The sequence below is a fragment of the Reyranella sp. GW821-FHT14A01 genome, from assembly GCF_058803965.1.
In genome coordinates this window covers 1-55,369 of record NZ_JBXAPM010000008.1, presented here as the reverse complement: position 1 = coordinate 55,369, position 55,369 = coordinate 1, and the positions used below count along the sequence as shown (strand labels likewise).

Below are 55,369 nucleotides of genomic sequence, written 5' to 3'. Positions count from 1 at the left end.
CCGGCCCGACACCGGGCGGCGGCGCCCCAGGGCAGGAAGGCACTCGCCCCTTCCCCGTCATGTTCGTCACCAGCGTCGAGCTCATCCGGTCGACCCGTGACGGCGGCATGGACATCATCCGCGCCCGCGGCCTCGTCACCTCGAACGCCTGGAGCGAGCCGCATCTCCTGCCGATCACCCGCGGCGAAGGCATCGACGGCATGCTCGACCTCATCTTCCAGGCCGGTGCGCCGCAGGACATGGCGCCGCTCGGCCCCTTCATGGTCGTCGAGGCCATCCTGCCGGTCGCCCACGGCCATCCCTACAAGGGCATCCGCGTCCGCTCCGGCTACAACGCCGTCTCGCTGAAGACCCTGCCGGGCGTCACCGAAGTCGCGCCGCCCAAGGAAGACTGCGCCAAGTGCCTCGGCAAGTACTTCCAGGCCAAGGGCGCCGCCGCGCCTGCCGGCCAGGCCGCCGGCAATGTCGTGAAGGAAGAAGACCTGCCCTATCCGCTGCGCATCGTCCGCCCGGCCGACGGCATCCCGAGCTACGACTACGAACCCAACCGCCTGACCCTCGTCCTCTCCGAAGCCGGACAGATCGTCGACGCCGCCTGGGACTGACATTTTCACAGACATTCATCGAAGTTTCGATTGCCACTTTCCGCAGGCCTGTGCAGGTTTGCGGTCCTCTTGAAGGAGATCAAGATGTCACAAGACCGACGTTCGCTTCGTGCCCTGGCGCAACTTCTGCCATCGGGAGCGTTCGGCCTTTCCGTTGGCCTCGCAGCCGCCGATGCGTCGGCTACTGCTACGCCGGCGCCGGAACAGAAGGCCAGCACGTCGGTCGCGGACCGCCTGCAGTCGATCCGCACCGATGTCTCCAGTGCCCTCGAGCAGTACGGCAAGGACGGCGAACCCTTCGTCGCCATCGATCCCGAACAGCAGCTGGCCTGGTGGGGCAATGGCTGGCACCGCGGCTGGGGCTGGGGCGGCTGGCGTAACGGCGGTTGGGGCAACGGCTGGCACAATGGCGGCTGGGGCAATGGTGGATGGGGCAACGGCTGGCATAACGGCTGGCACAACTGGTAAGGCCGCCCGTCCTCACCGACCCGATCACTGTTCAGCCTTCCGCTTTCGAGGACGCCATGACCCGCAAGAAGCTTTTCGCCCTCACCGCGCTGGTGGCCGCCGGCACGATGCTGGGTGGCCTCACCGCCGGCGCGCAGCAGCAACCGGCACAGGCCACGCCGTCGACGCCCAAGGATGCCGGTCCGACGCCGGGCGGCGGCGCGCCGGGGCCGGAAGGCACACGGCCCTTCCCGGTCATGTTCGTCACCAGCGTCGAGCTCATCCGGTCGACCCGTGACGGCGGTATGGACATCATCCGCGCCCGCGGCCTCGTCACCTCGAACGCCTGGAGCGAGCCGCACCTCCTGCCGATCACCCGCGGCGAAGGCATCGACGGCATGCTCGACCTCATCTTCCAGGCCGGTGCGCCGCAGGACATGGCGCCGCTCGGCCCCTTCATGGTCGTCGAGGCCATCCTGCCGGTCGCCCACGGCCATCCCTACAAGGGCATCCGCGTCCGCTCCGGCTACAACGCCGTCTCGCTGAAGACCCTGCCGGGCGTCACCGAAGTCGCGCCGCCCAAGGAAGACTGCGCCAAGTGCCTCGGCAAGTACTTCCAGGCCAAGGGCGCCGCCGCGCCCGCCGGCCAGGCCGCCGGCAATGTCGTGAAGGAAGAAGACCTGCCCTATCCGCTGCGCATCGTCCGCCCGGCCGACGGCATCCCGAGCTACGACTACGAACCCAACCGCCTGACCCTCGTCCTCTCCGAAGCCGGACAGATCGTCGACGCCGCCTGGGACTGAAGACCATAACGAACAGATTGCGCGTCGAGCGATAGCCCGGCGCGCATCCTGCAATCCCGATACCGAGAAGACGCGCCACAAATGCCTTTCAAGTACAGGCCTCTCGCCGCTTGCCTTGCGAGCGCGAGCGCCATGTCGTTCGCGACAAATCCGGCTACCGCCCAAACCTGGAACTACTATAGCGGCAGCAACACCACCATCGAGGTGGGTTACGCCGACGGCGCGATGGGCCGCGACAATCCGGCCCGGGTCAACCTGGGCTTCCTGGGGAGTACCGGTACGCCCACCGCCGCAATCATGGATACCGGCTCGACCGGCATCGTCGTCGGAAGGAACCACTTCCAGCCAGGCCCCAACGATGTTCCCCTCGGTCCCGGCACCCAAACGTATGGCAGCAGCGGCGATTCCTACTCCGGCACCTACTACAACACCACCGTCCAGATCTACGACAAGACCGGCACGACCGTCGTCGCCACCTCGACCGTCAGGGTCCTCCTGACCGACAAGGATCCGAACTTCATCTACATGGGTGTAGGCTTCGATCGAGACAGCGGCTCAAAGTCCGACCTTGTGAAAGTCCCGGTTTCGGCCAATCCGTTTCTCAATCTCGTCGGAGCGGACGGCAAGCCTCTCGCCGATGTCCGCAAGGGCTACATCATCAAGGACGACAAGGTCATCCTCGGCATCCCGAACTCCGTGAATTCGCAATATACCTTCGTCAAGCTGGAGCAGAATTCCACCGATTGGAATACCACCAGCATGAGCGTCAAGGTGACGGACAAGACGGGGACCAGCACGGCCACCGGCTCGGGCACCATCCTCCAGGATACCGGCATCAACTACATGTTCATCTCGCCGCCAAGCGGCAGCTGCCTGGAGAGGGGCGGCAGCTGCCGGGAGGACGAGACGAAGGTCGCGAGAGCCACTGAAGGAACCCAGTTCGAGATCTGGCTGCCGGGACAGACGGGCTCCAAAGCCAACTACATCTTCAAGGTCACCGACGGCACGTCCGACAACAAGCTCACGCCCGAGCGGGTCGAGATCATCAAGGATCCCGGCGTCTTCGTGAACACCGGCCGCGAGTTCTTCACCGGCTTCGACTATCTCTACGACTACACCAACGGCTTCGTCGGGTACCGCTGGAACGGCAACCTCGACAGCGCCTATGGCGGCTCGACGGCGGGCGTCGCCCTGATCGGTCCGGTCAATCTCCAGGACGGCTTCAACTCGAGCCTGCCCACCTTCCTGATGGGCGCGACGACGCTGATGCAGACCGGCGTGGGCACGATCTCGAGCGAAATCTCCGGCACGGGCGGCCTCACGATCGGCAGCGGTCAAGTCAATCTCACTGGCACCAACACTTACTTCGGCGGTACGACGGTGGCTGCCGGCGCAACGCTCGGTATCGACACGGATACGCGGCTGGGCGACCTGTCGGGCGGCCTCACGCTGGACGGCGGAGTTCTCCTGGCGCTGGGAAACATCACGTCGACGCGTTCGGTAACGCTTGGTCCCGGTGGCGGCACCTTCAACACCAACGGCAACGACATCACGCTGGGCACGCCCGTATCCGGCGTGGGCGGTCTGACCAAGAAGGGCCTCGGCGTGCTGTTGCTGCGGGGCGCGCAGACCTATACCGGCGGCACGGTCGTGAACGAGGGCATCCTGCGCCTCGACACGGGCGCGTCGCTGGCGCCGACGGGCGGCCTGACGGTGAACACCGGCGGTACGTTCGACCTGAACGGCAACAATCTCACGGTCGCCGCCCTCTCGGGCACCGGCGGCGAGATTTCGCTGGGCGCCAGCACGCTGACCGTGGACGGTCCCTACAATTCGGCCGTCGCCTCCGCCCTCACCGGCACTGGCGGATTGACCAAGGACGGCCCCGGGGTCCTGTCGCTCATGGGCCTCAACACCTATACCGGTCCGACCTCGATCCTGGGCGGCCTGCTCGCGGTCAATGGCAGCATCACCAGCGACGTCACGGTCGGCAACGGCGGCGCGCTCGGCGGTACCGGCACAATCACAGGCTCGGTGACGAATGCCGGCATGCTGTCGCCCGGCAACTCGATCGGCACCCTGAACGTGGCCGGCAGCTACGCCCAGACGTCGGGCAGTTCCTACCTGGTCGAGGCCAACGCCCAGGGCCAGGCGGACCGTCTCAACGTGAGCGGCGCGCCAGGCACCGCCACCATTGCCGCCGGCACGAGCGTCTTCGTGGCGCCGTCAGCCAGCAGCCCTTATGCCCCCAGGACCACGTACACGATCCTGAACGCCACCGGCGGCGTCACCGGCGCCTATTCGTCGGTGAGCAGCAGCCTTCCCTTCCTGCTGCCGAGCCTGAGTTACGACGCCAACAACGTCTATCTCACGCTCCAGATCGGCGGCTTCGGCCGCCAGGCGCAGACGGTCAACCAGGCCGCCGTCGGCGCCGCGCTCGACGCCGGTGCGCTGGGCGCGACCGGCGACTTCGCGACCGTGCTGGGCGCCTTCTCGACGCTCACCGCCCAGCAGGGCGTTGCCGCCATGAACTCGATCAGCGGCCAGAATTACTCCGGCTTCTCCTCGGCCGGCATCGCGACGACACAGATCTTCATGACCAACTTCGCCAACACGGTGGGCGGCACCTCGGGTGGCTCCAACCGCGTGGCGCTGGCCGAGGCATGCGATGTCGCGTGCGACACCACCAGTCCCGGCCTGTGGGGCGCCTGGGGCGGGGCGATCGGCGGCTTCGGCGTCGTTGGCGGAACCGCCAATGCCGGCACGCTCACCTACAATCTCGGCGGCTTCGCCGCGGGTATCGACCGCAAGGTGACACCGGACCTGCTGGTCGGCGTGACGGCCGGTTTCACGAGCGGCAGCCAATGGGTCGGCGGCTTCTCCGGCCGCGGCACGTCGGACACCTTCCAGGCCGGCCTCTATGCCAGCTACGCCAAGGGCCCTGTCTATGTCGACGGGCTCGCGGCCTATGCCTATTCCGACAACCGCATGACGCGCCAGATCGCGATTCCCGGCGTGACGCGCACGGCCAACGGCTGGACGGGCGCCAACCTGTTCTTCGGCCAGGTCGAGACGGGTTATCGCTTCGACATCGGCGGGCGCGCCGCCGCCTACGTAACGCCTTTCGCGCGCCTGCAGGGCGCGACGGCGACCCAGGCCGCCTTCACCGAGAACGGTGCGGGTTCGCTCAACCTGTCCGTCGCCTCGCAAACCACCAACTCGCTGCGCAGCGTGCTCGGCGCCCAGCTCGGCAGTGCGATGGACCTCGGCTGGCGCGAGCGACTGGCGGTTCAGTTCAAGCTGGGCTGGGGCCACGAATATGCCGATACCGGCCGGCCGGTCACCGCCTCGTTCGTCGGCGCGCCGGCCCTGCCCTTCACCACCTACGGTGCCGCGCCGCAGCGCGACAGCGTCGTGCTGGGCCTGTCGGCGAACACCGCCATCGCCGACGCGACCTCGGTCTACTTCCGCTACGAGGGCGACATCTCCAGCCAGGATTCGAACCACGCGCTCACGGCCGGCTTCCGCATGACGTGGTAGGGTCGCGCGAAGCGCGGCTCTACAGCGGCGCCAGGGCGTGGCGCAACGGGCCGCTCGAGACCTGCATGAGCCCGTCGAACGGCTGGCCCAGTTCGAGGATGAGATAGATCGCGCTGGCCGCCGAGAGCGCGCAGAAGAAGAGCACGCTCAACATCGTGCCGTTGGCGTCCGCCGACAGGGCGAACGTCCCGAAGATGAAGCAGAGCCACAGCACCAACACGACGACGAACGGCTTGGAGAGGGAGTTGGACGGCTGCGCGTAAAGCGCGAGCTGGATCTGGCCCAGCGAATTGCTCACCACCTCAGCCCTCGCCTGCAGGGAGCTCTGAATTGGATCTTGCGGCGCCAACAGGCGCAGCTTTGCGATGACCCGGGCTTCCACGGCCGAAACCTGCGCAGTTTTCTGCCGGACACCGGCATCCTCGCGCCAGATCGCGTCCACGATGGCCCGGACATCCTGGCGTAGTGCCTGCCGCAGTTCGATGCCCTCGGAGCCGTAATCCTTCAGCAGGCGATCGAGTTCGATGACGCTGGCGGTGAGCTGGCCAACCTGGCTGTTGGTGGCTTCGTAGGAGGCGCGTGTCGCGGCGAACAGCAGAGCCGTCACCAGGGCGGCCATCGTGGCAACCAGCGCCGTCGACATCTTGATGACGTCCTTCGAATCCCCGATGAGATGCTTTTCCGGAAGCTTGTGGCGCAGGAAGATGCCGCACGCGATGCTGATCAGGATCAAACCGAAGGCGCAGAGGGCAATACCGACGGAACTCAACTCTTCCCCCTCGTACGGGCCCGGCACGTAGCATTATTATGGGCGCAGCGAGCATGCCGAGGACATCTTACCAAACCGTTACGGCGGACTACTTTGCCCACCGCGGGCTGCGCCGTTACGCCGGCGTCTTCTCGCTCTGGGCACTGGGCGTCGGTGCGGTCATCTCGGGCCACTATTCCGGCTGGAACCTCGGCCTGCTGGCCGGCGGCTGGGGTGGCTATGCGCTGGCCGCCTGCATCATCGCGGTCATGTATCTCGGCCTGGTCTTCTGCATCGCCGAGATGGCGGCTGCCCTCCCCCATACCGGCGGCGCCTATTCGTTCGCGCGCGCCTCGATGGGCCCGTGGGGCGGCTTCGTCACCGGCCTCTGCGAAAACGTCGAGTATGTCCTGACGCCGGCGGTCATCGTCTCGTTCCTCGCGACCTACCTGTCGGCGGTGTTCGAGACGCCAACCACCTGGCTGCCGGCCTATTGGGTGGCGGGCTACGCCGTGTTCCTTTCGCTGAACGTCCGCGGCGTCGAGCTCTCCTTCAAGGTCACCGTGGTCGTCACCCTGGCTTCGCTCGCCTGCCTTGCGGTGTTCTGGATCTCGGCGCTGCCCATCGCCGAATTCGGTCGCCATGCGCTCAACATCGGTGCCGGCCCGGACGGCAGGCCGGTCGAGCTACGCCAAGGCAACGGCCCGCTCCTGCCCTTCGGGCTGCAGGGCGCGCTCGCCGCCCTTCCCTTCGCGGTCTGGCTGTTCCTTGCGATCGAGCAGCTCCCGTTGGCCGCCGAGGAATCGATGGAGCCGTCACGCGACATACCGCGTGGCATCGTCGCCGGCCTGCTCACGCTCTTCATCTCGGCGGCACTCACCGTCTGGCTCAACCCGTCGATCGCGCCCGGCAGCTTCCAGCTCGCAAGCTCGGGCGAGCCGCTGCTCGACGGTTTCCGTGCGACTTTCGGTGGCGGGCTGGCCAAGCTGCTGGCACTGGTCGCGTGCATCGGCCTGGTCGCGAGCTTCCACACGATCCTCTTTGCCAAGGGCCGGCAGATCTATTCGCTGTCGCGCGCCGGCTATTTCCCGCGCTTCCTGTCGATCACCCATCCCCGCCACAAGACGCCCCATGTTGCGCTGCTCGTCGGATCGGCCGTCGCGCTCGCGATCATGTTCGTGCTGTGGTTCGGCATGGGTGCCGAGAAGGGTGCGGCGGTGATCCAGGGCATGTTGCTCAACATGGCCGTGGCGGGTGCGATGCTCTCCTACCTGCTGCAGGCGGTGAGCTTCCTGGTGCTGCGCGCGCGGCTGCCGGGCCTGGCCCGTCCCTATCGCTCGCCGATGGGCCTGACCGGCGCGGTGGTCACCATCGTCATCGCCTCAGTGACGCTGGTCTATCAGCTGCTGGATCCGGTGTTCGTGTCGGGCGTGCTGGGCGTCGGTGCATGGTTCGCCCTGGGAATCGCCTGGTTCGCAGTGGCGGGCCGGCAGCGGCTCGTCCTGTCGCCCGAGGAGGCCTTTGCCCTCGAGGCCAGCAGGTCAGTTGCCGACTGAAACGGCTGCCGGCTTCGCCTCGGACTCGCGTTCGGCGAGGCTGGCGGCGACCTGCTTGCGGAAGCGGTCGAAGTCGGGGCCGCGCAGCTGGGCGCGCTTCAGCTCGGGATGGGTGATCGGATTGACCGGCTTGCCGTCGACCTGAAGCTCGAAATGAAGATGTGCGCCGGTCGAGCGGCCGGTGCTGCCGACGAAGCCGATCACGTCGCCGCGCGACACCGTCTGGCCGGCCTGCAGGCCAGGCGCGAAGGCCGAGAGATGGCCATAGACCGACGCCAGCTTGCCGCCATGCTCGATGCGGATCCAGTTGCCGTAGCGTCCGTTCGGCGCCGCGCCGACGACGAGGCCGTCGGCCGCCGCCACGACCGGGGTGCCGGCCGGCGCCACCAGGTCGACGCCCTCATGCATGAACAGCGATCGCGACGACAGGGGCCGGGCCGCCAGCGCATAGGCCGGCGGCGCCCGGAAGGCACCATAGGCGGAGCCGCCGTAGGAGGAAGCACCTGGCGACGCGGCGAACCCGGCGCTGAGACCGGCCCGTGGCATGGCGGTGGCGCCGCCCGTCGGCAGGCCGGGCGGCAGGCCCGGCACCCGTTGCGGACCACCGGCGCCTTGCGGCCTGCCGCCGTAAGCCGGCGGCGGCTGGTCGAACGGATCGGCGCGCAGGCCGAAGCCCGACGAGATCGAGATCGTCTCGAGCGGCAGCCGGAACGAGGGCGGCATCGCGGCCTGGCCGCTCGCCATCCAGAAGCGCTCGTTGTTGTCGCGCGTGCGGAAGCGATGGATCGCCATCACCCCCTTGGGCGTCCGCAACTCCATCCACAGGATGCGGCCGACATCGAGCGGCGCGCCCGCCTGGGTGAAGGTCTGCTCGTAGCGGACGTAGAACTTGTCGCCGTCGCGCATCTCCTTCTTGAGGTCGACGGACATCGTCAGCGCTTGCATCGCTTCGAGCATGGCCGGCGCCGGAACGCCTGCAGCCACAGCGGACGCTTCGAAGGAGCCACCGGAGATGACGCCCGAGACACCCAGCCGGCGTTCGAACGGGAGGTAGGCCTGGAGCCGCTCGTCATCCAGCCCGTCGCCCAGCATGGCGTCTGCGACGGTGCGGCCTCTGGCCAACACGGCCTCGGAGACCGGCCCGTCCGCGACCGGTGGTGGGTTGTTGCCTGCGATCTCGATCAGCGGCTGAGGCGGCGTGATCTCGATGGCGACGCTCCGCTGGAGGAGCCCGTCCACCGACGCAAGCTCGACGAAATGGAGATGGTCGCGCAGACCGGCCACGGCCGAGGGCTGGTCGTAGAGCGGCGGCAATTCCGCGCCCAGCACCCGCAACTCGACGGTGCGGCCGGCGTCCCTGGTATGCGCCTGCTCGACCCACGGCAGTTCGCGCGCGATGCCCTGGGACATCCCGCCGAAAAGCAATGAGACGGCAAAAGCCGCAGCGACCGAGGGTCGGTTCATCCAGTCCTTCTTATAGGGCCGACGCCGGGGCATCGCTCGTGACCGCCGCGTGGTGCCGGACCTTACCGCACCTGTGTGACGGGTTTCCATGCCCGGACGCGCTTTTCCGCCTCGGCGATTTGCGCAGGGTTCATGCGAGCGGCCAGGGTCGCGAGGTCTTTTCTGGCCTGATCGAGGCGGTCCTGATTTTTGGAGGTATAGCGGTCGATGGCGAGTTTTATCCACTTATAGGCCTCGATATCGTTGCGTGGTGGGACTCCCTCGCCGAAGCCCAGCATGAAACCGATATTGTTCTGCGCCCGCGCATAATCCTGATTGGCTGCCGCCAGATAGAGCCGCGCGGCCTCGTTGAGATTGCGGGGTACTCCGTCTCCGCTCCAGTACATGGCGCCGAGCAGCGTCTGCGCCTCGGCGTTCCCTTTGGCGGCCCAGACCTTCCAGATACGCACGGCGGTCGCCATGTCCTTGCGCTCATAAGCGCCCGCCGCTTGGCGCATCTGCTCCTCGAGGGATTGCGCCGATGCCGGTGCGGCCATTGCCGCGACGAGGAGCACAAGCAGTGCCGACAGGACCGATTTCATGCGGCCATGATATGACTTCAAGTCAGCCGTGCTGCAAGCAACGGCGCGAGCGAATGGAACGTTAGGCGTGCAGGTTCAAGTCGACGCAGGTTCCCCATGGCCACCACAGTCAACACGCCTGAAATCCCCGCGCAGGAGCTGCGCGAGCACCAGGAAACCTTTCACAGCTTCAGCAAGCTCGTCCTCTTCGCCGTCCTGCACATCATGCTCGTCCTCGCGTGCATGGCGCTGGCTTTCCTGGGCCACATCCCGCTGCTGGCACTCCTCCTGGGCCTCGGTGGCACGCTGGCCCTGCTGGTTGGCTTCGCCATCACATCTTAGCTAGCTGGCGCGCAACGGCACGGGCCGCGGCGCAATCGAAGGATCGTCGCAGCGCGATCCATAGACGTGCGTCCAGGACCGCGTGAACTCCGCGCCCAGCAGGAAAATCAGCGTCGAATAGAAGATCCAGAGCAGCAGCACGATCAGCGCGCCGGCCGCGCCGAAGCTCGAAGCCACATCGGTCTGACCGATATAGAGCGCGATCATGTACTTGCCGCCCTCGAACAGGCCGGTGGCCATGAGCGCGCCGATGGCGACGTCGCGCCAGCGGATCGGCGTGTCGGGCAGCACCTTGTACATGACGGCGAACATGCCGGAGATGAGGACGGCCGAGATCACGAAATCGGCCACCTGGACCGCGACCTCGGCAACGGGAAAACTGTACTTGAGGAACTTTCCCAGTGCCGTCAGCGCCGCGCTGAGCGCCAGGGAGACCATCAGCACGAAGCCCAGCGTGATCACCAGGCCAAAGCTTGCGAGGCGCGCCCGCACCAGGCGAGACATGGTCGAACGGCGCGACTTGGCCTTCCAGATCGCGTTCAAGGCCGACTGGACCTCGCCGAACACGCCGCTGGCGGCGAGGAATATCGTGACGAAGCCGATCAGGGTTGCGACCAGCCCGGTCATGCGGTCGCTGGCGCTGCGGATCATGGCCTGCATCGCCTCGGCCGTGTCGCGGCCCATCAGGCCGCTCAGCTGGTCGACGATGGCGCCCTGCGCGGCATCCTGGCCGAAGACAAGACCGGCGATCGCGATGACCAACAACAGGGTCGGCGCCAGCGAGAACAGCGTGAAATAGGCAATGGATGCGCCGCGGCTGAAGGCATCGTCGTCGATGAAGCCTTCGACGGTCTCGGTCAGGAGCCGCCTGACGCGGCCGAAGGGAGTGAGGGCGTCCACGGGCGGAAAACGCAGGGGGGCGGAAATCGCTCCCATATCCGGACGTGGTTATGACATGTTTTACGCCTAGCCCTCCGAGGTGGAAGGCTTTCCTGGATCTCGACATGACCCGCATTGACCGTCGCCTGGTGCTCACCGCTGCCCTGGCCCTGCTCACTCCCCTGCCCGCCGGCGCGCAGCCCGCCCCCGATGCTCCCCAAAAGGTCGAGATCCTGCTCGACTGGAAGGCGCTGCCGACCTACGCCGGCTTCTATCTGGCGCGCGAAATGGGCGCCTTCGAGCGACGCGGCCTCGAAGTCACCTTCGCCGAAACGCAGGGTGCCATTTCGTCGGCGGAGATGATCGGCTCGGCCAAGCAATACTGGATCGGTTCGTCGAGCGGCATCGCCACCGCCATCGGCCGCTCCAAGGGCCTGCCGATCAAGAGCCTGGCCGTCTACTACGCCAAGACGCCGACCGTGATCTACACGCGTGGCGAGGACCGCATCGCCCATCCGCGCGATCTCTACGGCAAGACGCTGGGCCTGGTGCCGGGCAGCATCACCAACGAGGAGTTCCGTGCCCTGATCGCGGCCAACAAGCTCGATCGATCGAAGATCAAGGAGATGACGGTCGCCTGGAACGCCTATGACCTGGTCGACAAGAAGGTCGATGCGCTGATCGACTACGATGAGATGTCGCCGTCCGAGCTGATCGCCGAGGGCCGCCGCATCACCATGATCCGGCTGAGCGACTTCGGCGTGAAGGCCTATAGCCTGAACCTGATCGTCAACGATGCCGCCTGGGCCGATCCGGACAAGCGCGAGATCGCCCGGAAGATCGAGGACGCGGTACAGGAGGGCTACAACATGGTGCGCGAACGGCCGGCCGACGCCGCCCTTCACTTCTCCCGCCTCTTCCCCCGGCTGGCGCCGCGCTACGTCGACCGCAGCATGGCGACGGTGTCCCAGCAGCTCTCGGGGCCGCCCACCGGCCAGCAGACGCGCGCCGGCTGGGAGGCGACGATCAGCACGCTGGAGACGCTCGGCCTGCTCGCCAAGCCTGTCACTGTCGAGGATGTGGCGATCCTGAACTGAGTCAGGACGCTGGATTGGAGCGCGCCACTCCAGTGGCGCTCAAGCTTCGTCAACGGAAAAGATATGAGCGCAACTGGAGTTGCGCGCTCCCTTGATCAGATCGCCGGCCGCATCTGCGGTCTGGCATGCAGGCGGTTGGCGCCGGCGATGACCACCGTCGTGATCGCCACCATCGTGAGGCTGAGCACCGCGATGGCGCCGACGTCGCCGCTTTCCTTCAGGTCGAAGATCAGCACCGACAGGACCTTGGTCTCCGAGGTGAACAGGATCACGGCTGCCGAGAGTTCGCGGATCGTCGCCACGAAGATGAAACACCAGGTGGCAATCACGGCCGAGCGCAGCAGCGGCGCGGTGATGTCGGCCAGGGTGCGCAGGCGCGTGGCGCCCAGCATGCGGCCCGCCTCCTCCAGCTCCGGATGCACGGCATGGAAGGCCGAGCCGAGCTGTTGATACGCCGCCGGCAGCTCGATGGTCACGAAGGCGATCAGCAGGATCCAGAGCGTGCCGTAGAGGGCGAGCGGCGGGCGCGTATAGGCGAGGAACAGGCCGACGCCCAGCACGATGCCCGGGATGGCGAGCGGCGCGGTGGCGAGGAAGCCCAGCACGCGATAGCCGCGCACCGCCTTGCGCGCCACGATATAGGCGATCAGCAGCGCCAGCAGCGCACCCAGCGTGGCCGTAGAGGTGGCCAGCAGGAAGGTGTTCTTCAGTGCCGGCATCGTCGAACTGAGTTCGAGGAAGGTGAACTTCACATTATGCAGCGTGATCGTCTCCGGACCGACGATGCGCGAGGCGACCCGCGAAAAGGCCGAGTTGAACAGCGCCGCGTAAGGCAGGAACAGCGGCATGGCGAGGACGAACAGCGCCAGCGCCACGGCCGGGAGGCGCAGCCAACCCAGCCGGATCTGCCGCGGCGCGCCGTACTTGCCGCCCAGCACCGCATAGCCGCGCCGGCCGAGCGCCATCGCCTGCGCGCGCAGCAGCAGCACCGTCAGCACCAGCAGCGGCACCGAGGCCGCCGCCGCCAGCTCGGGCTTGGGCGGAAACTGGAACAGGCTCCAGATGCGAGTGGTGAGCGTGTGAAAGCCCGCGGGAATGGCCAGGATCGCCGGCGAGCCGAACAGGTTCAGCGCCTGCAGGAAAGCGACCAGCGCGCCGGCCAGCAACACCGGCAGCGCTAGCGGCACCGTGATCAGCCGCGCGGTCTGCCAGGTCTTGGCACCCAGCATCGAGGAGGCGTCTTCCAGCTCACCGGGCATGCGGTCGAGCGCGTTGGCGACCAGGATGAAGACGTAGGGGAACGTGTAGCAGGAGATGACGAAGATCAGGCCTGTAAGACTGTAGATGTCGAACAGCGCCTCGTCGGACGGCATGCCGGTCATGATCCGCCAGAGCTGATTCAGCAGGCCCGAATTGGGTGCCGCCAGCATCTCCCAGGCGATGGCGCCGACGAAGGGTGGCGTCACCAGCGAGGCCATCACCAGGGTGCGGATCGTGCGGGCGAACGGCATGTCGGTGCGTGCCACCAGCCAGCCCAGCGGCGCCGCCACGAGGCAGCAGATCGCGCTCACCGAGCAGGCAATGATCAAGGTCGTGATCAGCGGATCGACGAAGGTGGGATCGGTGAACAGCGCCACGAAGTTGGCGAGCGTGATCCCGCCGTCCTTGCCGGTCAGGCTCACGACCAGCAGCCAGCCGACCGGCAGCACGATCATCACCGCCAGCAGGGCGGCGACGGCGATGAGGACGGGCCGCGAGAGATCGATGCTGCGCGTCATACCTTGAAGTAACGCTGGTAGCGCGTCTTGATCTCGTCCGCCTGCTTCTCGACCTCGGCCGGCTCCTCGGGCAGCGTCTTGATCGACGCCAGCGCCGGACGGCCTGCCTTGGCCTTCACCAGCTTGTTGGCGGGATACTGGCCGCTCACGTTGACGATGAATTCCTGCCCCTCGGGCGACATGATCCAGCCGACCAGCAGGCGCGCGGCGTTGGGATTGGGCGAGGCCTTGAAGATCGCCATCGGATTGGAAACCTGCGGCGTGCCCTCGACCGCATGCACGACCTCGATCGGCGAGCCGCGCTCCTTGGCCATCCAGAAGAGATAGTCGCTGCCGTCGACGGCGATGGCGCGCTCCCCTGCCTCGATGCGCTTGGGCGGTTCGGTCGCCGACTGGACCTGCAGCACCTTCTGCTTGGAGAGCTTCTCGAAATACTCCCAGCCCAGCGCCTTCGCGAGCTGCTGGGTCGCCGTCATGATCGTGCCGGAATAGCCGGGATGGCCCTTCACCAGCTTGCCCGTGTATTTCGGGTCGAGCAGCTCGACGAAGCCCTTGGGCGCGTCCTCGGGTTTCACCATCTTCGTGTTGTAGGCGATGGCCGAGAGATGCGTGCGCTGGTTGACGAAGGCGGCGTCGGCGTCGCGCTGGTCGGCCGGCAGGTTCTCCGCCATGTCGGGTGTCAGGAACGGCTCGAGCCAGCCCTGCCGCTTCCACACGATAAAGTGCGCCGCGTCGGAGCTGTTGGCGACATCGACCCGGCGGATGTTGCTGCCGACTTCCTGGCCGATGCGGTTGAACAGTCGCTCCGCGCCGGTGCGCTCGACCGCGACCTTGATGCCGGGATACTTGGCCTCAAAGGCCTTTGCCATCGGCTCGGCGACCGAGAGGTCCATCGCCGTGTAATAGGTGACCTTGCCTTCCTTCTTGGCGGCCTCAAGCAGCTCCGGTGTGATGGCCGTGGTCGGCGGCGCTGCGGACAGGACCCGCGCACCCAGCGGCGCGAGGATGGTGGAAGCCGCGGCGGCGGCGACGAATTGACGACGGCGCATGGACTACACCTTGAAGTATTTGACGTACTGGGCCTTGATCGCATCGGCCTGGTCGGCAACGACACTCGCCTCTTCCTTCAGTGTCTTGATGTCACCGAATTTCTTCATGTCGGCGCGGTCCACGGCCTGCGGATGCGCCGAGCGCAGCGCGCCGACATCGATGTTGAGCTGCTGCGCCTCGCGCGTCATCGACCAGGCCTGGAACAGCCGCGCGGCGTTGGGATTGGGCGCATTGGCCATGATGGCGGACGGTCCCGTGATCAACGGCGTGCCCTCGCTGGCATAGACCAGCTCGACCGGCTCGCCCCGCGTCTTCAGGTCCTCGACGACGTACTCGCCGCCATCGGCCATGATCGCGCGCTCGCCTTGCGCGATCTTCTTCGGCGGCTCGGTCGCCGACTGGACCTGCATGACCTTCTGCTTGGCGAGCTTCTCGAACCACGGCCAGCCGAGGTCGCGGCTAAGCTGCTGCGTCGCCGTCATGATGGTGCCGCTGTAGCCCGGATGTGCCTTGACGATCTTGCCCATCCACTTGGGATCGAGCAGGTCGGCATAGGATTTCGGCGCATCCTCGGCCTTCACCAGCTTGGTGTTGTAGGCGATCGGCGAAAGCGTGATGCGCCACGAGGCGTACATGCCGTCGGGGTCCTTGTGGACGGCGGGAAAGAACTGCGCCACGTCCTCCGGCACGAACGGCGCCAGCATCTTGGCGCGCTTCCACACGATGAAGTGCGCGGCGTCGGTGCTGTTCACCACATCGCAATTATAGATCTTGTTCTGGAACTCCTGGCCGATGCGCTGGAAGTTGCGCTCCGCGCCTGAGCGTTCGACCTTCATTGTGATGCCGGGATACTTGGCCTCGAAAGCCTTGGCGACCTTCTCGCCCAGGGTCAGGTCGACCGAGGTGTACCAGGAGAACTTGCCTTCCTTCTTGGCCGCGTCGATCAGGGCCGGCGTGATCTTGGTCGGCTCCGGCGGCGCGGCGCGCACTGGGGTGATGAAGGAGCTTGCAGCCATCGCCGTCGAGGCGGCGAGCACATGGCGTCGCGTCAGCTTAACTGTCATGGGATCATTCCTCCGCCAGGGCCCGGCACTGTTCCGCCGGCAGGTGCAGCCAGACCGCCTGACCGGGCGCGATGTTGCGTCCGGGCGGCGCGGTAACACGCAGCTCCGTTTTGTCGTCGAGGGCAACCGTGTAATCACGCGTCGAGCCCAGGAAGACCTGCCGCATCACCATGCCGTGCAGATGATTCTCGGTCCCCGACGGTGGCGATTCGAGGGCGATGCCGATTTCGTGCTGGCGCACCGAGACGGCGACCGAACGACCGGCGACCAACGGCCGCCCGGTCGTGCGCAGGACGCCGCCGGCAACCGAAACGCGGGCATCGTCGAGAGCCGTGGCCATGAGCACGTTCGAACCGCCAATGAAGCGCGCGACGAACTCGGAGCGCGGGCGCGCATAGATCTCTTCCGGCGGACCGAGCTGCTCGACCCTGCCCTTGTTCATCACCGCGATCAGGTCGGCGGTCGTCATCGCCTCGGCCTGGTCGTGGGTCACATAGACCGTGGTGTAGCGGTACTGATCGTGCAGCCGGCGGATCTCGAAGCGCATCTCCTCGCGCAGGTTGGCGTCGAGGTTGGAGAGCGGCTCGTCGAGCAGCAGCGTCTCGGGCTCCACCACCAGCGCGCGCGCCAGCGAGACGCGCTGCTGCTGGCCGCCCGAAAGTTCGCCGGGATAACGCTCGGCCAGCGCCTCGAGATGCGCGGTCGAGAGGATGGCCTTCAGCTTGGCATCGATCGTGGCCCGGTCGAGCTTCCGGATCTTGAGCCCGTAGGCCACGTTCTCGGCCACGGTCATGTGCGGCCAGAGTGCGTAGCTCTGGAAGATCATCGACATCTTGCGGCCTTCGGGAGGCACCGTGCGAGAAGGCGAGGACAGGACTTTGCCGCCCACCTCGATTTCGCCTGCCGAAGGCTCGATGAAGCCCGCGATCAACCGCAGGGTTGTGGTCTTTCCACAACCCGACGGGCCCAGCAGGCAGACGAGCTGGCCATGCTCCACGCGCAGGGACACGTCGTCGACGGCGACGGCACTGCCATAGTGCTTGGAAAGGCCCTTCAGTTCGACTGAGGCCACGATTCCTCCCTGTTGAGTCCCACCTTATTCAAATCGATCGGCGCAGGCTATATTCACCGCCTCATTGGAAGGAATGCCGGCATGCAGGAACAGAAAATCATCGGCCGCCGCGAGGGCGCCGTGGGCCACGTCGTCTTCAACAACCCGGCCAAGCTCAACGCAGTCTCGCTCGACATGTGGGAAGGCTTCGTCAACATCCTGAAGGACTTCGCCCAGGATCCGGAGATCCGCTGCCTCGTCGTCAGCGGCTCCGGTGGCAAGGCCTTCGTCTCGGGCGCCGACATCTCGAAGTTCGAGAGCGAACGCGCCAACGCCGAGGCACAGGTGCGCTACGACGCCATTTCCAAGGAAGGCTACGAGGCGCTCTACGACTTCCCCAAGCCGACCATCGCCAAGATCACCGGCTACTGCATCGGCGGCGGCATGAACCTCGCGGCCTGTTGCGACCTGCGCTACAGCAACGAAGGCGCGCGCTTCGGCGTGCCGGCCGCCAAGCTCGGCCTCGGCTACGGCTTCCTGCGCATCGAGCGCTTCTCGCGCATCGTCGGTCTGCCCCGCGCCATGGAGTTCCTGTTCACCGCCAAGCAGTATTCCTCGAAGGAAGCCTACGACATGGGCCTGGTGCACGGCGTCGCCGCCGACGCCGAGCTCGACGCCATGGTCAACGGCATCACCGGCGCCATCGCGCAGAACGCGCCGCTCACCATTGCGCTGGCCAAGGCCGCGGCGCGCGAGATCGCCAAGCCCGAGTCCAGGCAGGACCACGCCAAGCTCGACAAGATGGCCGAGGCCTGTTTCGACAGCGAGGATTTCAAGGAAGGCCGCCGCGCCTTCATGGAAAAGCGCAAGCCGGTCTTCAAGGGCCGCTAAGGAACAAGAGGAAACACCATGACCGCCCTGCCCCTGTCCCACCTCACCGTACTCGACCTCACGGCGCATCGCGCCGGCCCGACCGCCGTGCGCCAGCTCGCCGACTGGGGCGCGCATGTCATCAAGATCGAGCCGCCACCGCCTCCCTCCGAGGGCGGTAAGAACAACGACTCGATGGGCGGTGCGCGCCACGGCTTCGACTTCCAGAACCTGCACCGCAACAAGAAGTCGATGACGCTCAACCTCAAGAGCGCCGAAGGCCACGCGATCTTCATGAAGCTCGCAGCCAAGGCCGACGTCATCGTCGAGAACTACCGCTCCGACGTGAAGCATCGCCTCAAGGTCGACTACGACACGGTGGCGAAGATCAACCCGCGCATCATCTACGGCTCGATCGCGGGCTTCGGCCAGAGCGGCCCCGATGCAGCGCGCCCCGGTGTCGACCAGATCGCCCAGGGCATGGGTGGCCTGATGTCAATCACCGGTGAGCCGGGCCGCGGTCCGATGCGGGTCGGTATTCCCATTGCCGACCTCACCTCGGGTCTCCTGCTCGCCCAGGCGATCATGCTGGCCCTGTTCACGCGCGAGCGCACCGGCAAGGGCCAGTGGGTCCACACCTCGCTGATCGAGGCGCAGATCTTCATGCTCGACTTCCAGGCCTCGCGCTGGCTGATGAAGGGCGAGGTGGCCAAGCAGGCCGGCAACGACCATCCGACCAGCATCCCGACCGGCGTGTTCCCCACCAAGGACGGGTACATCAACATTGCGGCCGCCGGCGACAAGATGTGGAAGCGCGCGGCGGAAGCGCTGGGCGCCAAGGCGCTGATCGACCATCCCGAACACGCCACCCCGGCGCTGCGCTCGCAGAACCGCAAGGCGCTGAACGAGCGGCTGGCCGAGGTCACCAAGACCAACACCAGCGCCCACTGGATCGACTCGCTGAACAAGGCGGGCGTCCCCTGCGGCCCGATCAACACGATCGACATGACCTTCGCCGAACCGCAGGTCCAGCACCTCGGCATCGCCCGCGCGGTCAACCATCCCGCGCTGGGCGACATCAAGGTGGTCGGCCAGCCGATCAACCTGTCGGACTATCCGCAGCCCAAGGCCCTCAACCCGACGCCGGATCTCGGCCAGCACACGGACGAAGTGCTGACCGGCCTGGGCTACGACGCGAAGGCCATCGAGGGCCTCAAGTCGGGCGGCGCCGTCTAGTCCGTATCGGTCCTCAGATACGCGAAACGCCTTCTGCGGCTCGCAGCGCCTAATCCTCGATCTGGATGGTGCTGTGAGACAGGCCGTAGGTGTCGCGCATGGCGGCTTGCGCGGCGGCGAGCGTTTCCCGTGAACGGGCCATGTCGTCGATCACGAGATGGCAGCTCATGGAGTCGACGCCGGACGTGATGGTCCAGACGTGAAGGTCATGGACCGCCGTCACACCGGGAATGCCAAGCAGCGTCTTTTCCAGCAACGTCAGGTCGACATGGGGCGGCGTGCCCTCCATCAGGATATGGATGGCCTCCCGCAGGAGCATCCAGGTGCGCGGGATGATGAAGAGACCGATGCCAGCGCCGATCAAGGGATCGGCGAGTGTCCATCCGGTCAGGAGGATCACGACGGCGGCGATCAGGACGCCGAGCGACCCCAGCATATCGCTCATCACCTCGAAATAGGCGCCCTTGACGTTGAGGCTGTCCGACGAACCGGCCGACAGCAGCTTCATGCTGATGAGATTGACGACCAGGCCGGCGATGGCGACCGCTATCATCGGCCCCGCAAGGACCGGGGGTGGGTTCAGGAAGCGATCATAGGCCTCGTAAAGCACGAACGTCGTCACGACGAGCAGGACGACCGCGTTGGCCAGCGCCGACAACACCTCCATGCGGACATAGCCGAACGTCTTCTGTGGCGTTGCCGGACGCTCGCCGAAGTTGATGGCAATGAGGGCGAGCGCGAGGCCACCGGCGTCCGTCAACATGTGGGCGGCGTCGGCGATCAGCGCCAGGCTGCCGGTAACCAGGCCGCCGATCACCTCGACCACCATGAACGACGCCGTCAAAACCAGCGCCCACTTCAGGCGCGTCTTATGCTGGGCGGCAGCCGATCCGCCCGCCGGCGGGTGGCCGTGCGAACCGTGGGAATGCCCTGAAGCGTGGGAATGCCCTGCCATGATCGTCTCCTCGAACGCGAGCGTTGATCTGCATGCCGTTTAGAACAGGATATCTGTCGGGTGGATGACAGGGCCCGCCGCGACCTTATCGCTTCAGATACCCGCGCAGCGCCCGGAGGAATTCGGCCGGGCGTTCGATCTGCGGCAGGTGCCCCGCTTCCGGGATCGTCACCAGCCGCGACTGCTCCAGCGACAGACGCGTCTTCCGCGCGCCGTTCTTGTCGAGCACCGAGGAGCGATCGGTTTCACCCCAGATCAGGAGGACCGAGCCCTTGGGCGGCGGCGTGGCTTCTTCGCCGGACAGAAGCCGGTCGAGGACACGGTCGGCGGCGGCGGCGGTGAAGGTGTCGAGAGTCTGCGCGATCTCGGCCGGCACCTTCGAGCGATCGTGGAAGGCGAGCGGGATGACCTCGGGGCCGAAGTGCTGGCGCTGCAGGTTGCCCCGCGCCAGAGCGCGGATCGGTGTCTTGCCGGCGAGCCAGCGCAGCATCTTCGAATAGACCGGCGGCTGGTAGCCGTTCACCAGCACAAGGCCAGCCAGGCGTTCGGGATACTGGCCGGCGAAACGCCAGGCGACCGTTGCGCCCAGCGAGTTGCCCACGAGTATGGCGCGCTCGATGCCGAGTGCCGTCAGAAGCTCGGCGAGCCACTCGGCGTAAGCGCCGAAACTCGGCAGACCCTCGGGCGAGTGGATCGGCGGCAGCTCGGGCGCGACGACGAGATGCGTGCGTTCGAGATCGTCGCTCACGGTCGACCAGTAGGCTTCCGCGCCCGCCCATCCGCCATGCAGCAGCACGATTGCCTCGCCGGTGCCGCCGGTCCAGACTCGCGCCGGGCGCTGTCCGAGCAGGATTGTTCTTTGCTCCAATTCACGCCCTCTGAAACATTTGAAGCGGGAGATATAGAAGATGGCCACGTCGCGGAGAACAGCTTTGGTGACCGGCGCAGGCCGAAACATCGGCAGGGCCTGCGTGCTGACGCTCGCCAGGATGGGCTACGACGTCGTGATCAACGGCTCGTCCGACCGCGCGGCCTGCGAGTCGGTCGCCAAGGAAGCGACGGCGCTCGGTGTCGAGGCGATGGTCGCGATGGCCGATGTCGGCAGCCCTGAGGAATGCCGCCGCATGGCCCAGGAGGCGATCGCGAAGTTCGGCTCGGTCGACGTGCTGGCGAACAATGCGGCGCTGCGGCCGGCCAAGCCCTTCCTCGAAATGAGCGAGGCCGACTGGCGCCGCGTCATCTCGGTCGATCTTGACGCTGCCGTCTGGCTGTCGCAGGCCTGCCTGCCCGGCATGATCAAGAAAGGCTGGGGCCGCATCGTCAACTTCACCGGCATGAACGCGATGCACGGCTATGCCGGCCGCGCACCGGTCTCGGTCGCCAAGCACGGCGTCTGGGGCCTCACCAAGGCGTTGGGCAAGGAGTTCGGGCCCAAGGGCATCACGGTCAACGCGATCTCGCCCGGCCCGATCTCGGCCGATGTCGAGGAAGACGACGAGTCCAACCATCATCGCCTCGAAACGATGGCCAAGGTCCCGCTCGGCCGCATGGGCACGCCCGCCGAAATCGGCTCGGTGCTCGGCCTGCTGGTCTCCGACGGCGGTGCCTATGTGAACTGCCAGATGATCCAGGTGAACGGCGGCGGCCAGACCTGATTCAAAATCAGGCTCCTCTCCCCCTAGCGGGGGCGAGGAACGTGAGTGCCTACTCCATCGGCAGGCCGGTGGTGCGGGCGATGGCGCTCCATCGCTCGACCTCGGCTTTCACGAAGTCGCCGAAGGCCTGGCGGCTTTCGAGATCGATGGTGGCGCCCTGCTCCTGCCAGATGCGCTTGATGTCCGGTTCGGCGAGGGCTGCTTGCACGGCGCCATGCAGGGCATCGAGCGCAGCGGCCGGCGTCGCCTTGGGTGCGAACAAGCCGTACCAGGTGCTGACCTCGAAATCCTTCACGCCGGCTTCAGCGAAGGTCGGCACGTCGGGCAGCACGCTTTCGCGTTTCGTGGTCGCAACGGCGAGTGCGCGCAGTTTGCCGGACTGGACGTAGGAAGCCACGGTGCTGAGCGGCTGGAAGGTGGCGTCGAGTTGACCCGCCAGCAGGTCCTGCAGCGCCGGCCCGCCGCCGCGATAAGGCACATGCATCAGCTTGATGCCGGTGCGACGCTGCAGCAGCTCGATGGCGAGATGCGGCATGGTGCCGAGACCCGACGAGCCGATGTTGATCGTGTCCGGCGCCTTGCGCGCTGCCGCAAGGAAGGCCGCGAGATCCTTGACGTCGAGCTTGGCCGGATTGACCACCAGACCGACCGGCACCTTGGCGATGTTGCTGACTGGCGCGAAGTCGCGCAGCAGGTCGAAGCCCGAGTCCCCGTAGACGACGGTCGCGAAGGATTGTGCGCTGTTGGCGACCAGCAAGGTGCAGCCGTCGGGACGCGCCCGCGCCACCACCATGCCGCCCAGCGTGCCGCCGGCGCCGCTGCGGTTCTCGACCACGACCGGCTGGCCGAAGCGCTGGCTGACATGAGCCGCGACGGGACGTGCGAAGGTGTCGTTCGAGCCACCGGGAGGAAACGGCACGATCCAGTTCATCGCCCGAGGCGGACGCCAACCCTGTGCCGTTGCAGGACCGGCCGCACTCGCGGCCAGCAAACCGCCCAAGGCGGCACGACGCGTAACCTTCATCGGCTTCATTCCATCTGGACGTTGGCGGCCTTGGCGATACGGCTCCACCGCTCGGTGTCGCGGGTCACGAAGTTCGCGAACTCCGCGCGGCTCTCGAGCTCGACGCGCGCACCCTGCTCCGTCCAAAGCTTTTTGACTTCTTCGGCGCCGATCGCGGCCTGCACCGCGCCATGCAGGCGATCGAGGACCGGGTCCGGCGTCCGCTGCGGGGCGAACAGGCCGAACCATGTGGTCATGCGGAACTCCGCAAGGCCGGCTTCGTGCGCCGTCGGCACGTCGGGGATCAGGGCGTCGCGCCGCCGGTTGGCGACGGCGAGGCCGGCCAGCTTGCCCGAGCGGATGTGGCCGGCGACGGCGCTCACCAGCACGAAGGCCGCGGCGATCTGGCCGGCCATCAGGTCCTGCAGCATCGGCGCGCCGCCGCGATAGGGCACATGGTTGAGCTTGATGTCGGCCCGCTGCTCGAACAGGCCGATGGCGAGATGCGTGATGGTCCCCAGCCCTGCCGAACCGATGTCGATCGAGCCGGGCTTCGCCTTGGCGGCGGCGATGAAGCCCGCGAGGTCGGACACGGGCAGTCGAGCCGTATTGATCACCAGCACATAGGGCACGCGGCCCAGGGCGGCGATGGGGGCAAAGTCGCGGGCGAAGTCGAAGCCTGCCTTGGGATAGACCATCGGCGCATAGGTGAGGCCGGTATCGCCCAGCAGCAGCGTATAGCCGTCGGCCGGTGCCCGGGCGGCAACGGACGTGCCGACCGTCCCGCCGGCGCCCGCCCGGTTCTCGATCACGACCGGCTGGCCGAGCGAATCGGCCATTCGGGCCGCAACGGGGCGCGCGAACATGTCCGAACCGCCACCCGCCGGGAAGGGAACGATGAGGGAGATGGGCCGGGTCGGCCAGTTGTTGGCGGCGGCCCTCGAAAGGCTGCCGCCCAGGATACCGGCGGCCGTCAGGCCGCCGATCGCCGATCGTCTGGTTGCGTTCATCATGCAGGCAAGAACCTAGCGGCCGATTGTTACGGTTGCCAGTCCCCGCCCCGCGAAACCTCGCCCGAGCTTACTGCGGCTCGATCTTCGCGAGCTTGATGTACTTGGTCCAATCCTCGCGCTCCTTCGCCACGAAGGCATCGCACTGCTCGATGGTCCAGTCCTGCGGCGGCGGGATGAAGCCGAGCTGCTTCACCCTCTCCAGCACCGCCGGCTCGTAGATCGCGTCCATGATCAGGCGGTTCAGCTTCTTCTTGATGTCGTCCGGCGTCTCCTTCCGCACGGAGAAGCACGAATAGGCGATGATCACGTAGCTCGGATAGGTCTCGGCGATGGCGGGGACGTCGGGGAACAGCAGCGAGCGCTCCTTCGAGGTGACGGCGAGCGCCCGCACATAGCCCGAGCGGACGTAGCTCTCGCCCACCACCTGGTCGGGGAACACGCAATCGACGCGGCCGGCGTTGAGGTCCTGGATCGAGGCAACGGCGTCGCGATAGGCGACCTCCTCGAACTTCACGCCGGTCGTGACTTCGAACAGGGCCGCCGGGACGCGCGAGGAGGCATTGCCGTAACCGGAGAAGAGCGGCTTCGATTGCTTCTTGGCGTACTCGACGAACTCCGGCACCGTCTTGTAGGGCGCATCCTGCTTCACCAGCATGAAGTTGCCGATGGAGCCGTTGACGCCGACCGTCGTGAAATCCGTCGGATCGTAGGTCATCGTCTTATAGAGGCTGGGGTTAGCGGCCAGCGTGCTGGTCGAGCCGAGCAGGATCGTATAGCCGTCGGCCGGCGAGTTCTTGACCTGCGCCGTGCCGATCATCCCGGTGGCGCCGGGCTTGTTCTCGATGACGAAGGGCTTGCCCGTCACCGTCTCGAGCTGCTTGCCGATCAGGCGGGAGATGATGTCGGTCGAGCCGCCCGGGCCAAACGGCACCAGGATCTTCACGAGGCGCGCGGGATAGGCATCCTGTGCCCGCGCACCAGAACCCAGCGCGGCGGCAACCGGAAGGCCGCCCAGGGCGGCCAGGACATTTCTACGCTTCATATGCTTACGCTCCTCGATCGATACGGGACCCGTATAAGTCGGCACGATCAAAAGGCGAGCGCGCGTTGGTCCATCGTTTCGGAGAGCGACCGCTTCCACGAAAAAGCCCTCCTCCGACGAAACGGAGAAGGGCCAATTTCCGAGCCAGTGCGGCGATTTTACATGCCGAGCTGGCTGATGAACTTGGTGTTGAGATAGGCCTCGAGCGCCTCGATGCCACCCTCCGAGCCGTAGCCCGAGTCCTTCATGCCGCCGAACGGAACTTCGGGCAGCGCCAGGCCATGATGATTGATCGACACCATGCCGCTTTCGAAGGCGGCGCCGACCTGGGTCATGGTCTTGCTGTTCGTGGTGTAGGCATAGGCCGCGAGGCCCCACGGCAGGCGGTTGGCCTCCTTCATCACGCCGTCGAAATCCTTGAACGACGAGATCGGGGCCAGCGGGCCGAACGGCTCCTCGTTCATGATCCGGGCGTCGAGCGGCACGTCGGTGAGAACGGTCGGCTCGTAGAAGTAGCCCTTGTTGCCCTTGCGCTGGCCGCCGGTCTGGACCTTGGCGCCCTTGCCGATGGCGTCGCTCACGAAGCCGTCGATCGCATGCAGGCGGCGCTCGGCGACGAGCGGGCCCATGCGCGTATCCTTGTCGAGGCCGTTACCGACCTTGATGTTCTTGGCGTAGGCCGTGAACTTCTCGACGAACTCCGGATAGACCTTTTCGTGCACCAGGAAGCGGGTCGGTGCGACGCAGACCTGGCCGGCGTTGCGGAACTTGTTGGCGCCCAGGATGTTCACCGCCTGGTCGACGTCGGCATCCTCGAACACGATGGCCGGCGAATGGCCGCCCAGCTCCATGGTGACGCGCTTCATGTGCGCGCCGGCGAGCGCGGCGAGCTGCTTGCCGACCGGCGTCGAGCCGGTGAACGTCACCTTCTTGATGATCGGATGCGGGATCAGATACTCGCTGATCTCCGACGGCACGCCGTAGACGAGCTGGATGACACCCGCCGGCACGCCGGCATCGACGAAGGCCTTGATGAGCTGGGCGCAGGAGCCGGGCGTGTCTTCCGGCCCCTTGACGATGATCGAGCAGCCCGTGGCGATCGCGGCCGACGCCTTGCGCACCACCTGGTTGATCGGGAAGTTCCACGGCGTGAAGGCCGCGACCGGACCGACCGGCTCCTTGGTCACGAGCTGGTACACGTTCTCGAAGCGGGCCGGGACGATGCGACCATAGGTGCGGCGGCCTTCCTCGGCCATCCAGTCGATGATGTCGGCGGCGAGCAGGGTCTCGCCCTTGGCCTCGATGACAGGCTTGCCCTGCTCCATCGTCATGATCGGCGCGATCTCGTCGGCGCGCTGGCGAATGAGCTCGGCGGCCTTGCGCATGACCTTGTAGCGATCGAACGGCGAGACCTTGCGCCACTGCTGGAAGCCCTTCTCGGCGGCCTCGAGCGCACGGTCGAGATCGGCCTTCTCGGCATGCGCCACCTGGCCGATCACTTCTTCCGTCGCCGGATTGATGACCGGGATCGTCCGGCCGTTGGCGCCCTTGGTCCAGGCGCCGTCGATCATCAGGGATACGTCGCTATAGCTCGTCATTGGTTCTCCTCCGTCGTCTCTAACTTCCGCGATAGGTCGAATAGCTCCACGGCGTGCAGAGCAGCGGCACGTGATAATGCCCCTCCGGCTCGGCAATGGAAAAGCGTAAAGGCACGATATCGAGAAAAGGCGGGTCGCCCTGCTCTATGCCCCTGCTGCGAAAGTGGTCACCCACGGCGAAGCGCAGCTCGTAGCAGCCGATCGGCAGCGGCTTGCCGCCGATCAGCGGCGCGTCGGTGCGGCCATCGGCATTGGTCACGGAAGTGGCAATGCGATGGGCGCGGTCGCCGGTGAATTCGTAAAGCTCGATGGCGACGCCGATCGCCGGACGGCCGGCATGGGTATCGAGCACATGAGTGCTCAAGCGCCCGTTCACCTTGAGCGGCCCCTCGCCCGTCACCTTGGCGGCCATGCGCAGCCGCGTGATGAAGAAGATCTCCTGCATCGCGGCAGCGAACTCGGTGGCGGCGTCGTGGCGCAGCCGGCGCTCGAACTGGGTGAGGATCGAATCGCGCGTGTGGCGGCGCACACAGACGATGAAGGGGAAGCCGAACTTTTCCTTGTAGGCATCGTTCAGGCGATGGAAGCGCGCGAACTCCTCCTCCGACAACGTATCGAGGCCGACGCTCGCCTGCTCGTGCCGTGAGTCCTCGGTCAGCGCGCCCGCGCGCGCGGCCTTGCCGGCCAGGTCGGGATGGACGCGCAGGAAGTCGAGCTGCCGCTCGCGCGGGGCCGCACGCACCGCCCCCAACATCGCCTCGTGCAGCGCCGTGACGGTGGTGAAGGGCCGCCCGGCGGCGACGGTCTCGGCGACCCAGGGCGCCAGCTCGAACGTGTCGCCCACCGCAGCGCAGAAGTCCGCAGGGGCCGCGCGGTTTAGGTCGGCGAGCGCATGGATCATCCCGGCGACCTAGCATGCCCCAAAGTCCGTCTCTATAGTCCGCGCCAGCAAAATCCATCGGGAGGAGCCGCAATGACCGGCCGCAACACCTTCACCCGCCGCCGCCTCGGGCAAACCGCACTCGCGGGCGCGACCCTGCTGGGCGCGCCGCTACCGCTGCGCCAGGCCTTTGCGCAAGGTGGCCCGGCCGATCTCAAGGTCGGCCTGCTGCTGCCGACCTCCGGCCTGCAGGCGCAGATCGGCCAGGCCTGCCGCCGCGGCGCCGACGTCGCCAACGAGGTGTTCGCCGACATGAAGCTGCCGGTGAAGCTCGACATCGTGAACTACGACACCGAGACCAAGCCGGACGTCGCCCGCACCCAAGCCGAGAAGGCGATCGACGCCGGCTGCCACATCCTGGTCGGCGCCTTCGATTCCGGCCAGACCATCGCCATCGCCCAGGTCTGCGAGCAGCGCGGCGTGCCGCTGGTGGTGAACATCGCAGCCGCGCCGCAGATCACCGAGCAGGGCTACAAGTTCGTCGTGCGCAACTTCCCGACGGCGCCGATGCTGATCACCGGCGCACTGGCGCTGCACAAGGAGATCTTCAAGATCTCGGGCAAGACGCCCAAGACCGCCGTGCTGATGAGCGTGAACGACACGTTCGGCACCTCGATGATCGCCGGCATCAAGGCGCTCTTCCCCAAGCTCGACATGCCCTACGAGCTGGTCGACACGATCAGCTACGACGTCGCGGCCAAGGACCTCGCCGTCGAGGTCGCCAAGGCCAAGGCCACCAAGGCCGAGCTGCTGCTGCCGGTCAGCCGCCTGAGCGATGCCAAGCTGCTGGTGCAGGAGATGGTGAAGCAGCGCTGGGAGCCGATGGGCGTCCTGAACCCCGGCGCGCCCGGCCTCTACGAGCAGGACTTCCTCAAGACCATGGGCAAGTACGGCGAGTACATGATCTCGAACGTGCCGTGGCTCGACCCGAAGTCGGCGATGACGGTGTCGCTCGAGAAGCGCCATGCCGCCAAGTATCCCAACGACCAGCTCGACCTCAACGGCGGCTTCACCTTCGAGGGCATCCTGATCGCCGCCCAAGCCTGGCTCGCCGCCAAGTCGACCAAGCCCGGCGACCTGATGGAGGCGCTGCGCAAGATCAAGATCGACCAGCACGTCATGGTCGGCGGCCCGATCCAGTTCGACTCCAAGGGCCAGAACGTCAACATCAAGGCCACGGCCGTCGAGAACCTGAAGCGCAAGCCCACCGTCGTGCTGCCCCTCGAATCGGCCGCCGCCCCGCTCGTCTTCCCGATGCCGCCGTGGAACGACAAGCGCCGCACCTGACGCTGCGTTTTGAGGGAAAGTGAAGGATCCCTCGCTTCGCTCGGGATGACACCGTTGTCGATGTTGGCGCAGTGCGCCGATGCAAACACAGTGTCATCCCGAACGAAGTGAGGGATCCTTGAATTATATGAGCCGATGACCGCCGACTTCCTTCTCTCGCTCGCCCAGGCGATCACCAAGGGCCTGTTGACCGGCATGGTCTACGGGCTGATGGCGCTCGGCCTGTCGGTGATCTTCGGCGTCATGCGCGTGGTCAACTTCGCCCATGGCGAGATGATGGTCGTCGGCATGTATCTCGCCTGGATGGGATTTGAATACCTGCAGGTTTCGCCGATGCTGAGCCTGCCGGTGATTGCCGTGATCTTCTTCGGCGCGGGCTATGCTCTGCAGCGCGCGGTGATCTCGCCGTTCATCGGCCGGCCGGAGCACCAGCAGTTCCTGCTGCTGCTGGCCATCGCCATCCTGCTGGTCAATGCCTGCCTGGCCATCGCCGGCCCCGACTCGCGTGGCGTGCAGATGGAGTCGCAGTTCGAATCCTACGATCTCGGCCCCTTCGTGTTCGACGCGGTGCGCGTGCATGCTGCCCTCACCGCCGTGGTGATCGCCGGCCTGCTCTGGCTCTTCTTCACCCGAACTCGCACCGGCAAATCGATCCGGGCCGCCGCCGACAACAATCTCGGCGCGCTCGTCGTCGGCCTCGACGTCCGCCGGCTCTATGCCTTCACCTTCGGCGTCGGCGCGGCCTGCGTGGGCGCCGCCGGGGCGCTGATGATCACCATCATCCCGGTGACACCCTTCCTCGCCGCCGAATACACGCTGCTGGCCTTCGTCATCGTGATCGTGGGCGGCCTCGGCAGCATGACCGGCGCGCTGGCCGGCGGTCTCCTCATCGGCGTCAGCGAGGCGGTGGCCGGGCTCCTGATCCAGCCCTCGCTGAAGAGCATGGTGAGCTTCGGTATCCTGATCCTGGTGCTGCTCCTGCGGCCGCAGGGCCTGTTCGGAAAGAAGGGCCAATGAGCCTTCTTGCGCGCCTCACCGACGGCGTGCCGGCCCGCTCGCTCTGGGGCCTCGGCCTGCTGCTCGTCGCATTGCTGGTGGCGCCGGCGCTGCTCGGCAAGTACGCGCTCTCGGTGCTCATCCTGGTCCTGTACTTCGCCTATGTCGGCCAGGCCTGGAACATCATGATGGGCTTCGCCGGCCAGCTTTCGCTGGGCCATGCGCTCTATGCCGGCCTGGGCGGCTACATCGCGGCCGGCCTCTTCTTCCACTACGGGCTGGGGCCGTGGGCCGGCGTGTTCGTCGCCGTCGCGGCGGCCTCGCTCGCCGGCTCGATCGTCGGCTATCTCGGCTTCCGCTTTTCGCTGGCCGGCGTGTATTTCGCCTTGCTCACAATCGCCTTCAGCGAGTTCACGCGCATCGCCTTCGATCACTGGCTCTGGGTCGGCGGCTCGGGCGGCCTGTTCCTCAAGGTCGACGCCGGCTCCGACATTATTAACCTGCGCGGCGGGCCGATCCTTTTCTACTACGTGATCCTGGCGCTGGCAGCCGGCGCCTTCATCCTGTGCCGCGCCCTGCTGGAAAGCCGGCTCGGCCGCTACTGGCTCGCCATCCGCGAAGACCCGGAAGCAGCGCAAGCCGTGGGCGTCCCGGTCCTGCGCTGCAAGATGATCGCCATCGTGATCTCGGCCGCGCTGACGGCGCTGGCCGGCGTCTGGAACGCCTTCTACTACAACAACCTCTTCCCCGAGACGGCCTTCGCCATGGGCCGCTCGATCGAGTTCACGCTGGCACCGATCATTGGCGGGCTGGGCACGCTGTTCGGTCCCATCGTCGGCGCCGTCGTTCTGACGGGCCTTGGCGAGATCTTCACGGACCTCAGCGAGGTCTTCCACGTCTCCGGCCTGAAGCAGATCTTCTACGGCCTCGCGCTGCTGGTGATCGTGATGTACCGGCCGGCTGGCGTCTGGCCGTGGCTCGCCGAGCGCCTGGGCTTCTCGGAGAAGAAGCGATGAGCGGCGCGCGGCTCGAACTCGACGGCATCGGCAAGAGCTTCCGCGGGCTGCGCGCCGTGCACGACGTCTCGTTCGACGTGCCGGCGGGTGCCATCAACGCCCTGATCGGCCCGAACGGCGCCGGCAAGACCACGATCTTCAACGTGATCGCCGGCGTCTACCGGCCCGATGCCGGCCGCGTGCGCCTCGACGGCAAGCAGATCTCCGGCCTGCGACCCGACCGCGTCTGCGATGCCGGCGTCGGCCGCACCTTCCAGATCGTGAAGCCGTTCAAGGGGCTAAGCGTGCTGGAGAACGTGACGGTGGGCGCCCTGCATCGCCGGCCGGCACTTCCCGACGCGCGCGCCTACGCCGCCGACATCCTGCAACAGCTGGGCCTGCACGACCGCCGCCACCAGGCGGCGGAGAGTCTCACCCTGCCCGACCGCAAGCGCCTCGAAGTCGCCCGCGCGCTGGCCACCGAGCCCAAGCTGCTGCTGCTCGACGAGGTGATGGCGGGGTTGCGTCCGACCGAGATCGACGTGATGGTTTCCTTCCTGCAGGACCTCAACCGGCGTACCGGCCTCACCGTGCTGCTGATCGAGCATGTGATGCGCGCCGTGATGGCGCTGGCGTCCAACATCGTCGTGGTGAGCTACGGCGAGAAGATCGCCGAGGGCACGCCGGCCGAGATCGCGCGCCACCAGGCCGTGCTCGACGTCTATCTCGGCGAAGCGGAGCCCGCATGAGTGCGCCGTTGCTGCAGGTCGAAGGCATCGACCTCTACTACGGCGACGCGCAGGCGCTGGCCGGCGTGTCGCTCGAGATTGCAGAGGGCGAGATCGTGGCCATCGTCGGCGCCAACGGCGCGGGCAAGAGCTCGCTGATCCGCTCGATCCACGGCATCGAGAAGCCGGCGCGCGGCCATGTCCGCTTCGACGGCACCGACATCACCGGCTGGCCTTCCTATCGCGTCTGCGAGGCGGGCGTCGGCCATGTCGCCGAGGGCCGCCAGGTCTTTCCCAATCTCTCCGTGCTGGAGAACCTCGAGATGGGCGCGACGCCCAAGCGCGCCCGCGCGCTGGAGAAGCAGACGCTGGACCGCGTCTTCGCCATGTTCCCGCGCCTCGCCGAACGGCGCCGTCAGGCGGCCGGCACGCTCTCCGGCGGCGAGCAGCAGATGCTGGCGATCGGCCGCTGCCTGATGGGCCAGCCGCGCCTCATCATGTTCGACGAGCCGTCGCTCGGGCTGGCGCCGACCATCGTGCAGGAGGTCTTCCGCATCGTGCGCCGGCTGAACGAGGAAGGCCTCACCATCCTGCTGGTCGAACAGAACGTGATGGCCTCGCTGCGGGTCGCCCATCGCGGCTACGTGCTGGAAAACGGCCGCATCGAACTCGAGGGCCCGGGCGCCGACCTGCTGACCAACGACCGCGTCCGCCAGGCCTATCTCGGCCTCTAACAGGCTCTGATTCGGGGGCCGCCGACTCCGATTCGTTTGTTTCGTTTGTTTCGTTTGTTCGACGGAATTCCGGCTTTTTCGATGGCCTGCCGGGCGTTGACGAAAGCCGCGGCCGGCTGCAAACCTTGGGCTCCGGTACTGACGCTGTCGCGTGCGACGCGGATCGGTCCGGGATGGCGCTGGCTCCTCCCGCCGACGGGACGACCGCCCTCCCCGGCAACGCTGCCATAAAGGGGGAACACCAAGATGAACCGTCGAGACATGCTCAAGGCCGGCGTTGCCGCCGGCGCCCTGGGACTCATACCGCGCCTCGCATCGGCGCAGGCCGCGACCTACGCGCCCGTGCCCAAGGGCTGGCGCAGCTACGTGCTGACGACGCGGGTCGAGCCGACGGCTGGCGCCACCAAGGCGTGGATCCCGCTGCCGACCTTCGAAGCGCCCGACTGGCAGCGCCCCGGCGCCGTGACCTGGACCGGCAATGCGAAGATCGCCGAGCGCGTGCGCGATGCCAAGTACGGCGCGGAGATGCTGCGCGTGGAATGGGCCGCCGACCAGCAGTCGCCGCTGATCGAGATCGTGGCGCAGGTCCAGGCGCAGAACCGTTCGGTCGTGCCGGGCCAGGGCAATGCTGCGCCGCTGAGCGACGCCGAACGCAAGCTCAACCTGATGCCGACCACCTTCCTGCCGACCGACGGCATCGTGAAGGAGACGGCCGACGGGATCGTGCGCGGCAAGCAGGGCGAGGTCGCCAAGGCGCGCGCCATCTACGACTGGGTCGTCGAGAACACCTTCCGCAACGCCAAGACCCTGGGATGCGGCGTCGGTGACATCACGACGATGATCAGGACCGGTAACCTGAACGGCAAGTGCGCCGACCTGAACGCGCTCTATGTCGGCCTCGCCCGCTCCGTCGGCCTGCCGGCCCGCGACGTCTACGGCATCCGCGTGGTGCCGTCGGAATTCGGCTTCAAGGCGCTGGGCGCCGGTTCGGAGGTCGTCTCCAAGGCGCAGCATTGCCGCGCCGAGGTCTGGCTCCCGGGCTCGGGCTGGACGCCGGTCGATCCCGCCGACGTGCGCAAGGTCGTGCTGGAGGAGCCGCCGACAAATCTGGCGATGACCGACCCCAAGGTGGTTGCCGCCCGCCGCGCTCTGTTCGGCGCGTGGGAAGGCAACTGGCTCGCCTACAATGTCGCGCACGACGTGAAGCTGCCGGGCTCCAAGGAGGACCCGATCGCCTTCCTGATGTACCCACAGGCGGAGAACCGCTCCGGTTTCCTCGATTCGCTCGACCCGGACAAGTTCAAGTACCGGATCACGGCGCGTGAGCTGACGGCCTAGCCGGGCCGGACCTGGCGGCGGGCGGGGCGTTCCGCTCCGCCCCGATCCGCATTATACCCGGCGGATGAACGCATCGACCGACGAGGCGCCGCCGATGGCGCCCGCCCGACTCGCGGATCGCTACTACCTTGCGATGTCGGTTCCGTTCCTGCTCGATGTCCTCTCGCTCATCGTCTATTGCGTGCAGAACGAAGCGCCGCAGGTCTTCCTGCCGTCGCTGGCCATCTCGGCACTGTTCCTGGTCGCCGGCGTCGGCCTCGGCGCCTGGCTCCTGATCCGCCCGATCCTGCTTTTCATCGAAGGACGCGCAGCCTTCGGCGACGTCGAGCTTGCGCTGTCGAAGCTGCCGCGCAACTCGGCCATCGTCGTCGGGGTGATGTATGCGCCGATGGTGGGCCTGCGCCTGCTCTCCCATCGCCTGGACATCACCTTCGGCGCAACACTGCAGCAGGTCGGCTGGCCGGACTTCTTCGCCAACATAACGGTCGGGACCGGCTTCAACGTCGTCCTGACCTTCTTCGTGGTCTCCGCCTATCTCGACCGCCTGTGCGAGCAGCTGTTCGACCTGCGCGGCGTGAACATCGCAACCTTCAAGGGCCGCTTCCGCCGCAAGGTCGCGCTGGCCCTGCTGTTCGTCTCGTTTTCGACCATGATCCTGATCATCGCCGATATCATGAGCTATTCCGGCGCCCGGCTCGTCCGAGAGGTCTCGTCGGACATCACGACGTCGGCGCTTGGCGCCATCCTCATGTATCGCTGGATCTCCCAGGGACTGACGAAGCCGATCACCCGGCTGGACAGCGGCCTGCGGCAAGTCGCCGACAACGACTATACGGTGCGGCTGCCGGTGACGTCGGACGACGAGCTGGGTCACGCCGCCAGCCGCTTCAACCAGATGGTCGAGGGCCTGGCCGAGAAGGCCTATCTGCGCGACACGTTCGGCAAGTATGTGAGCGAGGCGGTCGCCGTCACGATCCTCGCCAACCGCGGCAATACCGGCCGCAGCCTCGACACCACCGCCGAGGCCACCCTGATGTTCACCGATATCGAGGGTTTCACCGGCCTCTCCGAGAGCATCGCCCCCGCCGCCGTGGCCGCCATGCTGAACGACTATCTTCGGACCATCGTCCCGGTGATCCAGCGCCATGGCGGTATCGTGAACAGCTTCATCGGCGACGGCCTGTTCGCGAGCTTCAACCTGCCGCGGCCGCTGGAGAACCATGCCGCGGCAGCGATTGCCGCAGCGATCGACATCCAGGCCGCTCTCTCCGCCGCCCGGTTTGCCGACGGGCTCGCCCTGCCGACCCGCATCGGCATCAATACCGGCCCGGTGATCGGCCTGACCATCGGCACCGACAATCGCCTGAGCTACACCCTGCTGGGCGACGCCGTGAACGTCGCTGCGCGCATCGAGCAGCTCAACAAGAAGTTCGGCACCCACATCCTCGCCGCCGAAAGCACCGTGCTGGCGGCCGGCGCGCAGGCCACCTGCGACCGGCTGGGAACGACCGACGTGCGCGGCCATCACGGCCATATCGTCGTCTATCGGGTCGGCGCAGCATGAGTGGCATGGCATGAGCGACGCTGCCCTTCAGCCCATTCCGCCGACGGCGGACGGCATCGCCGCCGTGCGGCGTCGCTATCTCCTGATGGCGATTTCCTGCGCCGCCATCGACTTCGTCTTCACCCTGCTCTTCATCTTCCTGACCGATGGATGGATCTTTGCCGTGCGCTCGTTGGGCGCCGGTCTCCTCCTGCTGGGCGGCGTGAATTACTTCCTCGCCAACCGGCTGTTCGCGCCGATCCTCTCGTTCCTGGAAGGCCGCACCTCGTTCGAGGACACGCAGCGGCGGATCACCCAGCTCCCGCTGCTGACGGCGCAGAACGTGCTGATCCTGATGGCGATCCTCACCGTCTTCCGCCTGGGATCGAGCTACCTCATGAACGACCCGGCGGTCAGTCACATGCCGGTCCCGTCACTGAGCGACGTCCTCACGCTCTGCATCATCCTGCCGGTCTTCCATTTCACCTACACCTACTTCGTCATCAGCGACTATCTCGGCCGGCTGTGCGGCTTCATCTTCCGCCACTACGGCCGCACGCTGGGCCTGTTCTTCGGCAGCTACACCGTCAAGCTGATCGTCGCGCTGGTCGTGATCTCGATCGCGCCGATGGCAGCGATCGTCGTCGACCTCTTCTCCTATGACGGCGACCGGCTGCGCTTCGAGATCAGCAACGACGTCGCCGTCTCCCTCATGGGCGTGGCGCTAACGGCATATTTCATCACGCGCTCGATGCTGCGGCCGATCCGTATCCTGACCGGTGCCATGGAGAAGGTCGCGGCGGGCGATCTCAGCCAGCGCGTGCCCGTCACCTCGAACGACGAGGTCGGCGCGCTGACCGGCCAGTTCAACAATATGGTCGAGGGCCTGCGCGAGCGCGAGCGCATCCGCGAGACCTTCGGCCGCTACGTCGACGAAAGCGTCGCCTCCACCATCCTGCGGCGCGAAGGCGACGGCGTGCTGGCCGGCGAGACGCGCGAGGCCACCGTGCTGTTCACCGACATCGCGGGCTTCACCACCATCGCCGAGCACTTGCCGCCTGACCAGCTCGTGCTGGCGCTCAACGAATATCTCGAGACGGTGCTGGCGCCGATCCGCGCCCATGGCGGCATCGTCAACACCTTCATCGGCGACGGGCTGTTCGCCTCCTTCAACATGCCGCTGGCCTGCGAGGGCCACGCCGCCGCCGCGGTGCGTGCCGCCATCGACATCCAGCGCGCCGTCAACAGCCGCACCTTCGGCGATGTCGGCATGGCCTTCGCGACCCGCATCGGCATCAGCACCGGCGGCGTCATCGGCGGCTCGGTCGGCGCCGGCGAGCGCATGAGCTTCACCCTGCTGGGCGACACCGTGAACCTCGCATCGCGGCTCGAAGAGTTGAACAAGCAACACGGCACGCGCATCCTCATCTCGGGCAGCACCTGCCAGGCCTGCGGCGACGAATTCGCGTTCAACGCCCTGGGCAGCGTTGCCGTCCGCGGCCGCAGCGATGTGGTCACCATCTTCAGTATCGATCCCAACAGCCAGGCAAGAAGTTCATGACCGCATCCGGATTGTCGCCCGACCAGGTGAAGCTGCAGGCCCATGCCCGCGAACTGGCGGCCGGCCCCGTCACCAGGCGCGCCGCCGAGGTCGATCGCACCGAGCAGTATCCCTGGGACAATGTCGAGCTGCTGAAGGATGCCAAGCTGATCGGCATGACGATCCCGACCCAGTATGGCGGCCAGGGCAAGAACTGGCTCGACGCCGTGCTCGCCATCGAGGCGCTGTCCTCGGCCTGCGCCGTCACCGGCCGCATCGCCGTCGAGACCAACATGGGCGCCATCAGCGCGGTCATGGCCTACGGCTCGGAAGAGCAGAAGAAGATGGCGGCCGACATGGTGCTGGCCGGCGACAAGCCCGCCATCTGCATCACCGAGCCCGATGCCGGCTCCGATGCCAACGGCATGACCACCCGCGCCGACAAGAAGGGCAACCGCTACGTCCTGAATGGCCGCAAGCACTGGATCACCGGCGGCGGCGTCTCGCGCCTGCACCTCATCTTCGCCAAGGTCTACGACGAGAAAGGCACCTTCGAGGGCATCGGTGGCTTCCTCGCCATCCGCGACGAGACCAAGGGTCTGAAGATCACCAAGCGCGAGCCGACCATGGGCCTGCGTGGCATTCCCGAGGCGGTGATCGACCTCGAGGAGTTGGACGTGCCGCCCTCCGCACTGGTGATCCCGCCGCGCGGCCTGAAGAAGGGCTTCGCCGACCTGATGACAGCCTACAACAGCCAGCGGGTCGGCGCCGCCACCGTGGCGCTGGGCATCGCCGACGGCGCCTATCAGCTGGCGCTCGACTGGTCGGAGAAGCGCCACCAGTTCGGCCGCCCGATCAACGAGTTCCAGGGCCTGCAGTGGAAGCTCGCCGACATGTCGATCAAGCTCTCGGCCGCGCGCGCCCTCGTCTACAACGCCGCGCGCTCGGGCGAAGGCGGGTTCCCCGACATGCTGATGGCGGCCCAGGCCAAGGTGTTTACCTCGGAGAGCGCCATCCAGATCGTCAACGACGCCCTGCAGTTCTTCGGCGCCCGCGGCTACAGCCGCGAACTGCCGCTGGAGCGCATGGCCCGCGACGTCCGCATGTTCACCATCGGCGGCGGCACGGCGGAAGTCCTGCGCAACGTCGTGGCCGGCGCGCTGCTCAAGAAGAAGCTGCCGCAGACGCGCGACGGATGGGACAAGGCGTAGAGCAACGCAGCGAAACGTATCAATGGAGCGCGCCACTCCAGTGGCGCTCATGTTTAGCAAGATATGAGCGCAACTGGAGTTGCGCGCTCCAATGACTACCGTCCAAACCTGTTCCACTTGCCGTCGTTGCCACGCATCAGGACGAACTCCTTGCCCTTCCGGCTCGTGTCGTCGCGCGGCGTGCAGGCGATCGAGATCCACGACTGGAAATCCCAGCGCGCCGAGCAGCTCTCGGTCGCGCAGGGCAGTTCGAACTCGGCCTCGCTCGCAATCCCACTATCCGACGGCGTGAAGATCGAGAGCGTGCCGCGTGCCGGCTGCAGCGAGCAGGCGACCGTCAGGAAGCGTGTCTTGTCCGACGCCCAGACCGGCGCGCCGTGGACTGTGAACAGACGGCCCGTGCGCTTCATCACCAGCGTCCAGGCGAAGTCGTCGGCGCCCGGCGTGCGCACGACGTAAAAGCGGCCAGGGTCATCGTAGCGCTCGTAGAGATACTGGTAGCCCGCATCGCCGTAGGGACAGTCCTGAAGCTCGACGACCTTGCCGCCGTCGATCGCCAGCCGCAGCCGGTCGCCGTGACGCGAGACGTTGGGCACGTCCGCCCTGAGGCGCGGCGCTTCCCGGGGCCAATCCTCGGCACGGCTCGTCTGCTCGTACTCCTCCGTCATCGCCGAACGGGCGCCCGGAACACAGGCCTCGGCCTCCCGCCCCGCCGGCTGCGCATCGACCGATCCTGCAAACAAGCCCGCCGCGATCACGATCCAGGAGGCGAGACATCCGCGCATCGCGTCACCGGTCCGACGTCGTCGCCGTCCAGCTTCCGCCGCGACGGGTGAGCCGCATCACCTTGTATTCGTTGCCCTGCTCGCCGGCCTTCGCGCACGTCGCGGCGACCGTATCGGCGCTTTCCCAGGCGATCTCGCAGTCGCCCAGGCCGCAGGGCATGTGGCCTTCGGTCTCCGTCTTGAGTCCGTCCGGTGATACCCGCGAGATCGCGATCTCGTCCTGGCTGTTCATCACGCTACAGACGCCATAAGCGAAACGCGTGCGGTCCGGCGACCAGACCGGAAGCCCGGGAATGGCAAAGATCCGGCCGGTCTTTTTGATCACCAGCACGTAGAACCGGTCTTCATAGAAATGGACGCTGACGATGTGAAAGCCGCCCGTTTCGTCGTATTTCTCATAAAGATTGCGATAGAGACCATCCGTAAACGGGCAGTCGACCAGCGACACGACACGATCGCCGTCGACCGCAAGATAGAGCCTCTCGAGCCAGCGCCAGACACCGCCGTTGGCGGGCCAGCGTCCCTTTTCCCTGGCCCACTGCAGTTCGTTGTCGGGCGGCGCATGGGTGAGCCAGTCGCGGAACATCTCGACCTCTTTCCAGTCCTTCGCGACGCAGCCCGTTGGCGGCGTCCACGGTTCCTGGGCACGCGCGATGCCCGGGAGAGCCTGAAGAGCGAGAAGAGCGAGAAGACAAACCAGACGCGCCGACATGCGCTGCCCCTCAGTTGGGTCGCCTCAGCATAGTCTCCAGGCTGACTGAACGCAGCGTTGCCTCGGCGATTTCGTCGATCTCGGTGAGGATCCTTTGGAGAGCAGCGCCGATCTCGGTCTCTTCGCCCGGCTCGGCGGCGCGGCTTCCGGGCGCCGGTTCGAACAGGGCGACGATGTCCATGAGGGTGATGCGGCGGCGGTTGCCGGTGAAGCGGTAGCCGCCCGACGCGCCGCGTCCACCCTGCACGAGGCCGGCGGCCGACAGCGTGCGCAGGACTTTGGCGAGCGAATGCGTCGAGACGCCGAAGCGCTCGGCGAGGTCGGCCGACGACAGGGTCCGCGCCGGATCGCGCGCCAGTTCCAGGATGGCGTAGAGGCCGAGCCGCGTCGCCGTCTGGAGTTTCACGGCAATTCCTTGTCGAGTTGCAGCGACGGGCCGGCGACCATGCCCTGGGCGCGGAAGAAGGAAAGGATCAGATGGTCCTTGCGATCGACCAGCGTGCGCACCCGCGTCACGCCCTGCTCCTTGAAGCGTGCCGCGAGCGCGTCGAACAGCGCGCTGCCGACACCTTTGAGGCGTGTCTTCGGATCGACCTGAATGGCGAACACCCAGCCGGCGGCAGGCTGGCCGAATTCCCAGGCGCGGATCTCGCCGGCGATGAAGCCGGCGAGCGCGCCTTTACCTGTCTCGGCCACCAGGAAATGCCGCTCCGGCGCCAGCATCTCGCGCCAGTAGTCAGGCTTGTCGGAGCCGGTCAGCCGGGCGTCCAGCGCCGAAATCGCTGTCAGATCAGAGGCTTGGGCAGGACGGATGGCGACCATGTCTGTGGAGGAGAATGACCTTGCGGCGAAGAAAGTAAATAGGTAATTCAGTACCGAATTACAGAAATAGGGAATGCCATGGACCCCGCCGCCGCGCCCATCGACTTCCGCACCGATCCCAGCCGCTACAAGCATTGGAAGCTCGCCCTCGAGAACGGCGTCGCCTACCTCACCATGGATGTGAACGAGGATGGCGGGCTGAAGCCCGGCTACAAGCTCAAGCTCAATTCCTACGATCTCGGCGTCGACATCGAGCTGGCCGATGCGGTGCAGCGCCTGCGCTTCGAGCATCCCGGGATCGGCGCCGTCGTCATCCGCTCCCAGCGCGACCGCATCTTCTGCTCCGGCGCCAACATCAACATGCTTGGCCTGTCGACGCATGACCACAAGGTGAACTTCTGCAAGTTCACCAACGAGACGCGCCTCGCCATCGAGGACGCCAGCATCCATTCCGGCCAGACCTACATCTGCTCGATCAACGGCATCGCCGCCGGCGGTGGCTACGAGCTGGCGCTGGCCTGCGAGCAGATCCTGCTGGCCGACGACGGATCGAGCGCGGTGTCCCTGCCCGAGCTGCCGCTGCTGGCGGTGCTGCCCGGCACCGGCGGACTGACGCGCCTCGTCGACAAGCGCATGGTGCGGCGCGACCATGCCGACTTCTTCTGCACCACCGCCGAGGGCATGCGCGGCAAGCGCGCCCGCGATTGGCGGCTGGTCGACCAGCTTATTCCGCCGTCCAAGCTCGTCGAGCAGACGCAGAAGATCGCCGAGGACGTCGCCGCCAGGTCGGCCCGACCGAAGGGCGCCAAGGGCATCGCGCTACCGACCGTTGAGCGCCAGATCGATGGCGACACGCTGCGCTACGGCCATCTCACCGTCGAGATCGACCGCGAGGGCCGCTCGGCGAAGTTCCGCCTCAACGGCCCCGCCTCCGCGCCGCCGGCCGACGTGCATGCCGAAGGCGCCGCCTTCTGGCCGCTGGCGCTGGCGCGCGAGTTCGACGATGCGATGATGCATCTGCGGCTCAACGAGACCGAGATTGGGACTTGGGTGCTAACCAGCCAGGGCGACGCCGCGCTGGTCGAGGCCTACGACGCGCTGCTGGCGAAGAACGCCGGCGACTGGCTGGTGCGCGAGATCGTGCTCTTCTGGAAGCGCACCCTGAAGCGGCTCGACGTCAGCTCGCGTAGCCTGATTGCGCTGATCGAGCCCGGCTCCTGCTTCACCGGCACCCTTCTCGAGGTCGCGCTGGCGGCCGACCGCTCCTACATGCTGGACGGCGTGTTCGAGGGCTCCAACCTGCCGGCAGCGACGGTTCGACTGACCGACATGAACTTCGGCCCCTATCCGATGGGCAACGGGCTGACCCGGCTCGCGACACGCTTTTTGCACGATCCGTCGCTGGTCGACGATTTGAAAAGCGAGATCGGCGAGGCGCTGGACGCCGCGGCGGCCGACGAAGCCGGCCTCGTTACCTTCACCCCCGACGATATCGACTGGGAAGACGAGGTGCGTCTCGCCGTCGAGGAACGCGCCGGCTTCTCGCCCGACGGGCTGATCGGCATGGAGGCGAACCTGCGTTTCCCTGGCCCAGAGACGATGGAGACCAAGATCTTCGCGCGCCTCTCGGCCTGGCAGAACTGGATCTTTCAGCGCCCCAACGCGACGGGGCCCGAAGGCGCGCTGAAGCTCTACGGCACAGGCAAGCAGAGCAAGTACGACCGCAAGCGGGCTTAAAGGATTTCCTCCCCATTCAAATGGGGAGGTACCCCGTCATCGGGGCGGAGGGGTCATCGCGGCACGCAAGCCTGACCCCTCCGTCCACTTCGTGGACACCTCCCCATTTGAATGGGGAGGAGTATGAGTTCCCAACGGTAAGGTCAGGGAGAAATACGATGGCCATCGACTACAGCCAGCTCATTCCCAACAACGTCGATCTCTCGTCGGACCGCCGCCTGCAGCGCGCGCTGGAGAACTGGCAGCCGCGCTTCCTCGACTGGTGGAAGGACATGGGGCCCGACGGCACCTCGGCCTTCGACGTCTATCTGCGCACCGCCATCTCGACCGATTCGAACGGCTGGGCGAATTTCGGCTACGTGAAGATGCCGGAATATCGCTGGGGCATCTTCCTGGCCGACCGCGATCCCAATCGCGAGATCGCCTTCGGCGACAACAAGGGCAAGCCGGCCTGGCAGGACGTGCCCGGCGAGCTGCGCTCGACCCTGCGCCGCCTGATCGTGACCCAGGGCGACACCGAGCCCGCCTCGGTCGAGCAGCAGCGCCTGCTGGGCAAGACCGCGCCCTCGCTCTACGACCTGCGCAACCTCTTCCAGATCAACGTCGAGGAAGGCCGCCACCTCTGGGCGATGGTCTACCTGCTGCACGCCTATTTCGGCCGCGACGGCCGCGAGGAAGCCGAGGCGATGCTGGAACGGCACTCGGGCGATCCCGACAAGCCGCGCATCCTCGGCGCCTTCAACGAGGCGACGCCGGACTGGCTCTCCTTCTTCATGTTCACCTACTTCACCGACCGCGACGGCAAGTACCAGCTCGCGTCGCTCGCCGAGTCGGGCTTCGATCCGCTGGCCCGCTCCTGCCGCTTCATGCTGACCGAGGAAGCGCACCATATGTTCGTGGGCGAGACCGGCGTCGGCCGCATCCTCCAGCGCACCTGCGAGCTGATGAAGGAGCACAAGACCGACGACGTGCGCAGCCTGGGCGGCATCGACCTGCCGACCATGCAGAAGTACCTCAATTTCCACTTCTCGGTGTCGCTGGACCTGTTCGGCCAGGAGGCCTCGACCAACGCGGCCAACTACTACACACAGGGTGTGAAGGGCCGCTATCTCGAGACCCGCGTCGACGACGACCACCTGCTCACCGGCGCGACCTATGAGATCGAGACAGTCGAGGACGGACGCATCGTGAAGAAGGCGGTGCCGGCGCTGCAGGCGCTGAACGAGCGGCTGCGCCAGGACTATATCGAGGACTGCGCACGCGGCGTGCTGCGCTGGAACAAGGCGATCGAGCGCGCCGGGATCAACTTCGAAATGACCCTGCCGCACCGCGCCTTCGACCGGCAGATCGGCGCCTTCGCGGGCCTCCGCGTCTCGCCCGACGGCAAGGTCCTCTCCGAGGCCGAATGGAATGCCCACAAGGACAAGTGGCTGCCGACCGACGAGGACCGCGCCTATGTCACCTCGCTGATGGGCGCCGCCGTCACCCAGCCCGGCAAGTTCGCCCACTGGATCGCGCCGCCGGCCCGCGGCATCAACAACCAGCCGGGCGACTTCGAGTACGTGCGCTTCAACTGAGGCTGCCCAAAGAAAAGACCCGCCTGCACTTGGGGGTTGCAGGCGGGTCGGGGAGCCTCCGGGTGTGACGGAGGAGGTGCCGCTCTCGGTTGGCGGCTTACCGAACTTGCCTCAAATGGCCCCGCCCGTGTGTGGCAAGCCTGTGACCAGTCTCCCCCATCTCGTATGGAAATCCGGTATCGATTGGAGCATGATCCGCCGCGATGCTGGTTTTGCCGCGATATGTGCAGAAATCCCTTCGGAAGAAGGGCATCCCTCCAAAAATCTGCCTGGTCGCCGTGGCCACAGCCACGACAGCCCTTCTCACGGCACGAACCGCCGGCGCCGGGGACATTTGCTGGATCGACACGGTAACCAAGACGCGATCCGGCGTGGAACTTCGCCTTTCCCAGAGTGCTTCGGCGTCGGTTCGCAGCCCCGACGAGCCCCTGCGCTTCCTCGATGTCCGGCCGTCGCTGCCGCCGGATTCGCAAAACAAGATTCCGCCGATCGTGTCGTCGATCAGGGCAAAGCTCGGCGATGAGATCTTCCTGCGCGGCGGTGCACATGACGCTTGTCGCCTGCACGTGGCGACGATGGGCAACAAGATCGGAATCCTCGCCTATTACAGCAACACGGCTCCCGGACTGCCGCCCGATTCGGGAAGCAAGTTCATCGCTGCGCAGTAGTCCAGCCAGAATCCTTAAAGAGGCCCCGAGTCTTGAGTCCCATCCAGTTTGCCACCATCGCCTTCTTCTGCATCGTCGTCAGTGCGATCGGAGGGGCCCTGCTGCGCACCCGCCTGCCCGAGCATCACGTGAGCGGCGATTCCAAGGACGTGATCAAGCTTTCGATCGCGCTCGTCGCCACCATGTCGGCGCTGGTCCTTGCCCTGCTCTTCGCTTCCACGCGCACCTCCTTCGAGCGTACCAGCGGTCTGGTGAGCCGCATGACGGCCGACATCACCGAACTTGACCGGGTGCTGAAGCATTACGGGCCGGAGGCTCAGCCGATACGGACGGCCTTGCGCGCCGAGATCCAGCCGATGATCGATTCGATCTGGCGCGAGGAGGCCGTCGCCCGCGGCGTCAAGTTCGAGGATACGAGGACGCCGGAGGAGGAAGTCCTGTTCATGCTGCAGGACCTTCGGCCAACCGACTCGAAGCAGCGCGCGCTCCAGGCCCGCGCCCTCCAGGTCAGCTCCGACCTCGCGCAAACACAGCTCGCGCTGTTCGCACAGCCAACGGATTCGATTTCCAACACATTCCTGGTCGTGCTGATCGTCTGGTTGATGTTCATCTTCGGCATCTTCAGCATGTCGGCGCCGGCCAACCCGACCTTGTTCGTCGTGATCGCGATCTGCATCCTCTCCGCATCCGCGGCCTTCTACCTGATCCTGGAACTCGGCCTCCCGTTCGGCGGATTGATGCAGCTCTCGAACGAGCCGCTGAAGAACGCACTCAAATAGCGCCTTTCGACGCCTATGGCCCCTGGTCGGCCTTGATGCGTTCGACCAGCGACCTGAGCCGCGTGTCGGAGACGGCTGTAGCGTGCAACGGCACCATGGCCGACGTGAACCCTGCATAGTCGATGTCACTGACGACCTGGACACCCGCTGCCTCGGCGGTGCGCCGGGCCGCCGCTTCATGGTCGTCCCACAGCTGGCGGTAATAGGGGACGGAATCGCGGGCGGCCGTTCGGATGATCGCCCGGTCGTCGGGAGAGAGCGTGTCCCAGACTCGCTTCGAGAAGAGCAGCACGCCGGGCGACCGCACATGCTCGGTCAGGCTGAAATACTTGGCCACGCGATGATGCTGGGAGCCGACGAAGGACGACCAGTGTCCGTCGGCCATCTCGACGACGCCCGCGCGCATCGAAGCCTCGCCACGGAACAAGGGCATCACCACGGGCTGCGCCCCGATCGCACGCACCATCGGCGCCCAGTTCGAGGATTGCTGGACACGATACTTCAGGCCGCGCAGGTCCGTGGGCTTGCGCACCGGCCTGGTCCCATAGGTCGATCTCGGGCCGAAATCGTAGAAGCAGAGGCCGATGAAACCGGCACGCTCCAGCGACGCCAGGATCTCCTCGCCGATCGGCCCATCGAGGACCCGCCGCTCGTGCGCGTCCGAGCGAAAAAGATAGGGCAGCGTGAGCACGACGGTGGCGGGGGCCGCGCTGTTCAACGCGGCGAGATTGACCCGCGCCATGTCGAGAGTGCCGTTTCGGAGCTGGCCCAGCGAGAAGCTCTCGGTCGTCTGGTCGTCGGCGCCGAGGTCCGACAGGATCAGGCGACCGCCGCTGCGCTCGCGCATCAGGTCGCCCATGTAGGCGACGGCGCGCACGGTCGGGTAAGTCGCGGGAAAGATGTCGGAGGAAGTCAAATCCCGCGCCACAGCGGGAGATCCGAACGCCAGTGCAGCGATCAGGACTGCAAGCTTGACGACGTTCATCGTATTGGTCTGCTCCTCGGAATCACTATGTACGAAACCATACAAAACAGTAAAGGTTGCGAGAAAGAAGCGAAGAATTTCTGACAAGTCAGGAAGTCGGTTCGACTGAACCTAGAGCATGGCGCCTTCCGTGAATTGTCTATCTGCGCATATCAAGGCGATTGCACGGGTGCCGCCGCTCCGGGCAACCATGCACGTCTCGCCTTGTTGTACGCCGGCATTCAGCCCGGGAGCGAGCGATGAAGACGGTGAGTCGGTTCTACGACAGCTACGCACAGGCGCGCGCCGCCGTGGACGCGATCGAGAAGGCCGGCGTCCCCTCCTCCGAGGTGAGCCTGATCGCCAACAAGCATGTCAGCGCCGAGTACGACGAAGCCGAGGTCGTGTCCGAAACCGCCGCAGGCGCGGGCATTGGCGGCCTGGTTGGCGGCGGTGCCGGCCTGCTGGCGGGCCTGGGCTTGCTGGCAATTCCCGGCCTCGGCCCGGTGGTCGCAGCCGGTTGGCTGGCGGCCACTGCCGTTGGCGCCGCGGCCGGCGTCGCAACGGGCGGCATCATGGGCGCGCTGATCGGCGCCGGCGTCGATAAGGAAGAGGCGGCCGTCTATTCCGAAGCGATCCGTCGCGGCGGCACGCTTGTCACGGTGCGCGTGCCCGACGACCAGGTCGCGCGCATCGAAGGGCTGATGTCGATTCATCGGCCGATCGATCCCGCCGAGCGGGCCGCGGCGTGGCGCGAGGAAGGCTGGACAACATTCGATCCCGAGGCGCCGGCCTACCGGCCCGATGAGACCGAGATCGCGCGCATGCGTCGCGAATGGCGCGACGAGGGCATGGGCGAGCAGGTCTGACGCGAACGCCCCCTAAAGCGTTCCGCCCGCGATCATGTCGAAGCGGGAGCGGATTTCGGAGACGGTGGGCGCCTTGTCGGCCTCCAGTTCGGGAAATTCCTTCGCCAGATCGGCCCGGTCGAGCTCGTCGAGATGCAGATCGGCGGCGGCATGATCGTCCGGCAACGCGTTCAGTGCGTTGTGCAGGTGGAAGATGTGCCAGTGCGCAGGGCCCGAAAGGGCGCCGGATTCGAGATGCGCGAGCCGTTCCTGGAATCGCCGCAGCACCTTCTTCCGTTCTTCCGACATCGCCGCTCTCCTGTGATCATCCTGTTTTCATTCGGCGCGCATCGTGCGCGAGCGGCCTGTGGACGGCAAGCCGGCTGGCCGTCGCGTCCGGCCTCGCGTAAAACATACCGCATGAAGCGACATACGGTCGAAGAGAAGAACGAAGGACACAGGACCTTCGAGGAGATCCTCGATCGGCTCGATGCGATGGGCCGCGGCCCGGACCCTTGGGAGGAAAGCTCCCTGATCCATGCGATCAATTTCATGGAATGCGGCCTCTATGATCGCGCAAGGACCGCGCTCCAGGAGTGCGTCCTGCCGAACGACCAGCGGCCGGCGTGGCGGCTCTCCCAGATCGAGCGCAATCCGCAGCGCTATACGGTGGCGCGCCTGCGCCTGCGGTTTGCCCCGCTCAAGAGATAGGCCCATCCGTTCGATATCGGACGAAAGGCGCTCAGCGCTTGAAGATCGCTATCGCCATCAAGGCTGCAAAGGCCCCCGCTCCCCCAGCCAGGCCGGCGCCGATCGTGAGCGGAATCCGCCGGCGGCGGTGCTTCCTGGAGAGAATGCTGAGATGCTCACGGCGCGTCATTCCGCCGGGGAAATCATATTTGTCCGGGGGATTTTCGATGTTCCGAGTGGCGCGCCACCAGCCCCAGGCCGCACCTCCCGCGGCGCACATCGTCACGATCACCAGGATGATTTCCATTTTGCAATATTAGCAAATGACGGCGGATACCGCATAGCCCACGCAGTATTCGCCTCCGGGAGGAAAAATGCCTCCCGAATTAGCCTTTCCGGTTGTTGTAGAAAATCAGCGCAAGCGCCGCGATCCCGAACACGAAGCTGACGAGCGTGACGACGCTCACGATGTAAACAGCGGCGTGCATAGTTTGCGACAACGCCTTTCCGGAGGAACCGTTCCTCGCATTTAGCGGGAAACTTCCCCTGTTGCTTTTGCGTTGATTGGGTACCCACAAGGAGATTCGATCATGCAGAAGCTCAGCATTGCTCTCGTCATCGGCGGCCTCGCCCTGATGCCGCTGTCGGCCATGAGCCAGAACATCGCGTCGGCGCCGAATGCGCCGGTCGCAAAGTCCGATCACATGCTGTTCATGGAAAGGGGCAGCGCCCGCGTGCCGGATTCGGCCATGGACACCGTCCGTAACGCTGCCGACGCCGCCAAGTCGTCGCCGGTTCGCATCGAGGGTCGCGCCGACTATGCCAACGCCGTGAAGCAGGAGCTGGTCCGCCAGGGCGCACCTGCCAATTCGATCAGCGTTCGGCCGACCACTGCTCAGCCACTGGCCAAAGCGGGCGATGGTGTGACCGATCCGACGGACCGCGGCGTGGCGCTCAAGTTCTAGCGCCACACAACCAACAACAACGCCCGCTCGGGATCTCCCCGGCGGGCGTTTGTTGTTCAGCATCGGTCATCCGCAAATGGAAAGCCCGCCCTGGTAAAAACCAGGGCGGGCTCCTGCAGCCCCTCGGGGGAGAGGAACGGTTACTGGAACCATCAAAGGCTGCATCCAGACAACGCCGATAAGGGCGAGGGGTTGCGAGCAATCAAAAAAAGCACATCTGCCAACTCAATCGGCGGACACACGGCCGTCGCGATCCACCGTCAGGACGACTTCGGTCTTCCCGCGCAAGGCACGGGCGCGCCACGTCCCGTCGGGCCCGGGGGTGATGTTCTTCACGGCCTTGTAGCCATCGGCCTCGATGGCGCCCTTGGCGAATTTCCCGGCCTCACCATCCATCGGCATGCCTGTCTGGGGCGCCGGCGTTGCCGCAGCCGTTTCCACGACGGGAGGCAACACCACCGGCGGTCGTTCGCGCACCTGGAGCGGTACGGGCGCTTGGCGAATTTCGACGACCGGCTTCGAAGACGAAGACTGGGCTGTGGACGGCGTGGCGGCCTTGGCGGACGCCTGGAACGGCGTTCCCTCCGGCAGGGGAGCAAAAACATGGGCGCTGGCTACGCCGGCGAGCAGCACAGCCGAAGCGAGCACGAAAACGACGCCTTGCCTCATCGAAGTCCATCCTGCGGGTTTCCGGCCATTCAACGTCGGACGGCTGGAGGCGTTGCGAGTCCATGCGCCGATCAGTATCGAAGGGGCTCAAGAATCCTTCCCGGGACCCGACATGGCGCTTCCAACAGGCATTTCCTTCTCTCCCGCCCACGCGGTCGAACTGCCGACCCGCTTCAACGTCGCGGTGCCGTTCATCGACCGGCATCTGGCAGAAGGACGTGGCGCGAAGCCGGTGATCCTCACGGCCCAGGAGACGGTGACCTATGCCGAGCTGGCGGAGCGCGTGAACCGGACCGGCAATGCGCTGCTCGGGCTGGGCGTGAAGCCCGGCGACCGGCTGCTGATGGTGGTGAAGGACTGCCCGGCCTTCTTCTATCTCTTCTGGGGAGCCATCAAGGCGGGCATCGTGCCGGTGCCGCCCAACACGCTGCTGCGCGCGCCCGACTATGCCTACATGATCGAGGATTCGGGCTGCGGCCTCGTCGTCTATTCCGCGGAGTTCGCCGGTGAAATCGAACCGGCGCTGAAGCAGCTCGGCGCCAAGGCGCCTCCTTCGATGACGGTCGACGCGTTCCTGGCGGAGATGGAAAAGGCCTCGCCCACGCTCGAGGCAAAACTCGCCGCCCCCGGGGACGACTGCTTCTGGCTCTATTCCTCGGGCTCGACCGGCCGGCCCAAGGGCGCCGTCCACGCCCAGCGCGACATGGTCGTGACCAGCGAGCTCTACGGCGTGCGCGTGCTGGGCGTGACCGAGCAGGACATCAGCTACTCCGCCGCCAAGCTGTTCTTCGCCTACGGCCAGGGCAACGGCATGGTCTTCCCGCTGTGGGTCGGCGGCACCGCGGTCCTCGACGATCGCCGCCCGACGCCGGACACGACCTTCGGCAACATCGAGACCTTCAAGCCCACGATCTATTACGGCGTGCCGACGCTCTATGCCGCCCAGCTCGCCGCGCTGGAGACGACCAAGCGCGATCTGTCTTCCTTGCGCGCCTGCGTCTCGGCGGGCGAAGCCTTGCCCGGCGACATGTTCCGCCGCTGGAAGGAACAGACCGGCACGACCATCCTCGACGGCATCGGCTCGACCGAAGCGCTGCACATCTTCATCGGCAACCGGCTCGACGATTTCCGCGCCGGCACCAGCGGCAAGCCGGTACCGGGCTACGAAGTGCGCATCCTCGACGAGAACGGCGATCCCGTTCCCAAGGGTGAAAGCGGCCGCCTGTGGATCAAGGCGGAGTCGACCGCCAAGTATTACTGGAACAAGCCCGAGAAGACGGCCGAGACGATGGTGAACGGCTGGCTGAACACCGGCGACACCTATCGCGAGGACGCCGACGGCTACTTCATTTACGAGGGCCGCAGCGACGACATGCTGAAGGTCGGCGGCATCTGGTGCTCGCCGGTCGAGATCGAGAACTGCCTGGTCGGCCATCCCGCGATCCTCGAAGCCGCCGTCGTCGGCCAGGCCGACGAGCAGGCGCTGATCAAGCCCAAGGCGATCGTCGTGCTGAAGCAGCCGGGCGATGCGGGCGCGGCACTCACCGATGCGCTGATGAGCCACTGCAAGAAGACACTGGCGCCATACAAGTATCCGCGCTGGGTCGAATACGTGCCCGAGCTTCCGAAGACCGCCACCGGCAAGATCCAGCGCTTCAAGCTGCGTGGCTGAACCAAAGCCAACCTTGGAAGAGCCGCGGATACGGCCGTTCAGGGCAGCCGACCTCGACGCCTGCTATGCGATCTCGCTGGCGACGGGCCATGCCGGCGGCGATGCCTCGCATCTCTATCGCGATCCAAAGATGATGGGGCACATCTACATCGCGCCCTATGCGTTGCTCGAACCGGATCTCACCTTCGTCGTGGAGGATCGCGACGGTGTTGCGGGTTTCGTCGCCGGCGTCGTCGACACCGCTGCATGGGAAGAGCGGCTGGAGCGCGACTGGTGGCCGTCGCTGCGTCAACGCTATCCCGATCCGGTCGGCGTCCCTCCCAACGAGCAGACCGCCGATCAGCGACGCGCGTCGATGATCCACCATCCCGCCGCAACGTCGGCCGAGATCGTGGCGCGCTACCCTGCGCATCTGCACCTGAACCTGCTCCCCCGCCTGCAGCGCCGCGGTATGGGATCGTTGCTTCTCCGAACGTGGCTGGCTGCCGCCCGGACACGAGGCGCCCGGTCGTTTCACATCGGCGTCAACCGCATGAACACCGGCGCGATGCGCTTCTGGACGAGGGAAGGCTTCACACCGCTGGTCCTCGACGGCGTCCCCGAAAGCCGGACGTGCTGGATGGGAGATCAAGTTATTGTGTAGGCCGAACGCCGGCCGCGCCACTTTTTCGTCCCGCGTTCGTGGAAGCATCGGGACCGCATGATCTTCGCGAAGAAGTCCGAGACACCCGGCTGGCCGATCGCGCGGCTGCTGCCGGCGTTGATGGTCGGCCTGGTCTTCGTCTCGATCGCACCGGTGATCGGCGTCGCCTGGTTCGCCGCGCAAAGCAATCTCGAATCTTCCTCCCTGCAGCGCTCCGAGCTGACGATCGACCTGATCGAGCGCCGGCTCGAGGCGCATCTGCGGCCGGTGCAGAACCAGCTCGCCTATCTCAGCGACGCTATCGCCCGCGGCGAGATCGACTTCGACGACCGCGAGCAGTGGCGCATCTTCGCGCTGGGCACGCTGGCGGCCGTCCCCCAGACCATCGGCTTCGTCGTGCTGCCGGTCGAGGGCGAGGCCACGCGTTTCGTGCGCGCCGACCGGACCATGCGGCCGGAGCGGCGCGAGAATGTGCGCTTCGCCGACGCTCTGCTCGAACGGGGCCGCACCATGGACGGGCCGGGCTGGGGCGAGCCGGTCTGGTCGTTCGTCGTCGGCGAGCCGATCCTGCCGGTCATCGTGCCGGTACGCGTGCGCGGTGAGTACCGTGGCGTCATCGGTGCGGCGATCGGCACGACCGACCTGTCGCGCTTCCTGAAGGAGATCGAGCTCGACGGCGAGCGCACGCCCTTCATCCTGGCCGGCCGCGACCATGTGCTGGCCCATCCCAAGCTCGCCAAGACCTTGAACGGCGAGGCCCGCGCCCAGACTCGCCTGGTCACTCTGGAGGAAGTCGGCGATCCCGTCCTCGCCTCGATCTGGGCGCCCAATCCCAATCCGCTGTCATGGTTCGAGCATTACGCCCGCATCGAAGGCCACTGGAACTGGGTCGGCGACCGGTCCTTCGCCTGGATCCGCAAGAACGTCGATGCCTATGCGCCGGCCGAGCTGATCGTGGGCTACTACGAGGCCGGCCGCGAATCGGCCTGGGCCCGCTGGATCGTGCGCGGCATCCTGATCGCGGGCGGCGTGCTGATGCTCCTGACCGGCCTGGCCGCGATCTATCTCGGCCGGCGGCTGGCGCAGCCCATCCTGGCACTGGCGGGCGCGGCGGGCGCCGTCGAGCGTCTCGACCTCGACAATGTGCCCGCCCTGCCCGACAGCCGCGTGCGCGAGATCAGCCGCGCCAACCACGCCTTCGAGCGCATGGCCCGCGGCCTCAAACTGTCGGCGACCTACCTGCCCCGCGCCCTGGTGGCGCGCCTGACCGAGCAGCAGGGCAGCCTGCCGGTCAACGAGGACCGCGCCGTCACCATCCTGTTCAGCGACCTCGAAGGCTACACCGCCTATTCGCGCGACCGGCCGGCGGCCGAGACGGCGGCCTACCTGAACGACCTGCTATCGCGAATCGGGCCGGCCATCGAAGCGAGTGGCGGCACCATCGACAAGTATATCGGCGACGGGCTCATGGCCTTCTGGGGCGCGCCCGATACCGTTCCCGACCATGCCCGCATCGCCTGCCAGGGCGCGCTGGCGGTCGCGAAGGAGGTCGAGACCTTCAACATCGAGCGCCGGGCGCGCGGCCTGCACGCCTGCCGTATGCGCATCGGCCTGCACACGGGCACGGTGCTGGTCGGCAATATCGGCTTCGCCGGCAGGGTCGACTACACCGCCATCGGCGAGGCCGTGAACGTCGCCTCGCGACTGGAGCAGTTCGGCCGCAGCGCGCCGCGCGACGGTGAGGTCACGATCGTGGCCAGCGCGAGCTGCCGCGAGGCGGCGGGCGCGGGTTTCACCTGGGCGATGCTGGACGGTGGACCGGTCGACGTGTCCGCCGCGTCCGCCCTGCCGCTCGCCACCCTGAGAGCATCGGCGACGATCCATTAAGCCGTTGTTGGATTGCGGGTTTTCCGCTTTTATAGCGGCCAAGGGAAACAGGGAGCGTCGGCTCATGAAGAAGAAATTGTTTGGGACCGCAACAATTGCGGCGGCGATGGCGTGCGGCCTGCCGGCCATGGCCCAGAGCCCGATCAAGGTCGGCTTCGTCAGCACCTTTTCCGGCCCGCAGGCAGCGATCGGCGAGGACATGCGCCGCTCGGTCGAGCTCGCCAAGGAGCATCTCGGCGGCAAGATGGGCGGCAAGCCCTTCGAGATCGTCTACGAGGACGACCAGTTCAAGCCGGATGTCGGCAAGGCGCGCTCCGAGAAGCTCGTCCAGCAGGACAAGGTGAACTTCATCGCCGGCTACATCTGGTCGAACGTGCTGCTGGCCTCCTACAAGACCGTGGTCGACGAGGGCGACACGATCCTGATTTCGGCCAATGCCGGCCCGTCGCAGATCGCGGGCGAGCTCTGCAACAAGAACTTCTTCTCGACCTCGTGGCAGAACGACCAGACGCCGATGGCGATGGGCGAATATCTCAACACCAAGGGCGTGAAGAGCCTGTACCTGGTCGGCCCCAACTATGCCGCCGGCAAGGACATGCTTGCGGGCGTGAAGCGCACCTACAAGGGCAAGATCGTCAGCGAGGACTTCACCAAGTGGCCCGACCAGCTCGACTTCTCGGCCGAGCTGACCAAGATCGCCGCCGCCAAGCCGGACGGTATCTTCATCTTCTATCCCGGCGCGCACGGTGTTCAGTTCGTGAAGCAGTGGGCGCAGTCGGGCCTCAACAAGACCGTGCCGCTCTACCAGGTGTTCTCGATCGACGCGATCACCCTGCCGCAGCAGGGCGACCTCGCTCTCGGCACGCTGGGCGCGCAGGAATGGGTCAACGACCTGCCGAACGAGGCCAACAAGAAGTACGTAGCCGACTTCAAGAAGAAGCACGGCGTCTATCCGTCCTACTACGGCGCGCAGAGCTATGACGCGATCATGCTGATGGCGTCGGCGGCCGACGCGCTGAAGGGCGACCTGTCGAACAAGGACAAGGTCCGTGCCGAGATGAAGAAGGCCAGCTTCAAGTCGGTCCGCGGCGACTTCAAGTTCGGCAACAACAACTTCCCGATCGAGAACTTCTACATCCAGGAAACGGTCAAGGATCCGCAAGGCATGATGACGGTGAAGACCATCGCCACCGCCGTGAAGAACGCGGTCGATCCCTTCGCCGAAAAGTGCCCGATGAAGTGACGGTCGTCGTCGAAGAAATCGACGGGAGCGCGGCGACGCGCTCCCGTTTTGTTTGAGGCATAGATGGAATACCTGCTGCTCCAGGTGCTGAACGGCGTGCAGCTCGGCCTGCTGATGTTCCTGCTCGCCGCCGGACTGACCCTGACCCTGGGCATCATGGACTTGGTCAACCTGGCGCACGGCTCGCTCTACATGATGGGCGCCTACATCGCCTGGACCCTGATCGGCGTCACCGACTCCTTCGTGCTGGGCGCGTTGCTGGCAGTGCCCGCGACCTTCCTGCTGGGCGTCGTCGTCGAGGCCGTGGTGATCCGGCGGCTCTACGCGCGCGACCATCTCAGCCAGGTGCTGGCGACCTTCGGCCTGATCCTGTTCTTCAACGAGCTGGTGCGCGCGATCTGGGGCCCCGCCGGCAAGAGCATTGCGATCCCCGGCTTCCTGAACCGCACAGTCGAAATCCTGCCGGGCGTGCCCTATCCGGCCTACCGCTTCGCCATCATCGTGGTCGGCGCCGTCGTGGCGATCCTGCTGGCCTGGCTGGTGGCGCGCACGCGGCTCGGCATGCTGATCCGCGCCGGTGCCTCCAACCGCCGCATGATCGGCGCGCTGGGTGTCAACATCGAGCTGCTGTTCAGCCTGGTGTTCGGGCTGGGCGCCGTGTTCGCTGGTCTCGCCGGCCTGATGGCGGCCCCCATCGCCACGGTGAGGATCGGCATGGGCGACGACATCCTGATCCTCGCCCTGGTGATCATCGTCATCGGCGGCATCGGCTCCATCAAAGGAGCCTTTATCGCCGCCATGGTGGTGGGCCAGATCGACATCGTCGGCCGCGCCTTCCTGCCCGACATGCTCAAGACCTTCATGAGCTCCAGCGCCGCCTCGAGCGCCGCGCCCGCCATCTCGCAGGTGCTGGTCTACGTGCTGATGGCCGCCGTGCTGGTCTGGCGGCCGACCGGCCTGTTCGGCCAGCAGCGCACCGTCGCCGCAGCCGACGTCGAGCGCGCGCGTGTTGGGCTCCACCATGTCGGCGATGAGCTGCA

Annotated in this window: 54 protein-coding genes (1 of these 54 cut by a window edge); 31 read left to right on the top strand and 23 right to left on the bottom strand. The window is 66.3% G+C overall.

What is annotated here, in order from left to right; genetic code table 11:
* From AC1ROX_RS15215 to AC1ROX_RS15200, 4 genes are all read left to right on the top strand, one after another.
* Positions 1 to 605, top strand: partial view of a hypothetical protein gene (locus tag AC1ROX_RS15215; protein WP_493126794.1) — the 3' portion only. Its footprint begins 121 nt before the window's first position; 605 of the gene's 726 nt are visible here — the last part of the coding sequence; its start codon lies off the left edge, out of view; it ends in the stop codon at positions 603 to 605.
* A gap of 84 nt (positions 606 to 689) precedes the next feature.
* Positions 690 to 1,073, top strand: coding sequence for a GrrA/OscA1 family cyclophane-containing rSAM-modified RiPP (gene grrA / locus AC1ROX_RS15210; protein ID WP_493126793.1), 384 nt, complete (start codon positions 690 to 692; stop codon positions 1,071 to 1,073).
* A gap of 56 nt (positions 1,074 to 1,129) precedes the next feature.
* The gene (locus tag AC1ROX_RS15205; RefSeq protein ID WP_493126792.1) at positions 1,130 to 1,855 is read left to right on the top strand and encodes a hypothetical protein; all 726 of its coding nucleotides are present in this window, start codon (positions 1,130 to 1,132) and stop codon (positions 1,853 to 1,855) included.
* A gap of 132 nt (positions 1,856 to 1,987) precedes the next feature.
* Entirely contained in the window at positions 1,988 to 5,395 is a 3,408-nt protein-coding gene (locus AC1ROX_RS15200; protein WP_493126791.1) for an autotransporter family protein, read from the top strand.
* A 19-nt stretch (positions 5,396 to 5,414) separates the two neighbouring features.
* Here the strand turns inward: AC1ROX_RS15200 and AC1ROX_RS15195 are convergent, their stop codons facing one another.
* The gene (locus AC1ROX_RS15195; RefSeq protein WP_493126790.1) at positions 5,415 to 6,164 is read right to left on the bottom strand and encodes a bestrophin-like domain; all 750 of its coding nucleotides are present in this window, start codon (positions 6,162 to 6,164) and stop codon (positions 5,415 to 5,417) included.
* A 53-nt stretch (positions 6,165 to 6,217) separates the two neighbouring features.
* Between AC1ROX_RS15195 and AC1ROX_RS15190 the strand changes: the two genes are divergently transcribed.
* Entirely contained in the window at positions 6,218 to 7,699 is a 1,482-nt protein-coding gene (locus tag AC1ROX_RS15190; RefSeq protein ID WP_493126789.1) for an amino acid permease, read from the top strand.
* On the opposite strand, the gene AC1ROX_RS15185 is transcribed toward AC1ROX_RS15190, so the two are convergent.
* Both AC1ROX_RS15185 and AC1ROX_RS15180 read right to left on the bottom strand, forming a co-directional pair.
* On the bottom strand, positions 7,685 to 9,163 hold the full coding sequence (locus AC1ROX_RS15185; RefSeq protein WP_493126788.1) for a M23 family metallopeptidase: 1,479 nt from the start codon (positions 9,161 to 9,163) through the stop codon (positions 7,685 to 7,687). The two genes, AC1ROX_RS15190 and AC1ROX_RS15185, sit on opposite strands and share 15 nt — an antisense overlap.
* 62 nt (positions 9,164 to 9,225) lie before the next feature.
* Positions 9,226 to 9,744, bottom strand: coding sequence for a tetratricopeptide repeat protein (locus AC1ROX_RS15180; RefSeq protein WP_493126787.1), 519 nt, complete (start codon positions 9,742 to 9,744; stop codon positions 9,226 to 9,228).
* 96 nt (positions 9,745 to 9,840) lie between these two features.
* On the opposite strand from AC1ROX_RS15180, the gene AC1ROX_RS15175 reads away from it, so the two are divergent.
* Positions 9,841 to 10,065: an aa3-type cytochrome c oxidase subunit IV gene (locus AC1ROX_RS15175; protein ID WP_493126786.1), complete on the top strand. Its 225-nt coding sequence runs from the start codon at positions 9,841 to 9,843 to the stop codon at positions 10,063 to 10,065.
* Here the strand turns inward: AC1ROX_RS15175 and AC1ROX_RS15170 are convergent, their stop codons facing one another.
* Positions 10,066 to 10,965 carry a YihY/virulence factor BrkB family protein gene (locus AC1ROX_RS15170; protein ID WP_493126785.1) on the bottom strand — a complete coding sequence of 300 codons (900 nt, stop codon included), beginning with the start codon at positions 10,963 to 10,965 and terminating at the stop codon, positions 10,066 to 10,068.
* Positions 10,966 to 11,069: 104 nt separating this feature from the next.
* Here AC1ROX_RS15170 and AC1ROX_RS15165 point away from each other — a divergent pair, with 104 nt between their 5' ends.
* Positions 11,070 to 12,041 carry an ABC transporter substrate-binding protein gene (locus AC1ROX_RS15165; RefSeq protein WP_493126784.1) on the top strand — a complete coding sequence of 324 codons (972 nt, stop codon included), beginning with the start codon at positions 11,070 to 11,072 and terminating at the stop codon, positions 12,039 to 12,041.
* Between the two features lie 95 nt (positions 12,042 to 12,136).
* Here the strand turns inward: AC1ROX_RS15165 and AC1ROX_RS15160 are convergent, their stop codons facing one another.
* Genes AC1ROX_RS15160 through AC1ROX_RS15145 form a run of 4 tightly spaced genes read right to left on the bottom strand, consistent with a single transcriptional unit; the run spans position 12,137 to position 17,005 of the window.
* Positions 12,137 to 13,819 (bottom strand): ABC transporter permease, encoded by a 1,683-nt coding sequence (locus tag AC1ROX_RS15160; RefSeq protein ID WP_493126783.1) that lies wholly within the window; start codon positions 13,817 to 13,819, stop codon positions 12,137 to 12,139.
* Positions 13,816 to 14,868 (bottom strand): ABC transporter substrate-binding protein, encoded by a 1,053-nt coding sequence (locus AC1ROX_RS15155; protein WP_493126782.1) that lies wholly within the window; start codon positions 14,866 to 14,868, stop codon positions 13,816 to 13,818. The genes AC1ROX_RS15160 and AC1ROX_RS15155 overlap by 4 nt, the downstream gene beginning before the upstream one ends.
* A 3-nt stretch (positions 14,869 to 14,871) precedes the next feature.
* On the bottom strand, positions 14,872 to 15,933 hold the full coding sequence (locus tag AC1ROX_RS15150) for an ABC transporter substrate-binding protein (RefSeq protein ID WP_493126781.1): 1,062 nt from the start codon (positions 15,931 to 15,933) through the stop codon (positions 14,872 to 14,874).
* 4 nt (positions 15,934 to 15,937) lie between these two features.
* Positions 15,938 to 17,005, bottom strand: a complete 1,068-nt coding sequence (locus AC1ROX_RS15145) for an ABC transporter ATP-binding protein (protein ID WP_493126780.1) — start codon at positions 17,003 to 17,005, stop codon at positions 15,938 to 15,940.
* An 81-nt stretch (positions 17,006 to 17,086) separates the two neighbouring features.
* Between AC1ROX_RS15145 and AC1ROX_RS15140 the strand changes: the two genes are divergently transcribed.
* Complete coding sequence (locus tag AC1ROX_RS15140) at positions 17,087 to 17,875, top strand: enoyl-CoA hydratase (protein WP_493126779.1); 789 nt, start codon at positions 17,087 to 17,089, stop codon at positions 17,873 to 17,875.
* 18 nt (positions 17,876 to 17,893) lie between these two features.
* Entirely contained in the window at positions 17,894 to 19,090 is a 1,197-nt protein-coding gene (locus AC1ROX_RS15135; protein WP_493126778.1) for a CaiB/BaiF CoA transferase family protein, read from the top strand.
* Between the two features lie 49 nt (positions 19,091 to 19,139).
* On the opposite strand, the gene AC1ROX_RS15130 is transcribed toward AC1ROX_RS15135, so the two are convergent.
* Complete coding sequence (locus tag AC1ROX_RS15130) at positions 19,140 to 20,045, bottom strand: cation diffusion facilitator family transporter (protein WP_493126777.1); 906 nt, start codon at positions 20,043 to 20,045, stop codon at positions 19,140 to 19,142.
* An 85-nt stretch (positions 20,046 to 20,130) separates the two neighbouring features.
* Positions 20,131 to 20,913 (bottom strand): alpha/beta fold hydrolase, encoded by a 783-nt coding sequence (locus AC1ROX_RS15125; RefSeq protein WP_493126776.1) that lies wholly within the window; start codon positions 20,911 to 20,913, stop codon positions 20,131 to 20,133.
* A 67-nt stretch (positions 20,914 to 20,980) separates the two neighbouring features.
* On the opposite strand from AC1ROX_RS15125, the gene AC1ROX_RS15120 reads away from it, so the two are divergent.
* Positions 20,981 to 21,700, top strand: coding sequence for an SDR family NAD(P)-dependent oxidoreductase (locus tag AC1ROX_RS15120; protein ID WP_493126775.1), 720 nt, complete (start codon positions 20,981 to 20,983; stop codon positions 21,698 to 21,700).
* A 49-nt stretch (positions 21,701 to 21,749) separates the two neighbouring features.
* Here the strand turns inward: AC1ROX_RS15120 and AC1ROX_RS15115 are convergent, their stop codons facing one another.
* From AC1ROX_RS15115 to uraD, 5 genes are all read right to left on the bottom strand, one after another.
* Positions 21,750 to 22,724, bottom strand: coding sequence for a Bug family tripartite tricarboxylate transporter substrate binding protein (locus tag AC1ROX_RS15115; RefSeq protein WP_493126774.1), 975 nt, complete (start codon positions 22,722 to 22,724; stop codon positions 21,750 to 21,752).
* 5 nt (positions 22,725 to 22,729) lie between these two features.
* Entirely contained in the window at positions 22,730 to 23,716 is a 987-nt protein-coding gene (locus AC1ROX_RS15110) for a Bug family tripartite tricarboxylate transporter substrate binding protein (protein WP_493126773.1), read from the bottom strand.
* A gap of 67 nt (positions 23,717 to 23,783) precedes the next feature.
* Positions 23,784 to 24,758, bottom strand: coding sequence for a Bug family tripartite tricarboxylate transporter substrate binding protein (locus AC1ROX_RS15105; RefSeq protein ID WP_493126772.1), 975 nt, complete (start codon positions 24,756 to 24,758; stop codon positions 23,784 to 23,786).
* Positions 24,759 to 24,916: 158 nt separating this feature from the next.
* Positions 24,917 to 26,356, bottom strand: coding sequence for an NAD-dependent succinate-semialdehyde dehydrogenase (locus AC1ROX_RS15100; RefSeq protein ID WP_493126771.1), 1,440 nt, complete (start codon positions 26,354 to 26,356; stop codon positions 24,917 to 24,919).
* A gap of 19 nt (positions 26,357 to 26,375) precedes the next feature.
* Positions 26,376 to 27,257, bottom strand: a complete 882-nt coding sequence (uraD, locus tag AC1ROX_RS15095; protein WP_493126770.1) for a 2-oxo-4-hydroxy-4-carboxy-5-ureidoimidazoline decarboxylase — start codon at positions 27,255 to 27,257, stop codon at positions 26,376 to 26,378.
* A gap of 72 nt (positions 27,258 to 27,329) precedes the next feature.
* Between uraD and AC1ROX_RS15090 the strand changes: the two genes are divergently transcribed.
* The 9 genes from AC1ROX_RS15090 (at position 27,330) to acdA (ending at position 37,668) form a co-directional block, all read left to right on the top strand.
* Positions 27,330 to 28,583, top strand: a complete 1,254-nt coding sequence (locus tag AC1ROX_RS15090; RefSeq protein WP_493126769.1) for an ABC transporter substrate-binding protein — start codon at positions 27,330 to 27,332, stop codon at positions 28,581 to 28,583.
* A 135-nt stretch (positions 28,584 to 28,718) separates the two neighbouring features.
* On the top strand, positions 28,719 to 29,600 hold the full coding sequence (locus AC1ROX_RS15085; RefSeq protein ID WP_493126768.1) for a branched-chain amino acid ABC transporter permease: 882 nt from the start codon (positions 28,719 to 28,721) through the stop codon (positions 29,598 to 29,600).
* Positions 29,597 to 30,595, top strand: coding sequence for a branched-chain amino acid ABC transporter permease (locus AC1ROX_RS15080; RefSeq protein WP_493126767.1), 999 nt, complete (start codon positions 29,597 to 29,599; stop codon positions 30,593 to 30,595). Before AC1ROX_RS15085 ends, AC1ROX_RS15080 begins: the two co-directional genes overlap by 4 nt.
* Positions 30,592 to 31,323: an ABC transporter ATP-binding protein gene (locus AC1ROX_RS15075; RefSeq protein ID WP_493126766.1), complete on the top strand. Its 732-nt coding sequence runs from the start codon at positions 30,592 to 30,594 to the stop codon at positions 31,321 to 31,323. The genes AC1ROX_RS15080 and AC1ROX_RS15075 overlap by 4 nt, the downstream gene beginning before the upstream one ends.
* Positions 31,320 to 32,036, top strand: a complete 717-nt coding sequence (locus AC1ROX_RS15070; protein ID WP_493126765.1) for an ABC transporter ATP-binding protein — start codon at positions 31,320 to 31,322, stop codon at positions 32,034 to 32,036. Before AC1ROX_RS15075 ends, AC1ROX_RS15070 begins: the two co-directional genes overlap by 4 nt.
* Before the next feature lie 246 nt (positions 32,037 to 32,282).
* On the top strand, positions 32,283 to 33,374 hold the full coding sequence (locus AC1ROX_RS15065) for a transglutaminase-like domain-containing protein (protein WP_493126764.1): 1,092 nt from the start codon (positions 32,283 to 32,285) through the stop codon (positions 33,372 to 33,374).
* Between the two features lie 64 nt (positions 33,375 to 33,438).
* Positions 33,439 to 34,938: an adenylate/guanylate cyclase domain-containing protein gene (locus tag AC1ROX_RS15060; RefSeq protein WP_493126763.1), complete on the top strand. Its 1,500-nt coding sequence runs from the start codon at positions 33,439 to 33,441 to the stop codon at positions 34,936 to 34,938.
* Positions 34,939 to 34,948: 10 nt separating this feature from the next.
* Positions 34,949 to 36,478 (top strand): adenylate/guanylate cyclase domain-containing protein, encoded by a 1,530-nt coding sequence (locus tag AC1ROX_RS15055; RefSeq protein WP_493126762.1) that lies wholly within the window; start codon positions 34,949 to 34,951, stop codon positions 36,476 to 36,478.
* Complete coding sequence (acdA, locus tag AC1ROX_RS15050; protein ID WP_493126761.1) at positions 36,475 to 37,668, top strand: 3-sulfinopropanoyl-CoA desulfinase; 1,194 nt, start codon at positions 36,475 to 36,477, stop codon at positions 37,666 to 37,668. The genes AC1ROX_RS15055 and acdA overlap by 4 nt, the downstream gene beginning before the upstream one ends.
* A gap of 95 nt (positions 37,669 to 37,763) precedes the next feature.
* On the opposite strand, the gene AC1ROX_RS15045 is transcribed toward acdA, so the two are convergent.
* From AC1ROX_RS15045 to AC1ROX_RS15030, 4 genes are read right to left on the bottom strand one after another with little or no spacing between them, the layout of a single operon-like run.
* Positions 37,764 to 38,453, bottom strand: a complete 690-nt coding sequence (locus AC1ROX_RS15045; protein WP_493126760.1) for a hypothetical protein — start codon at positions 38,451 to 38,453, stop codon at positions 37,764 to 37,766.
* A gap of 4 nt (positions 38,454 to 38,457) precedes the next feature.
* Positions 38,458 to 39,165 (bottom strand): hypothetical protein, encoded by a 708-nt coding sequence (locus AC1ROX_RS15040; protein WP_493126759.1) that lies wholly within the window; start codon positions 39,163 to 39,165, stop codon positions 38,458 to 38,460.
* 10 nt (positions 39,166 to 39,175) lie between these two features.
* The gene (locus AC1ROX_RS15035; protein ID WP_493126758.1) at positions 39,176 to 39,571 is read right to left on the bottom strand and encodes an Rrf2 family transcriptional regulator; all 396 of its coding nucleotides are present in this window, start codon (positions 39,569 to 39,571) and stop codon (positions 39,176 to 39,178) included.
* Positions 39,568 to 39,987, bottom strand: a complete 420-nt coding sequence (locus AC1ROX_RS15030; RefSeq protein ID WP_493126757.1) for a GNAT family N-acetyltransferase — start codon at positions 39,985 to 39,987, stop codon at positions 39,568 to 39,570. Before AC1ROX_RS15030 ends, AC1ROX_RS15035 begins: the two co-directional genes overlap by 4 nt.
* Before the next feature lie 78 nt (positions 39,988 to 40,065).
* Between AC1ROX_RS15030 and boxC the strand changes: the two genes are divergently transcribed.
* From boxC to AC1ROX_RS15010, 4 genes are all read left to right on the top strand, one after another.
* The gene (gene boxC, locus AC1ROX_RS15025; protein ID WP_493126756.1) at positions 40,066 to 41,724 is read left to right on the top strand and encodes a 2,3-epoxybenzoyl-CoA dihydrolase; all 1,659 of its coding nucleotides are present in this window, start codon (positions 40,066 to 40,068) and stop codon (positions 41,722 to 41,724) included.
* Positions 41,725 to 41,882: 158 nt separating this feature from the next.
* Entirely contained in the window at positions 41,883 to 43,301 is a 1,419-nt protein-coding gene (gene boxB / locus AC1ROX_RS15020; protein ID WP_493126755.1) for a benzoyl-CoA 2,3-epoxidase subunit BoxB, read from the top strand.
* Positions 43,302 to 43,504: 203 nt separating this feature from the next.
* Complete coding sequence (locus AC1ROX_RS15015) at positions 43,505 to 43,969, top strand: hypothetical protein (RefSeq protein ID WP_493126754.1); 465 nt, start codon at positions 43,505 to 43,507, stop codon at positions 43,967 to 43,969.
* A gap of 32 nt (positions 43,970 to 44,001) precedes the next feature.
* A complete protein-coding gene (locus AC1ROX_RS15010; RefSeq protein WP_493126753.1) occupies positions 44,002 to 44,748 on the top strand; it encodes a bestrophin-like domain in 747 nt (248 codons plus the stop codon).
* 13 nt (positions 44,749 to 44,761) lie between these two features.
* On the opposite strand, the gene dctP is transcribed toward AC1ROX_RS15010, so the two are convergent.
* Complete coding sequence (gene dctP, locus AC1ROX_RS15005) at positions 44,762 to 45,733, bottom strand: TRAP transporter substrate-binding protein DctP (RefSeq protein WP_493126752.1); 972 nt, start codon at positions 45,731 to 45,733, stop codon at positions 44,762 to 44,764.
* Positions 45,734 to 45,972: 239 nt separating this feature from the next.
* On the opposite strand from dctP, the gene AC1ROX_RS15000 reads away from it, so the two are divergent.
* A complete protein-coding gene (locus AC1ROX_RS15000) occupies positions 45,973 to 46,581 on the top strand; it encodes a hypothetical protein (RefSeq protein WP_493126751.1) in 609 nt (202 codons plus the stop codon).
* 12 nt (positions 46,582 to 46,593) lie between these two features.
* Here the strand turns inward: AC1ROX_RS15000 and AC1ROX_RS14995 are convergent, their stop codons facing one another.
* On the bottom strand, positions 46,594 to 46,869 hold the full coding sequence (locus AC1ROX_RS14995; protein ID WP_493126750.1) for a hypothetical protein: 276 nt from the start codon (positions 46,867 to 46,869) through the stop codon (positions 46,594 to 46,596).
* Positions 46,870 to 46,881: 12 nt separating this feature from the next.
* Between AC1ROX_RS14995 and AC1ROX_RS14990 the strand changes: the two genes are divergently transcribed.
* A complete protein-coding gene (locus tag AC1ROX_RS14990; protein ID WP_493126749.1) occupies positions 46,882 to 47,271 on the top strand; it encodes a hypothetical protein in 390 nt (129 codons plus the stop codon).
* A 31-nt stretch (positions 47,272 to 47,302) separates the two neighbouring features.
* Here AC1ROX_RS14990 and AC1ROX_RS14985 read toward each other — a convergent pair whose 3' ends face one another.
* Complete coding sequence (locus AC1ROX_RS14985) at positions 47,303 to 47,557, bottom strand: hypothetical protein (protein WP_493126748.1); 255 nt, start codon at positions 47,555 to 47,557, stop codon at positions 47,303 to 47,305.
* Between the two features lie 283 nt (positions 47,558 to 47,840).
* Here AC1ROX_RS14985 and AC1ROX_RS14980 point away from each other — a divergent pair, with 283 nt between their 5' ends.
* A complete protein-coding gene (locus tag AC1ROX_RS14980; protein ID WP_493126747.1) occupies positions 47,841 to 48,215 on the top strand; it encodes a hypothetical protein in 375 nt (124 codons plus the stop codon).
* A gap of 225 nt (positions 48,216 to 48,440) precedes the next feature.
* Here AC1ROX_RS14980 and AC1ROX_RS14975 read toward each other — a convergent pair whose 3' ends face one another.
* Positions 48,441 to 48,884 (bottom strand): hypothetical protein, encoded by a 444-nt coding sequence (locus AC1ROX_RS14975; protein ID WP_493126746.1) that lies wholly within the window; start codon positions 48,882 to 48,884, stop codon positions 48,441 to 48,443.
* Positions 48,885 to 48,996: 112 nt separating this feature from the next.
* On the opposite strand from AC1ROX_RS14975, the gene AC1ROX_RS14970 reads away from it, so the two are divergent.
* From AC1ROX_RS14970 to AC1ROX_RS14950, 5 genes are all read left to right on the top strand, one after another.
* Entirely contained in the window at positions 48,997 to 50,556 is a 1,560-nt protein-coding gene (locus AC1ROX_RS14970; protein ID WP_493126745.1) for a benzoate-CoA ligase family protein, read from the top strand.
* A 13-nt stretch (positions 50,557 to 50,569) separates the two neighbouring features.
* Positions 50,570 to 51,199: a GNAT family N-acetyltransferase gene (locus AC1ROX_RS14965; RefSeq protein ID WP_493126744.1), complete on the top strand. Its 630-nt coding sequence runs from the start codon at positions 50,570 to 50,572 to the stop codon at positions 51,197 to 51,199.
* A 57-nt stretch (positions 51,200 to 51,256) separates the two neighbouring features.
* Positions 51,257 to 53,086 carry an adenylate/guanylate cyclase domain-containing protein gene (locus AC1ROX_RS14960; protein WP_493126743.1) on the top strand — a complete coding sequence of 610 codons (1,830 nt, stop codon included), beginning with the start codon at positions 51,257 to 51,259 and terminating at the stop codon, positions 53,084 to 53,086.
* 64 nt (positions 53,087 to 53,150) lie between these two features.
* On the top strand, positions 53,151 to 54,329 hold the full coding sequence (locus AC1ROX_RS14955; RefSeq protein WP_493126742.1) for an ABC transporter substrate-binding protein: 1,179 nt from the start codon (positions 53,151 to 53,153) through the stop codon (positions 54,327 to 54,329).
* Between the two features lie 63 nt (positions 54,330 to 54,392).
* Positions 54,393 to 55,369, top strand: a 977-nt coding sequence (locus AC1ROX_RS14950) for a branched-chain amino acid ABC transporter permease (RefSeq protein WP_493126741.1), incomplete at its 3' end; no start/stop codon positions are given.

What these genes read in the sequence shown, in the direction of transcription:
- AC1ROX_RS14975 (WP_493126746.1), bottom strand. Translation starts at nt 48,884, where the DNA reads ATGAGGCAAGGCGTCGTTTTCGTGCTCGCTTCGGCTGTGCTGCTCGCC.
- AC1ROX_RS15045 (WP_493126760.1), bottom strand. Translation starts at nt 38,453, where the DNA reads ATGCGCGGATGTCTCGCCTCCTGGATCGTGATCGCGGCGGGCTTGTTT.
- dctP (WP_493126752.1), bottom strand. Translation starts at nt 45,733, where the DNA reads ATGAACGTCGTCAAGCTTGCAGTCCTGATCGCTGCACTGGCGTTCGGA.
- AC1ROX_RS15000 (WP_493126751.1), top strand. Translation starts at nt 45,973, where the DNA reads ATGAAGACGGTGAGTCGGTTCTACGACAGCTACGCACAGGCGCGCGCC.
- AC1ROX_RS15190 (WP_493126789.1), top strand. Translation starts at nt 6,218, where the DNA reads ATGCCGAGGACATCTTACCAAACCGTTACGGCGGACTACTTTGCCCAC.
- AC1ROX_RS15130 (WP_493126777.1), bottom strand. Translation starts at nt 20,045, where the DNA reads ATGGCAGGGCATTCCCACGCTTCAGGGCATTCCCACGGTTCGCACGGC.
- AC1ROX_RS14955 (WP_493126742.1), top strand. Translation starts at nt 53,151, where the DNA reads ATGAAGAAGAAATTGTTTGGGACCGCAACAATTGCGGCGGCGATGGCG.
- AC1ROX_RS15165 (WP_493126784.1), top strand. Translation starts at nt 11,070, where the DNA reads ATGACCCGCATTGACCGTCGCCTGGTGCTCACCGCTGCCCTGGCCCTG.
- uraD (WP_493126770.1), bottom strand. Translation starts at nt 27,257, where the DNA reads ATGATCCATGCGCTCGCCGACCTAAACCGCGCGGCCCCTGCGGACTTC.
- AC1ROX_RS14985 (WP_493126748.1), bottom strand. Translation starts at nt 47,557, where the DNA reads ATGGAAATCATCCTGGTGATCGTGACGATGTGCGCCGCGGGAGGTGCG.
- AC1ROX_RS15175 (WP_493126786.1), top strand. Translation starts at nt 9,841, where the DNA reads ATGGCCACCACAGTCAACACGCCTGAAATCCCCGCGCAGGAGCTGCGC.
- AC1ROX_RS15015 (WP_493126754.1), top strand. Translation starts at nt 43,505, where the DNA reads ATGCTGGTTTTGCCGCGATATGTGCAGAAATCCCTTCGGAAGAAGGGC.
- AC1ROX_RS15090 (WP_493126769.1), top strand. Translation starts at nt 27,330, where the DNA reads ATGACCGGCCGCAACACCTTCACCCGCCGCCGCCTCGGGCAAACCGCA.
- AC1ROX_RS15140 (WP_493126779.1), top strand. Translation starts at nt 17,087, where the DNA reads ATGCAGGAACAGAAAATCATCGGCCGCCGCGAGGGCGCCGTGGGCCAC.
- AC1ROX_RS15060 (WP_493126763.1), top strand. Translation starts at nt 33,439, where the DNA reads ATGAACGCATCGACCGACGAGGCGCCGCCGATGGCGCCCGCCCGACTC.
- AC1ROX_RS15030 (WP_493126757.1), bottom strand. Translation starts at nt 39,987, where the DNA reads ATGGTCGCCATCCGTCCTGCCCAAGCCTCTGATCTGACAGCGATTTCG.
- AC1ROX_RS15110 (WP_493126773.1), bottom strand. Translation starts at nt 23,716, where the DNA reads ATGATGAACGCAACCAGACGATCGGCGATCGGCGGCCTGACGGCCGCC.
- AC1ROX_RS15200 (WP_493126791.1), top strand. Translation starts at nt 1,988, where the DNA reads ATGTCGTTCGCGACAAATCCGGCTACCGCCCAAACCTGGAACTACTAT.
- AC1ROX_RS15185 (WP_493126788.1), bottom strand. Translation starts at nt 9,163, where the DNA reads ATGAACCGACCCTCGGTCGCTGCGGCTTTTGCCGTCTCATTGCTTTTC.
- AC1ROX_RS15180 (WP_493126787.1), bottom strand. Translation starts at nt 9,744, where the DNA reads ATGAAATCGGTCCTGTCGGCACTGCTTGTGCTCCTCGTCGCGGCAATG.
- AC1ROX_RS15065 (WP_493126764.1), top strand. Translation starts at nt 32,283, where the DNA reads ATGAACCGTCGAGACATGCTCAAGGCCGGCGTTGCCGCCGGCGCCCTG.
- AC1ROX_RS14960 (WP_493126743.1), top strand. Translation starts at nt 51,257, where the DNA reads ATGATCTTCGCGAAGAAGTCCGAGACACCCGGCTGGCCGATCGCGCGG.
- AC1ROX_RS15150 (WP_493126781.1), bottom strand. Translation starts at nt 15,933, where the DNA reads ATGACAGTTAAGCTGACGCGACGCCATGTGCTCGCCGCCTCGACGGCG.
- AC1ROX_RS15040 (WP_493126759.1), bottom strand. Translation starts at nt 39,165, where the DNA reads ATGTCGGCGCGTCTGGTTTGTCTTCTCGCTCTTCTCGCTCTTCAGGCT.
- boxB (WP_493126755.1), top strand. Translation starts at nt 41,883, where the DNA reads ATGGCCATCGACTACAGCCAGCTCATTCCCAACAACGTCGATCTCTCG.
- AC1ROX_RS15205 (WP_493126792.1), top strand. Translation starts at nt 1,130, where the DNA reads ATGACCCGCAAGAAGCTTTTCGCCCTCACCGCGCTGGTGGCCGCCGGC.
- AC1ROX_RS15070 (WP_493126765.1), top strand. Translation starts at nt 31,320, where the DNA reads ATGAGTGCGCCGTTGCTGCAGGTCGAAGGCATCGACCTCTACTACGGC.
- boxC (WP_493126756.1), top strand. Translation starts at nt 40,066, where the DNA reads ATGGACCCCGCCGCCGCGCCCATCGACTTCCGCACCGATCCCAGCCGC.
- AC1ROX_RS15115 (WP_493126774.1), bottom strand. Translation starts at nt 22,724, where the DNA reads ATGAAGGTTACGCGTCGTGCCGCCTTGGGCGGTTTGCTGGCCGCGAGT.
- acdA (WP_493126761.1), top strand. Translation starts at nt 36,475, where the DNA reads ATGACCGCATCCGGATTGTCGCCCGACCAGGTGAAGCTGCAGGCCCAT.
- AC1ROX_RS14970 (WP_493126745.1), top strand. Translation starts at nt 48,997, where the DNA reads ATGGCGCTTCCAACAGGCATTTCCTTCTCTCCCGCCCACGCGGTCGAA.
- AC1ROX_RS15100 (WP_493126771.1), bottom strand. Translation starts at nt 26,356, where the DNA reads ATGACGAGCTATAGCGACGTATCCCTGATGATCGACGGCGCCTGGACC.
- AC1ROX_RS15085 (WP_493126768.1), top strand. Translation starts at nt 28,719, where the DNA reads ATGACCGCCGACTTCCTTCTCTCGCTCGCCCAGGCGATCACCAAGGGC.
- AC1ROX_RS14980 (WP_493126747.1), top strand. Translation starts at nt 47,841, where the DNA reads ATGCAGAAGCTCAGCATTGCTCTCGTCATCGGCGGCCTCGCCCTGATG.
- AC1ROX_RS15160 (WP_493126783.1), bottom strand. Translation starts at nt 13,819, where the DNA reads ATGACGCGCAGCATCGATCTCTCGCGGCCCGTCCTCATCGCCGTCGCC.
- AC1ROX_RS15155 (WP_493126782.1), bottom strand. Translation starts at nt 14,868, where the DNA reads ATGCGCCGTCGTCAATTCGTCGCCGCCGCCGCGGCTTCCACCATCCTC.
- AC1ROX_RS15055 (WP_493126762.1), top strand. Translation starts at nt 34,949, where the DNA reads ATGAGCGACGCTGCCCTTCAGCCCATTCCGCCGACGGCGGACGGCATC.
- grrA (WP_493126793.1), top strand. Translation starts at nt 690, where the DNA reads ATGTCACAAGACCGACGTTCGCTTCGTGCCCTGGCGCAACTTCTGCCA.
- AC1ROX_RS15075 (WP_493126766.1), top strand. Translation starts at nt 30,592, where the DNA reads ATGAGCGGCGCGCGGCTCGAACTCGACGGCATCGGCAAGAGCTTCCGC.
- AC1ROX_RS15080 (WP_493126767.1), top strand. Translation starts at nt 29,597, where the DNA reads ATGAGCCTTCTTGCGCGCCTCACCGACGGCGTGCCGGCCCGCTCGCTC.
- AC1ROX_RS15105 (WP_493126772.1), bottom strand. Translation starts at nt 24,758, where the DNA reads ATGAAGCGTAGAAATGTCCTGGCCGCCCTGGGCGGCCTTCCGGTTGCC.
- AC1ROX_RS15135 (WP_493126778.1), top strand. Translation starts at nt 17,894, where the DNA reads ATGACCGCCCTGCCCCTGTCCCACCTCACCGTACTCGACCTCACGGCG.
- AC1ROX_RS14995 (WP_493126750.1), bottom strand. Translation starts at nt 46,869, where the DNA reads ATGTCGGAAGAACGGAAGAAGGTGCTGCGGCGATTCCAGGAACGGCTC.